This is a genomic window from Streptomyces sp. NPDC046805 (genome assembly GCF_040645355.1).
Taxonomy (GTDB): Bacteria; Actinomycetota; Actinomycetes; order Streptomycetales; family Streptomycetaceae; genus Streptomyces.
Genome location: NZ_JBEYYC010000011.1, coordinates 1 through 56612, shown reverse-complemented (window position 1 = coordinate 56612; position 56612 = coordinate 1). Strand labels below are relative to the sequence as shown.

General features: G+C 71.3%; 54 protein-coding genes. 29 read left to right on the top strand and 25 right to left on the bottom strand.

Annotated elements, in window-relative coordinates; all coding sequences use genetic code 11:
• Positions 1-117 precede the first annotated feature (117 nt).
• Together ABZ910_RS14335 and ABZ910_RS14330 are read left to right on the top strand one after the other, a co-directional pair.
• Positions 118-552: a hypothetical protein gene (locus tag ABZ910_RS14335; protein ID WP_361363549.1), complete on the top strand. Its 435-nt coding sequence runs from the start codon at positions 118-120 to the stop codon at positions 550-552.
• A 7-nt stretch (positions 553-559) separates the two neighbouring features.
• Entirely contained in the window at positions 560-1717 is a 1158-nt protein-coding gene (locus ABZ910_RS14330) for a hypothetical protein (protein WP_361363546.1), read from the top strand.
• On the opposite strand, the gene ABZ910_RS14325 is transcribed toward ABZ910_RS14330, so the two are convergent.
• Complete coding sequence (locus ABZ910_RS14325) at positions 1714-2136, bottom strand: hypothetical protein (protein ID WP_361363543.1); 423 nt, start codon at positions 2134-2136, stop codon at positions 1714-1716. The two genes, ABZ910_RS14330 and ABZ910_RS14325, sit on opposite strands and share 4 nt — an antisense overlap.
• A gap of 333 nt (positions 2137-2469) precedes the next feature.
• Positions 2470-2757 carry a hypothetical protein gene (locus ABZ910_RS14320; RefSeq protein ID WP_361363540.1) on the bottom strand — a complete coding sequence of 96 codons (288 nt, stop codon included), beginning with the start codon at positions 2755-2757 and terminating at the stop codon, positions 2470-2472.
• Positions 2758-2770: 13 nt separating this feature from the next.
• Between ABZ910_RS14320 and ABZ910_RS14315 the strand changes: the two genes are divergently transcribed.
• The 5 genes from ABZ910_RS14315 to ABZ910_RS14295 all read left to right on the top strand — a co-directional run bounded on the left by ABZ910_RS14315 (position 2771) and on the right by ABZ910_RS14295 (position 7303).
• On the top strand, positions 2771-3313 hold the full coding sequence (locus ABZ910_RS14315) for a L,D-transpeptidase family protein (RefSeq protein WP_361363537.1): 543 nt from the start codon (positions 2771-2773) through the stop codon (positions 3311-3313).
• Between the two features lie 225 nt (positions 3314-3538).
• Positions 3539-4171 carry an RNA polymerase sigma factor gene (locus ABZ910_RS14310; protein WP_361363534.1) on the top strand — a complete coding sequence of 211 codons (633 nt, stop codon included), beginning with the start codon at positions 3539-3541 and terminating at the stop codon, positions 4169-4171.
• 223 nt (positions 4172-4394) lie between these two features.
• Entirely contained in the window at positions 4395-5231 is an 837-nt protein-coding gene (locus tag ABZ910_RS14305; RefSeq protein WP_361363531.1) for a hypothetical protein, read from the top strand.
• Positions 5232-5516: 285 nt separating this feature from the next.
• Positions 5517-6179 (top strand): RNA polymerase sigma factor, encoded by a 663-nt coding sequence (locus ABZ910_RS14300; RefSeq protein WP_361363529.1) that lies wholly within the window; start codon positions 5517-5519, stop codon positions 6177-6179.
• Entirely contained in the window at positions 6179-7303 is a 1125-nt protein-coding gene (locus ABZ910_RS14295) for a hypothetical protein (protein WP_361363527.1), read from the top strand. Before ABZ910_RS14300 ends, ABZ910_RS14295 begins: the two co-directional genes overlap by 1 nt.
• Before the next feature lie 197 nt (positions 7304-7500).
• Here the strand turns inward: ABZ910_RS14295 and ABZ910_RS14290 are convergent, their stop codons facing one another.
• On the bottom strand, positions 7501-8397 hold the full coding sequence (locus ABZ910_RS14290; protein WP_361363524.1) for a L,D-transpeptidase family protein: 897 nt from the start codon (positions 8395-8397) through the stop codon (positions 7501-7503).
• A gap of 119 nt (positions 8398-8516) precedes the next feature.
• Between ABZ910_RS14290 and ABZ910_RS14285 the strand changes: the two genes are divergently transcribed.
• On the top strand, positions 8517-10097 hold the full coding sequence (locus ABZ910_RS14285) for a methylmalonyl-CoA mutase family protein (protein WP_361363522.1): 1581 nt from the start codon (positions 8517-8519) through the stop codon (positions 10095-10097).
• 56 nt (positions 10098-10153) lie between these two features.
• On the opposite strand, the gene ABZ910_RS14280 is transcribed toward ABZ910_RS14285, so the two are convergent.
• The 5 genes from ABZ910_RS14280 to ABZ910_RS14260 all read right to left on the bottom strand — a co-directional run bounded on the left by ABZ910_RS14280 (position 10154) and on the right by ABZ910_RS14260 (position 16006).
• Positions 10154-11068 (bottom strand): class I SAM-dependent methyltransferase, encoded by a 915-nt coding sequence (locus ABZ910_RS14280; protein ID WP_361363519.1) that lies wholly within the window; start codon positions 11066-11068, stop codon positions 10154-10156.
• A 158-nt stretch (positions 11069-11226) separates the two neighbouring features.
• The gene (locus ABZ910_RS14275) at positions 11227-12369 is read right to left on the bottom strand and encodes an acyltransferase (RefSeq protein ID WP_361363516.1); all 1143 of its coding nucleotides are present in this window, start codon (positions 12367-12369) and stop codon (positions 11227-11229) included.
• Between the two features lie 165 nt (positions 12370-12534).
• Complete coding sequence (locus tag ABZ910_RS14270; RefSeq protein WP_361363513.1) at positions 12535-13701, bottom strand: acyltransferase; 1167 nt, start codon at positions 13699-13701, stop codon at positions 12535-12537.
• Positions 13698-15032: an alpha-2,8-polysialyltransferase family protein gene (locus ABZ910_RS14265; RefSeq protein ID WP_361363510.1), complete on the bottom strand. Its 1335-nt coding sequence runs from the start codon at positions 15030-15032 to the stop codon at positions 13698-13700. The genes ABZ910_RS14270 and ABZ910_RS14265 overlap by 4 nt, the downstream gene beginning before the upstream one ends.
• Positions 15029-16006: a glycosyltransferase family 2 protein gene (locus tag ABZ910_RS14260; protein ID WP_361363507.1), complete on the bottom strand. Its 978-nt coding sequence runs from the start codon at positions 16004-16006 to the stop codon at positions 15029-15031. The genes ABZ910_RS14265 and ABZ910_RS14260 overlap by 4 nt, the downstream gene beginning before the upstream one ends.
• Before the next feature lie 198 nt (positions 16007-16204).
• On the opposite strand from ABZ910_RS14260, the gene ABZ910_RS14255 reads away from it, so the two are divergent.
• Genes ABZ910_RS14255 through ABZ910_RS14240 form a run of 4 tightly spaced genes read left to right on the top strand, consistent with a single transcriptional unit; the run spans position 16205 to position 20955 of the window.
• Positions 16205-17539 carry a DUF6716 putative glycosyltransferase gene (locus ABZ910_RS14255; protein ID WP_361363504.1) on the top strand — a complete coding sequence of 445 codons (1335 nt, stop codon included), beginning with the start codon at positions 16205-16207 and terminating at the stop codon, positions 17537-17539.
• Between the two features lie 32 nt (positions 17540-17571).
• Positions 17572-18879, top strand: a complete 1308-nt coding sequence (locus ABZ910_RS14250) for an N-acylneuraminate cytidylyltransferase (RefSeq protein WP_361363501.1) — start codon at positions 17572-17574, stop codon at positions 18877-18879.
• Between the two features lie 13 nt (positions 18880-18892).
• Entirely contained in the window at positions 18893-19831 is a 939-nt protein-coding gene (locus tag ABZ910_RS14245) for an N-acetylneuraminate synthase family protein (protein WP_361363498.1), read from the top strand.
• A 29-nt stretch (positions 19832-19860) separates the two neighbouring features.
• A complete protein-coding gene (locus tag ABZ910_RS14240) occupies positions 19861-20955 on the top strand; it encodes a hypothetical protein (protein WP_361363496.1) in 1095 nt (364 codons plus the stop codon).
• A 4-nt stretch (positions 20956-20959) separates the two neighbouring features.
• On the opposite strand, the gene ABZ910_RS14235 is transcribed toward ABZ910_RS14240, so the two are convergent.
• Positions 20960-21652: a class I SAM-dependent methyltransferase gene (locus ABZ910_RS14235; RefSeq protein ID WP_361363493.1), complete on the bottom strand. Its 693-nt coding sequence runs from the start codon at positions 21650-21652 to the stop codon at positions 20960-20962.
• Positions 21653-21986: 334 nt separating this feature from the next.
• On the opposite strand from ABZ910_RS14235, the gene ABZ910_RS14230 reads away from it, so the two are divergent.
• The 9 genes from ABZ910_RS14230 to ABZ910_RS14190 all read left to right on the top strand — a co-directional run bounded on the left by ABZ910_RS14230 (position 21987) and on the right by ABZ910_RS14190 (position 32299).
• On the top strand, positions 21987-23228 hold the full coding sequence (locus ABZ910_RS14230; protein WP_361363490.1) for an amidohydrolase: 1242 nt from the start codon (positions 21987-21989) through the stop codon (positions 23226-23228).
• 297 nt (positions 23229-23525) lie between these two features.
• Positions 23526-24554: a BMP family ABC transporter substrate-binding protein gene (locus ABZ910_RS14225; protein WP_361363487.1), complete on the top strand. Its 1029-nt coding sequence runs from the start codon at positions 23526-23528 to the stop codon at positions 24552-24554.
• 213 nt (positions 24555-24767) lie between these two features.
• Entirely contained in the window at positions 24768-25814 is a 1047-nt protein-coding gene (locus ABZ910_RS14220) for a BMP family ABC transporter substrate-binding protein (protein ID WP_361363485.1), read from the top strand.
• Between the two features lie 235 nt (positions 25815-26049).
• The gene (locus ABZ910_RS14215) at positions 26050-27714 is read left to right on the top strand and encodes an ABC transporter ATP-binding protein (RefSeq protein ID WP_361363872.1); all 1665 of its coding nucleotides are present in this window, start codon (positions 26050-26052) and stop codon (positions 27712-27714) included.
• On the top strand, positions 27711-28847 hold the full coding sequence (locus tag ABZ910_RS14210) for an ABC transporter permease (protein WP_361363482.1): 1137 nt from the start codon (positions 27711-27713) through the stop codon (positions 28845-28847). The genes ABZ910_RS14215 and ABZ910_RS14210 overlap by 4 nt, the downstream gene beginning before the upstream one ends.
• A complete protein-coding gene (locus tag ABZ910_RS14205) occupies positions 28844-30106 on the top strand; it encodes an ABC transporter permease (RefSeq protein ID WP_361363479.1) in 1263 nt (420 codons plus the stop codon). The genes ABZ910_RS14210 and ABZ910_RS14205 overlap by 4 nt, the downstream gene beginning before the upstream one ends.
• On the top strand, positions 30103-30507 hold the full coding sequence (locus ABZ910_RS14200) for a cytidine deaminase (RefSeq protein ID WP_361363476.1): 405 nt from the start codon (positions 30103-30105) through the stop codon (positions 30505-30507). The genes ABZ910_RS14205 and ABZ910_RS14200 overlap by 4 nt, the downstream gene beginning before the upstream one ends.
• A gap of 82 nt (positions 30508-30589) precedes the next feature.
• On the top strand, positions 30590-31873 hold the full coding sequence (locus tag ABZ910_RS14195; RefSeq protein WP_361363473.1) for a thymidine phosphorylase: 1284 nt from the start codon (positions 30590-30592) through the stop codon (positions 31871-31873).
• 69 nt (positions 31874-31942) lie between these two features.
• Positions 31943-32299 (top strand): STAS domain-containing protein, encoded by a 357-nt coding sequence (locus ABZ910_RS14190; protein WP_361363470.1) that lies wholly within the window; start codon positions 31943-31945, stop codon positions 32297-32299.
• Here ABZ910_RS14190 and ABZ910_RS14185 read toward each other — a convergent pair.
• Positions 32210-33199 carry a sigma-70 family RNA polymerase sigma factor gene (locus ABZ910_RS14185; protein ID WP_361363467.1) on the bottom strand — a complete coding sequence of 330 codons (990 nt, stop codon included), beginning with the start codon at positions 33197-33199 and terminating at the stop codon, positions 32210-32212. The genes ABZ910_RS14190 and ABZ910_RS14185 overlap by 90 nt on opposite strands.
• A 173-nt stretch (positions 33200-33372) precedes the next feature.
• On the bottom strand, positions 33373-34698 hold the full coding sequence (locus tag ABZ910_RS14180) for an MFS transporter (RefSeq protein ID WP_361363464.1): 1326 nt from the start codon (positions 34696-34698) through the stop codon (positions 33373-33375).
• Positions 34699-34760: 62 nt separating this feature from the next.
• Here ABZ910_RS14180 and ABZ910_RS14175 point away from each other — a divergent pair, with 62 nt between their 5' ends.
• Complete coding sequence (locus ABZ910_RS14175; protein ID WP_361363461.1) at positions 34761-35738, top strand: LysR substrate-binding domain-containing protein; 978 nt, start codon at positions 34761-34763, stop codon at positions 35736-35738.
• Positions 35739-35785: 47 nt separating this feature from the next.
• Here ABZ910_RS14175 and ABZ910_RS14170 read toward each other — a convergent pair whose 3' ends face one another.
• Positions 35786-36550 carry a prolyl oligopeptidase family serine peptidase gene (locus ABZ910_RS14170; protein ID WP_361363458.1) on the bottom strand — a complete coding sequence of 255 codons (765 nt, stop codon included), beginning with the start codon at positions 36548-36550 and terminating at the stop codon, positions 35786-35788.
• 112 nt (positions 36551-36662) lie between these two features.
• On the opposite strand from ABZ910_RS14170, the gene ABZ910_RS14165 reads away from it, so the two are divergent.
• Together ABZ910_RS14165 and ABZ910_RS14160 are read left to right on the top strand one after the other, a co-directional pair.
• Positions 36663-37844, top strand: coding sequence for an adenosine deaminase (locus ABZ910_RS14165; protein WP_361363456.1), 1182 nt, complete (start codon positions 36663-36665; stop codon positions 37842-37844).
• A 177-nt stretch (positions 37845-38021) separates the two neighbouring features.
• On the top strand, positions 38022-38384 hold the full coding sequence (locus ABZ910_RS14160; RefSeq protein ID WP_361363453.1) for an ATP-binding protein: 363 nt from the start codon (positions 38022-38024) through the stop codon (positions 38382-38384).
• Between the two features lie 122 nt (positions 38385-38506).
• On the opposite strand, the gene ABZ910_RS14155 is transcribed toward ABZ910_RS14160, so the two are convergent.
• From ABZ910_RS14155 to afsQ1, 5 genes are all read right to left on the bottom strand, one after another.
• The gene (locus ABZ910_RS14155) at positions 38507-38707 is read right to left on the bottom strand and encodes a PspC domain-containing protein (RefSeq protein WP_361363450.1); all 201 of its coding nucleotides are present in this window, start codon (positions 38705-38707) and stop codon (positions 38507-38509) included.
• A 273-nt stretch (positions 38708-38980) separates the two neighbouring features.
• A complete protein-coding gene (locus ABZ910_RS14150) occupies positions 38981-39529 on the bottom strand; it encodes a VanZ family protein (protein WP_361363447.1) in 549 nt (182 codons plus the stop codon).
• A 69-nt stretch (positions 39530-39598) separates the two neighbouring features.
• Positions 39599-40213, bottom strand: a complete 615-nt coding sequence (locus ABZ910_RS14145) for a hypothetical protein (RefSeq protein WP_361363444.1) — start codon at positions 40211-40213, stop codon at positions 39599-39601.
• Positions 40210-41805, bottom strand: a complete 1596-nt coding sequence (locus tag ABZ910_RS14140) for a HAMP domain-containing sensor histidine kinase (protein ID WP_361363441.1) — start codon at positions 41803-41805, stop codon at positions 40210-40212. Before ABZ910_RS14140 ends, ABZ910_RS14145 begins: the two co-directional genes overlap by 4 nt.
• Entirely contained in the window at positions 41802-42479 is a 678-nt protein-coding gene (afsQ1, locus tag ABZ910_RS14135) for a two-component system response regulator AfsQ1 (protein ID WP_329505869.1), read from the bottom strand. The genes ABZ910_RS14140 and afsQ1 overlap by 4 nt, the downstream gene beginning before the upstream one ends.
• Positions 42480-42661: 182 nt before the next feature.
• Here afsQ1 and ABZ910_RS14130 point away from each other — a divergent pair, with 182 nt between their 5' ends.
• Positions 42662-43402: a SigE family RNA polymerase sigma factor gene (locus ABZ910_RS14130; RefSeq protein WP_361363438.1), complete on the top strand. Its 741-nt coding sequence runs from the start codon at positions 42662-42664 to the stop codon at positions 43400-43402.
• Between the two features lie 183 nt (positions 43403-43585).
• On the opposite strand, the gene ABZ910_RS14125 is transcribed toward ABZ910_RS14130, so the two are convergent.
• Positions 43586-44188 (bottom strand): uridine kinase, encoded by a 603-nt coding sequence (locus tag ABZ910_RS14125; RefSeq protein ID WP_361363870.1) that lies wholly within the window; start codon positions 44186-44188, stop codon positions 43586-43588.
• Positions 44189-44348: 160 nt separating this feature from the next.
• On the opposite strand from ABZ910_RS14125, the gene ABZ910_RS14120 reads away from it, so the two are divergent.
• On the top strand, positions 44349-44750 hold the full coding sequence (locus ABZ910_RS14120) for a hypothetical protein (RefSeq protein WP_361363435.1): 402 nt from the start codon (positions 44349-44351) through the stop codon (positions 44748-44750).
• A 67-nt stretch (positions 44751-44817) separates the two neighbouring features.
• Here the strand turns inward: ABZ910_RS14120 and ABZ910_RS14115 are convergent, their stop codons facing one another.
• The 3 genes from ABZ910_RS14115 to deoC are packed head-to-tail and all read right to left on the bottom strand — an operon-like array spanning position 44818 to position 48154.
• Positions 44818-45729: an aldehyde dehydrogenase family protein gene (locus ABZ910_RS14115; RefSeq protein WP_361363432.1), complete on the bottom strand. Its 912-nt coding sequence runs from the start codon at positions 45727-45729 to the stop codon at positions 44818-44820.
• Positions 45730-45731: 2 nt separating this feature from the next.
• On the bottom strand, positions 45732-47189 hold the full coding sequence (locus tag ABZ910_RS14110) for an aldehyde dehydrogenase family protein (RefSeq protein WP_361363429.1): 1458 nt from the start codon (positions 47187-47189) through the stop codon (positions 45732-45734).
• A 5-nt stretch (positions 47190-47194) separates the two neighbouring features.
• Positions 47195-48154 carry a deoxyribose-phosphate aldolase gene (deoC, locus tag ABZ910_RS14105; protein ID WP_361363426.1) on the bottom strand — a complete coding sequence of 320 codons (960 nt, stop codon included), beginning with the start codon at positions 48152-48154 and terminating at the stop codon, positions 47195-47197.
• 135 nt (positions 48155-48289) lie between these two features.
• Here deoC and ABZ910_RS14100 point away from each other — a divergent pair, with 135 nt between their 5' ends.
• A complete protein-coding gene (locus tag ABZ910_RS14100; protein ID WP_361363424.1) occupies positions 48290-49003 on the top strand; it encodes a PH domain-containing protein in 714 nt (237 codons plus the stop codon).
• Between the two features lie 124 nt (positions 49004-49127).
• On the opposite strand, the gene ABZ910_RS14095 is transcribed toward ABZ910_RS14100, so the two are convergent.
• From ABZ910_RS14095 to ABZ910_RS14080, 4 genes are all read right to left on the bottom strand, one after another.
• Positions 49128-50270, bottom strand: a complete 1143-nt coding sequence (locus ABZ910_RS14095; RefSeq protein WP_361363867.1) for a hypothetical protein — start codon at positions 50268-50270, stop codon at positions 49128-49130.
• Between the two features lie 202 nt (positions 50271-50472).
• The gene (locus tag ABZ910_RS14090) at positions 50473-52119 is read right to left on the bottom strand and encodes a phospho-sugar mutase (RefSeq protein ID WP_361363421.1); all 1647 of its coding nucleotides are present in this window, start codon (positions 52117-52119) and stop codon (positions 50473-50475) included.
• A gap of 89 nt (positions 52120-52208) precedes the next feature.
• Entirely contained in the window at positions 52209-53033 is an 825-nt protein-coding gene (locus ABZ910_RS14085) for a purine-nucleoside phosphorylase (RefSeq protein WP_361363418.1), read from the bottom strand.
• Between the two features lie 172 nt (positions 53034-53205).
• Positions 53206-53643 (bottom strand): gamma-glutamylcyclotransferase, encoded by a 438-nt coding sequence (locus ABZ910_RS14080; protein ID WP_361363415.1) that lies wholly within the window; start codon positions 53641-53643, stop codon positions 53206-53208.
• 108 nt (positions 53644-53751) lie between these two features.
• Here ABZ910_RS14080 and ABZ910_RS14075 point away from each other — a divergent pair, with 108 nt between their 5' ends.
• Positions 53752-55200, top strand: coding sequence for an NAD(P)H-quinone dehydrogenase (locus ABZ910_RS14075; RefSeq protein WP_361363412.1), 1449 nt, complete (start codon positions 53752-53754; stop codon positions 55198-55200).
• A 221-nt stretch (positions 55201-55421) separates the two neighbouring features.
• Positions 55422-56372, top strand: coding sequence for a DeoR/GlpR family DNA-binding transcription regulator (locus tag ABZ910_RS14070; RefSeq protein ID WP_361363410.1), 951 nt, complete (start codon positions 55422-55424; stop codon positions 56370-56372).
• The last annotated feature ends 240 nt before the right edge of the window (positions 56373-56612 follow it).

Genomic DNA, 56612 nt, shown 5'->3' with positions numbered 1-56612 from the left:
CCTGTGTGTTGATCGGCACATGCGTGACCCGTGATGTTCATGAGGTGGCGTCCGCTCAGTCAGTGGGAAGGAGTGGAACCAGCCCTTCCCGCCGACCGAGCGGAGGGGTGGGGTCCCATGAGCGCTGTCGAGGAACGCGTTCCGTGTGCGGGTGAGATGAGGTCGTACGCCGCGGCCTTCGTCGTGCGTGTCACCGCCCGCAACCGGCTGCCGCTGGACTACTCCGAGCGTAGCCTGCGGGTCGTCGACTTCCTGATCGACGGGTTGCGTAAGGGAGGGGCCGAGCGGGAGCGGGCGCGTGAGACGCTCTTCGGGCTGGGGGCGTACGTCGGGGAGGTACTGGTGCGTCGGGCGGGGGCGGTGTGGGTGGACTTCGATGCCGAACAGCGTGCCTACTTCGGTCAGATGGTCGGGGTGCGCATGCCGGACGGGCGGGTGTGGAACCCCCTGGGGAAGGTCGACAACCGCTTCGTGGTGGGGGGTCCCGAGGATTCCCTTCAGCGCTTCTATCTGATGTTGCACGGCCGGGTGCGGAAGGTCGCTGCCGGGTGATCCAGTGGTGACGCTCCTCGTCGACGCCTTCGTGCTCGGGTCGACCGTGCTTGCTCTGGTGCTCGCACCGCGTCTGCTGGTCCAGCCGGCCGTCCGGGTTCGCCCCGCGGCGAGGCGGAGCATGTCGCCGTTCGGTGCGCTGGCCGTCGTGACCGGGCTGTTCTACGTCAATCAGGTGCTGTTCACGGTGTACGTGCTCCGCGTGCACCGTGGCGATCCGTCCTTCATCGCGCGGTATCTGCCCACGGGGTGGTTCGAACTGGCCACCGGGCAGCCCGCGTTGCGGTGGATCGCTGCCGCCTTTCCGGGGGCGCCCGAGCTGCTCGCGCCCTCCGTGCTGCGCGTGCAGGCTTTTCTGGAACTTCCCTTCGTTCTGCTGGCGTTCGCCACCGTCCTGCGGTGGCTGGACGTCGAGTTGTACCGGCGCATCGCGCGCTCCGCGCTGCTGCCGCTGGCCTCCGTGTCGTACACCGTCGTGTTCTGCCTGGTGGAGTGGGATCTGCGGAATCCGTACACCGTCGACGACCTCGTCGTGCGGGGCGTCTCGGCCGTGCTGACTCCCTGCTTCCTCGCCTGGCTCGCCGCGCGTGACGGCGGAGCGAGCCGGCGTACCCCTGGCTCCGTGCCCGGACTGCTCGTGTTCATCGGGTCGTTGGGGGCCCTGGGGGCGCTCGTCCTCGTCGTGTACGACACCGCGCTGCTCTACAACCTGGGGCGGCTCGGCGAGCGGCTGCCGATCGTCGTTGCGGCCGGTGGTGCGTTGGTCGGGCTGCGGTGGGTCGCTTCGCGGTTGCGGGAGGCGACAGTCCCCGGACCCACCTTGGCCTTTGCCTGGCACGCACTGCGTTACTGGCTCGCGCTGTTCTTTCTGCCGGCGTTGGCGGTGCGGTACGGCGTCATGTTCGGAACTCCTCAACTGGCGGCCGCCAGCGGGCTGTTGCTGATCCTGGCCGCCCTCGTCCTCGCCTGGCGGGGTGCGGCGGTCGTGGCGTGGCGGCTCGGGGTCGCCGTCCTCGCCGCCGCCGCTGTCGCCGGCGTGGTCGGCTGGGCGACCCCCGCGCCGTACTACGAGGTCACGCTGCTGTTGGCGATGACCGCCTTCCTGGTGACGGGCGTCGTCGTGGGCGGGCTCGTCGACGCCCGGGTGACGGCGTCGGGGCCCTAGTCCGCCGTCACTCCCCAGTAGCCGATGTGCGTCGGCTCGCCGTCGGTGTAGAGCACCGTGCATCTGCCCTGGGCGCGGCCCGGGAAGTCCAGCCGGTCCGAGTGCAGGGCGGCGTCCCAGTCGGCGTGGGTGGGGCGGCCGTCGGGGGCCCAGGCTCGGACCTCGTCCTCCGTCAGGGGGCGCATGAAGGGGCCGTCCTCGGTGGCTGTCGCCTCGATCAGGTCGGGCTGGTCCAGGACCGTGCCCGTGCCGCCGGTGAAGATGTACTCGTGCCAGGCGGGGTCCCGCCACAGCTCTTCCCTCGTCCGGCCCGGGAAGCCGTGGTCGTCCTTGGCCAGTTGCTCGTCCTGGGCCTGGCGGAACGCTGCCGCGAGGTCCTGCTGATACGGGCCCGTGTGTGTCCAGGCGTTGCCACCCATGTCGGTGCCTCTCCCCTCATCGTTCTCGGTCAGTGAGGGGGAGCGTAGAAGGCGGCACTGACAGTCCGGTCGTGGTCGGTTGAGGCGTGCGGCTCGCGCACTCGTCGTCGTATCCGGTCGCTTTCGTTCCCTTTGTCGTCCTGCTCGTGCTCACCCTTCCGGCTGCTGTATAACCGGCGCTCGTTCCGGCCGCCGTATCGGCCGCGCATCCCTATTGGCCTGCCCATCGAAGGGTTTCTTCGTGCTGCCCTCTTCGTCTTCCCGCGCCCGTACCTGTTCCGCCGCCGCCCTGGCCGTCGCCGGCGTTCTGCTGTCGACGTCGGCCTGTGGACATCAGGGGGAGGGGGGTGCCGAGAGTGTCGGTGCCGAGGCCTCTGCCGGGTCCGGTGCGCCGCGTGCGTCCGCTTCCGCGTCCCCCTCCTCGTCCGCGTCCGCCTCCCCTTCGGCCTCGCGCTCCGCCTCCCCCTCGGCGTCCGCCTCGGGCACCGCCGGCAAGGGCAGGAGCGCCTCGGCAGGGCCGAGCGGCTCCTCGGCCGCCGGTGCCCAACGGTCGGCCGCCTCCGCGCCCGCCGCCCCCAGTGCCCCCGACTTCCCCGTCCCCGCCGCCCCCGGTGACGCCACCCAGCTCGTCACCGTGAAGTCGAGCGGCTCCTACGCCACCGTGACCGCCTGGGCCAAGGGCGCCTCGGGGTGGAAGGCGCAGTTCGCCACGACCGCCGGGCGGGTCGGGTCCAACGGTGTCGTCAGCGGGGCCACGCGGCGGCAGGGGACGTACACGACGCCCTCCGGGACCTACACCCTCACCGAGGGCTTCGGTGTCGAGGCGGGCGGGACGAGCATGCCGTACCACGTCGTGAACGACGCCGACTGGTGGGTGGAGGACCCCGAGTCCAAGTACTACAACTCGATGCACAGCTCGGCGGGCGCCGACTTCCCGCTGACCGAGGCCGGTGACCGGGGCAGTGAGCATCTGGTCGACTACCCCACCCAGTACGCCAAGGCGCTCGTCATCAACTTCAACCGGTGGCCGGCCACTCCCGGTCGGGGCGCCGGAATCTTTCTTCATGTCAACGGGCAAGGGGCCACGGCCGGTTGTGTGTCCGTGCCGCGTGCCACGATGGACCGGATCATGGCCTGGGTCCGGCCCGGTGCCCATCCTCGGATCGCCATCGGGTGAGGGCGGAATCGGCGCGTGACCGAGTAGGTCTTGAGGAGGAGTTGAGAGGAGTGAGGATTTTCCGAGAGGGATCAGGGGAGATCGGCAAGGCTGCCGGGATGCTGTGACACATCCGTGATGTCCGACGCTGAAGATCGTGTAGGGCGGGGACACGACGGGAGCGTGTCGCACCGTGGGGGGACGCGCCACGCGGTGGCCATGAACTCGGCACGAACGAGGACAGACTTGGGCCAGGGAGGGGAACCCCGGCGCGCGCGGGCGCACGACGGGGAGCTGGGTACGGCGGTCGCGCGGGCGCAGGACGGCGACGAGGCCGCCTTCGCCGTGGCCTACCGGATCGTGCAGCCCGGGCTGCTCGGTTATCTGCGCGGCATCGTGGGGGACGACGCGGAGGACGTGGCGTCCGATGCATGGCTGGAGATCGCCCGGGACCTGGGGCGGTTCAAGGGCGACGGCGCCGGATTCCGCGGCTGGAGCGCGACCATCGCCCGGCACCGGGCGCTGGACCACCTGCGCAGACAGCGGGTACGGCCCCAGGCCGCGGCGCTCGAACAGGACGTACTGGAGCTGCCGGGACCGCACAGCACGCACGACCTGGCGCTGGAGTCCATCTCGACCGAGCGCGCGCTCGCGCTGGTTCAGGGGCTGCCGCGTGACCAGGCCGAGGCCGTGCTGCTGCGGGTCGTCGTCGGGCTGGACGGTCCCTCCGTCGCGCGCGTCCTCGGCAAGCGTCCCGGCGCCGTGCGCATGGCCGCCTACCGGGGGCTGAAGCGACTCGCCCGCCAGCTGGGCATTACGGCCGCCGCGGACGAAGGTGTGACAGATGACGGCCCCCGCACGCTGGGGGAGTCGAAGTGAACGTCCACGGCTGCATTCCGTATGGATGGCGGGGATTCTCGAGTTTCGCGGGCACCATGAGTTCCCGGGGCACCATGAATTCCACGGGCGTCGTGTGTGCCGAGGGCGTCATGCATGACGCGGGCCGTCATGGACGCCGGGGTGCCATGTGGTCCGAAGGGGCCACACGACCCGGGCGGACCGGACGAGAAGTGAACTAGCGGGAACGGGAACGGGATCGGACATGGGTGAGCGGCAGGGCGACGGTCGTCTTCCCGGCCGTCGGCGCGTGCACCTTGGCGGCATCGCGTCCGGGCCGCGGTCGACGGCCGGTGACGCCGAGCTGGAGGCGCGGTTCGCCGCGGCGATCCTGCGGGACGGTGTCGACCCCGAGGGGGAGCAGCGGGCGGTGGCCGCGTTCCGGGCGGCCCGGGACGCGGGGGCGTACCAGGCGGTCCGTACCCGGCGCCGGGACGACTGGCGGCCCAGGGAGCCGTGGCGGGCGAGGCTGACGGTGAAGGCCACGCTGTCCGTGTTCCTCGCGAGTCTCGCCCTGGGCGGCGTCGCCGTCGCGGCGATCGGCTCGGCGGTGTCGCGGGACGAGGACGCGGCCGACGACATGCGAGGGGCGCATCCCTCGGTGAGCGTCCCGAAGCGGCCGGCCCCGGGTTCGTCCGCCGAGGCTTCCGGCAACGCGTCCGCGGGGTCGGCCGGCGCCTCCGCGCATCCCGGACGTCCCGACACCGCCAAGGACATCCTGGCCCACTGCCGCGCCTACGAGCACGTCAAGGACCGCGGCAAGGCGATCGACGCGACGTCCTGGCGGCGGCTCGTCGCGGCCGCGGGCGGCGAGAAGAACGTCGAGGCGTACTGCGCGGCGCAGTTGGGGCAGGCGGCCGGTGACGGCGCCGACAAGGGCGGCTCGGGTGCCAGGGGCAGCCAGGGCGGTCAAGGCAACCAGGGCGACAAGTCCGGTGCGCCGGTCAAGGCCGGCAACAGCGGCGAGAGCGACAAGACCGGCAGTGCCGGCAGCGTGGGCGAGAAGGCCGATACGGCGCCAAAGGGCAGCTCCGGCAAGTGACTTCACTCACCCCGGCCGCTGCCCAGGCAACGGCCGGGGCCGCCACCCCCCACAGGAGAGGCCCCGGCCGTCGCGCGGTACGGGCCGCGCGGCGGCCCGTACTTCCTACAGCGCCGTGGGTGCGTTTTCTGTCACACCCCGCTGCGTCACTGGTCAGTTGCACGTCGTACGGACGTGGACGGGGAGCGGTTCCAAGTCGTAACGTGCCTTGGGTCGAGGGCAGATGCATGATCATGGCAACGATCGGCGGCCTCGAGGTCGCGACCATCTACTGAGGAACCACGGGTGCTGGGGGACGACGCGGAGCTCACCGCCGCGGTGCGTGCGGCACAGGACGGGGACGAGACCGCGTTCCGGACTGTGTACCGAGCGGTGCATCCACGGCTGCTCGGTTACGTACGGACGCTGGTCGGCGATCCGGACGCCGAGGACGTCGCGTCCGAGGCCTGGTTGCAGATCGCCCGGGACCTGGGGCGCTTCAGCGGGGACGCGGACCGCTTCCGCGGCTGGGCCGCACGGATAGCCCGCAACCGCGCACTGGATCACATACGGATGCGCGGCCGACGCCCCGCCATCGGCGGCGACGAAACCGAACTGACCGGCCGGGCCGCCGAGTCCGACACCGCGGGCGAGGCCATCGAGGCCCTCGCCACCGACAGCACCCTCTCTCTCATCGCGCAGCTTCCGCAGGACCAGGCCGAGGCGGTCGTCCTGCGTGTGGTCGTGGGCCTCGACGCCAAGACCGCCGCCGAGGCGCTCGGCAAGCGCGCGGGCGCCGTACGCACCGCCGCGCACCGCGGGCTGAAGCGGCTCGCGGAACTGCTCGCCGAGAACCCGGAATCGGCCGGCAAGCTCGACGCCCTGCCGGCCCAGAGAGAACCGCGTGACGGCGCGGTGACGTTCGGCACTGTGACGCATACGCGTGCGCGGACGCAGAAGGACATGTGATGGCCGACGAGCAGTACAGGTGGCTGGACAGCGAAACAGCGGAACGTCTGCTGCGCGGTGAGCCGCTCGACGTCGACGCCGCTGCCGACGACGCATCCGCCCGCGGCCAGGCCGAGCGACTCGCCAAAGCGCTCGGCGCCCTGTCCACCGGTGCCACGTCGAACGACGGCGAACTCCCCGGCGAGGAAGCCGCGTTGGCGGCCTTCCGCAAGATCCATGAGGCCGCGGCCGCCGAGCGCGTCGTCTCCTTGGAGCACCGCGCGGGCGCGGCGGCCCGGCGCACCGCGCTGCCCTTCGAGTCGTCGGACGCGGGACTGGTCCGCATCGGCGCCCCGGACTCGGCCGCCCGCCGAACGAGCCGCGCAGGCGGAGCCAACGGCCTCAGCCGCGCCGCCCGTGCCCGTCGTGCGCGCTGGGGGCGCCCCGTTCCGCTCGCGCTCACCGCGGCGCTGACCGCCGGCATGGTCGGCGGGGTCGCCGTGGCCGCCGGAACGGGAGTCCTGCCGACACCGTTCGGCGACGACAGCCCCGCACCCGCCGCCTCGGTCTCCGGTGCGGTGAACTCCCGGCAGCCACTCGTGTCGCCGTCGCCGGACACCACCCCGGACGGCACGCCGGGTGCGTCGACGCCCGGCGGCACGGGGAGCGGCACCCCCGGCAGCGCCTCGCGCGGCACGCCCGGCAAGGAGAAGCGCAAGCCCGGCGCTCCCGGCTCCGAAGGCGCCGGGCGCACCGGCGCCGAGTGGCGCGGCGCGGTCTCCAGCTGCCGTGACGTCCGGGACGGCAAGCAGCTGAGCCCGGAACGCCGGCGCACCCTGGACGTCGAGGCCGGCGGCGCCACGCACGTGTGGAAGTACTGCAACGGCGTCCTGGAGTCAGCCGACGGCACCCCCGGCGAGAAGGGCGTGACCGGCGAGGGTGACTCCCAGGGGCAGCTGGGGCAGGACGGCCGGAGCGGTCCCGGGGGCGAGGACGACGGCCCTGCGGGCAAGGGCGGCGGCAACGACCACCACGAGGACGGGGGCGCCGTCACTTCCGTCCCCTCCACCTTCGTCCCGCCGCTTCCCCAGCAGACCTCGCTGACCCCCGCCGTGCCGCTGGACCCGACGTACACGGCGCTCTGACCTGCACTTTCGCAAGGCGTGAGACTTTTTCTCCGCGGGGTGTGACGTTTTCGGTCGCCGTGACGCAGTACTGAGTGAGCCGACTGGTCATCGGCCGTCGCACTGAGCCGGGGTTCCCCCCGTACCCATGGCTCGTGCACCCGGCGCGGGCGGGACACGTTCCCCCGGTCCCGCCCGCGCCCCACACTCCTCGGTGTTCACCAGTAGACGACGACCTTGTCGCCGTTCCTCACCTGCGCGAACAGATCCGCGATCGCCGCCTCGTCCCGCACGTTGACGCAGCCGTGCGAGCCACCGGCGTAGCCCCGGGCCGCGAAGTCGTACGAGTAGTGCACCGCCTGGCCGCCGCTGAAGAACAGGGCGTACGGCATGGGGGAGTGATAGAGCGTCGACACATGGTGCCGGGACTTCCAGTAGACGTGGAACACACCCTCCCGGGTCGGCGTGTACTGCGCGCCGAAGCGGACGGCCATCGTCGACACCGTGCGTCCGTCGATCATCCAGCGCAGCGTCCGGCTGGTCTTGCTGATGCAGAGCACCCGGCCGGTCAGGCAGCGCCGGTCGGGCGCGGCGGCGGGCTGACCGCCCATCAGGTACAGCTCCCAGGTGCCGGGCCTGTGCGTCATCGCCCGCAGCCGCTGCCAGGTGACGGCGTCCGTCCGGCCCGTGCGGGGCAGCCCGCGCTTGCCCTGGAAGCCCTGGACGGCCTGCTCCGTCAGATCGTCGTACGTCCCCGTCGGCCCGTCGAAGAGCCAGGCGACCTGGCGCAGGCGGGCCTGGAGTTCGCGTACGTCCGTGCCGGTGTCGCCGCGCGACCACAGCACGCGGGGCGGGGCGGCGGCGCGCGTAGCGGTGGGTTCGGCGACGGGTTTGGCGTCGGACGCGGTGGGGCTCGGGCCGGGGCTTCGGCCGGACGGCGGACGCCTGGACGGGAGCTGTATGTGGACCGGAAGGCGGTGCCTCCCGTCGGAGCCCGCGGCCTGCGTGGTGCAGCCGCAGAGGGCGGCGAGCGCGGCGGTGCAGGCGAGCGCGACGGCCGGTCTGGCGACGCTCTCTCTGATCCCCTTGATCCCGTTGGTCCCCGTAATCCTCATGCCAGGGATGCTTCCCCGCGTGACCGCCGCCGAACTACGGGGCATGGTGGGGAGTAACCGGTGGGGGCAAGGAGTGTTACTGGCGGACGTACGAGCGGACGTACTGCGGAGGCACAACCATGGCGCGTGAGTCGGAGTCCGGACTGCCGATCGAGCCGGTCTACGGGCCGCGGGACCTCGACGGCTGGGATCCGGCGGGGAAGCTGGGCGAACCGGGCGCGTACCCGTTCACCCGCGGGGTGTACCCCAGCATGTACACCGGCCGTCCCTGGACGATGCGGCAGTACGCCGGCTTCGGCACGGCGGCGGAGTCCAACGCCCGCTACCGGCAGCTCATCGAGCACGGCACCACGGGCCTGTCCGTCGCCTTCGACCTGCCCACCCAGATGGGCCACGACTCCGACGCCCCGCTCGCGCACGGCGAGGTCGGCAAGGTCGGCGTGGCCATCGACTCGATCGACGACATGCGGGTGCTGTTCGGCGGGATCCCGCTGGACGAGGTCTCGACGTCGATGACGATCAACGCCCCCGCCGCGCTGCTGCTGCTCCTGTACCAGCTGCTGGCGGAGGAGCAGGGAATCCCGGCCGACCGGCTGACGGGCACGATCCAGAACGACGTCCTGAAGGAGTACATCGCGCGGGGGACGTACATCTTCCCGCCGAAGCCCTCCCTGCGCCTGATCGCGGACATCTTCAAGTACTGCGGCGCCGAGCTCCCGAAGTGGAACACGATCTCGATCTCCGGCTACCACATGGCCGAGGCGGGTGCGTCGCCCGTGCAGGAGATCGCCTTCACGCTGGCGGACGGCATCGAGTACGTCCGTACGGCGGTGGCGGCCGGCCTGGACGTCGACGACTTCGCGCCCCGCCTGTCGTTCTTCTTCGTGGCCCGTACGACGCTGCTGGAGGAGGTCGCCAAGTTCCGTGCGGCACGCAGGATCTGGGCACGGGTGATGAAGGAGGAGTTCGGGGCGGAGAACCCCAAGTCGTGGATGCTGCGCTTCCACACCCAGACGGCCGGCGTCCAGCTGACGGCCCAGCAGCCGGAGGTGAACCTGGTCCGGGTCGCCGTCCAGGCCATGGCCGCGGTGCTCGGCGGCACCCAGTCCCTGCACACCAACTCCTTCGACGAGGCGATCGCCCTGCCGACGGACAAGAGCGCGCGCCTCGCCCTGCGCACCCAGCAGGTCCTCGCCCACGAGTCGGACCTCGCGGCGACGGTGGACCCCTTCGCCGGCTCGTACGCCGTGGAGCGGATGACCGACGACGTCGAGGCGGCGGCCCTTGACCTGATGCGCAGGGTCGAGGACCTGGGCGGCGCGGTCGCGGCGATCGAGCGCGGCTTCCAGAAGGAGGAGATCGAGCGCAACGCCTACCGGATCGCGCAGGAGACGGACGCGGGCGAGCGGGTCGTGGTCGGCGTCAACCGCTTCCAGCTGGACGAGGAGGAGCGGTACGAGCCGCTGCGCGTCGATCCCGCCATCGAGGCCCGCCAGGCGCAGCGCCTCGCCGCCCTGCGCGCGGAGCGCGACCAGGGCGCGGTGGACGCGGCCCTGGCCGTGCTGAGGAAGGCGGCCGCGGGGGAGGACAACGTCCTGTACCCCATGAAGGAGGCGCTGCGGGCGCGGGCGACGGTGGGGGAGGTGTGCAACGCCCTGCGGGAGGTGTGGGGGACGTACGTACCGGCGGACGCATTCTGAGCCGGCGTTCACGCCGCAGGGCGAGCCCCGGGAGCCCGGAGGAGGACGGCCGCCGGCTACCTCCTGGCGCGGCGGGCGTTGCGCACTGCGCGGGTGACGACCGGGGGCAGCAGGTCGGCGGCGAGCCTGCGGGTCCGGCTGCGGCGGCGCGCGGGCGTGGGCGCGGGCGGGGTGTGCGGCGCCGTCGGTGCGGGAGGAGCGTCGTCCGCGTGCTTGGAGGTCACGAGCGCCGGGGGCTGCATGCCCTTCTTGGACTTGAGGCGGACGATGCGGTGCCCGGCGGCCTGCTGGACGCTGAGATGGCAGTCCTGCCGGCGGCTGCGCGCCATCGCCAGCAGCTCCTCCTGGATGGGCTCGGGATCGTCCCAAGTGCCGTACAGCTTCTGTGTGCTCAGGCAGATCGGGCGCAGCCCCCGGTTGAGGACCGCCTCCCAGGCGGCGACGGAGACACCGGGCGTGTGCTCCGAGCGGAAGTCGTCCAGGACGACCACGCCGCCCGGCAGCAGCGCCTCCCGGGCGGCCGATATGTCGTCGTGCACATGCTCGTACAGGTGCGAGGCGTCGATGTGGACGAACCGGCAGGAGCGGGGCTTCACCTCGTCCGGCACCAGGGAGCTGGGGCCCTGGAGGACCCGGGGCAGCTCGTCGTGGAAGGCGAGGTAGTTCTTCTCGAAGGCCTGGCGGGTGAGGATGCTGTAGGAGTACGCCGACTCGGCCCGGTTGGCGTCGTCGGGGGCGTCGCCCTCGAAGAGGTCGCACACCGTGTACTGCTCCCCCTCTCGCAGATGGCGGCCGAGGAAGATGGCGCTCTTGCCCATGTACACCCCGACCTCCAGCAGATCACCGCTGGTGCCGGTGGATTCCTGCCGGTCCAGGAGCCACTCGAAGAGCGTTTGGTCGAGGACCGGGAACCAGCCGGGGACGTCGTCGAGTCGGCGGGGCGGGCGGATCGTGCCAGGGCTTGCGGTCATAGGGAGACGGCACTCCTAGTGCGCGAGCGGCGCTGCGGGGACTGGGGACCGGACCGGGAACCCGTGAGCAACCCGTTGCTCTTTCAAGGCTCCGGCCCGCCTGTCCCTGCGTAGACCCCCATATCGACAGTCAAGTGAATGCCGGCTGAACTACCGCCCTATCCCGTCAGGCCCTTCTTCAGCCGCGGCCCGAGCGGCCTCTCCACGAACCGGTGCATCAGCCAGGCCAGGACCAGCATGCCGAGCACCGTCACCGCGAGGGTCGGCCACATGGGCAGGCCCCAGCCCCGGTGCAGCACCCGGATGACGAACCAGCCGAGGTGCTCGTGGATCAGGTAGAAGGGGTACGTCAGCGCGCCGATCGTGGCCAGCCCGGGCCACGTGGCCCAGCGCAGCCAGCCCAGCGCCACGGCGGCCACGGCGGCGTAGCAGAGGGTGACGACCAGCAGGATGACGTGCGGGCTCCGCTGGAAGTCACCGTGGTTGCCGGGCTCCCACAGGCCGCTGATGGCGCTGCTCTGGCCCAGCAGCCAGGAGACGGCGACGAGGCCCCACAGCAGCAGGTTGCTGCCGTGGCGGTGGATCAGGTAGAGCGCGAGGCCGCCGATGAAGAACGGCGCGTAGTCCGGCATGACCAGCTGTTCGGTCAGTTCGGTCTTGGCGGCCTTGCAGATCACCGCGAGCAGGGTCCACACGCCGCAGAACAGCACCACCTTGCGGTAGGTGACCCCCCGCGCGACCACCAGCAGGGCGAACAGCGCGTAGAAGCGCACCTCGACCCAGAGCGTCCAGCACACGCCCAGGAGGCGCGGCGTGCCCATCGGCATCTGCAGCATCGTGACGTTGACGAGGAACTGGTCGAGCCGGAGCGGGTGCATGACGACCGGGAGGACGAGCGTCGCGCAGCCCACCAGCACCAGGGCGACCCAGTAGGCCGGGTAGAGCCGGGCGACCCGGGAGCGGAAGAAGTCGCCCAGGGGGCGGCCCCAACTGCTCATGCAGATCACGAAGCCGCTGATGACGAAGAAGAACTGCACACCGAGGCAGCCGTAGACGGTCACCAGGGACAGGGCGTGGAACGGCTTGGCCGGGGTCACGCCCCAGGAGGCGGAGATGGTGCCGCTGCGGCCCGTGTAGTGATAGAGGGCGACCATCAGCGCGGCCACGAGCCGCATGCCGTCCAGGGCGAGCAGCCGGCCCCCGCGTCTGCTCGGGGAGCGGGAGGACGCGGTCTGCCGGGACTGCGTCTCGGGGGCGGGGCGATTCGGGGAGGGGGCGAGAGCGGAGGATGTGGGTGCCATGGTGCGGGAACGCTTACCCGAGCAACCGGCGCGCGGCCGTGGCTTCGCGGGGATTTCCCCAGGACGAAGGACCGTCCCTCCCGACACCTGGGGGAATCTCCCCGGCGCGGGGAGGGACGGTCCTTCGCCCGTCGGTCCCCGTTCCCCGCTCCCGCCCCCTCGGCGCTACAGCCGTGGTGTGGCCAGCGCCCTGCGCAGCCTCGGTGTGAGCGTGTCCTCGACGTACCGGTTGAGCAGCCATGCCAGGAGCAGCATGGTGGCCATCGTGGCCGGGAAGGCGGCGTACGACGGGATGTGCAGGGTCTGGTGGTACGCCTTGATGACGACCCAGCCCAGGTGCTCGTGGACCAGGTAGAAGGGGTACGTGAGCGCGCCCGCGACCGACAGCCAGCGCCAGTCGGCCCAGTTCAGCCAGCCGAGCGCGATGGCGAGGACCGCGAGGTAGCCGAGCGTGACGACCAGGATGATGCCGAACGAGGAGCGGTAGGAGAAGAACTCCGGGTTCGGCGCGTGCCACATCCGGGCCACGGCATAGTGCTGGCCGATCAGCCAGCTCACGGCGACGATGCCCCAGGCGTACGCGTCCCGCCGGTTGCGGTGGATCAGGTAGAGGCCGACGCCGCCGATGAAGTACGGCGCGTACTCCGGCATCAGGACGGTGTCCAGCAGCGGCTCGTTCGCGGCCTGCGCGATGGCCGCCGCCAGGGTCCAGCCCGCGCAGAAGAGGATGATCCGTTGCCGGTTGGCGCCCGGCAGCACGATGCACAGGGCGAACAGGGCGTAGAAGCGGACCTCCGCCCACAGCGTCCAGCACACGCCCAACACCCGGTCCACGCCCAGCGGTTGCTGCAGCATCGTCAGGTTCAGCAGCGCGTCGCTCGGTGACACGGCGCGGTACACGACGAAGGGCAGCGCGAACGCCGCGGTCACCAGGATCACCGCCGCCCAGTAGGCGGGCAGCAGGCGTGAGGCGCGGGAGGCGAAGAACGAGCGCAGGGTCCTGCCCCAGCCGCTCATGCAGATCACGAACCCGCTGATCACGAAGAACACCTGGACGCCGAGGCAGCCGTACGCGAACCACCCGTGCAGCAGCGGGAACTGGTCCTTCGGGGAGCCGCCCCAGGCCTGGCCGACCTCGCCGTCCCGGCCGCCGTAGTGGTAGCACGCGACCATCAGCGCGGCGACGAGCCGCAGCCCGTCGAGCGCACGCAGGCGTGGCGGGTGCACCCGGGAAGGTGTGCGGGGCGGGGTGACGCCCGTGTCCGCCGGTGCCGGGGAGGTGTCCGCGGGTGCCGGGGACGTGATCGCGGGTGCGCTGGCCGGGGCGCTCATCCGAGGGTCGCCCGCTTCAGCGACCGGGCGCGGCGCGCGACCCGGCGTACGGCCGCGTTGCGCGGGATGAAGGCGAGCTGCGCCGGGACCGCGCCGGGCAGCGCCAGCGCGGTGAGCCGGCGGCGCTTGAAGTACCGCCAGGTGTGCTGGTTCAGGTGGGCCGCCAGATACTGCTCCGCGGCCTTGCGCAGGGTCGGGTAGATCTTCGGCTGCATGGCGAAGCCGACGGTGCGGACGAGCGCGGTGAGGGCGGTGACGTCGAGGCCCTGCCGCTGCTCGGCGACCGCCGCCTTGTCGGACAGCTCGGGCAGCAGCGCGTCCACGACGGTGACCGGGACGCGGTTGCTGTTCTCGTACGGCGTCAGGCGGTCCAGCAGCGTCTCGGTGCCGACGCGGGCGACCGGCAGGCCGTACAGCGCGGACGCGGTGAGCAGGGCCGTGGAGAAGCAGCCGACGACCAGGGCGGGACGCATCCGCTGGTACAGCACCTCGGCGAGGACCGGGGTGTCGAGGACGGTCAGCCCGACGCCGAGCTCGGCGGCCTCCTGCTCCAGCGTCCGCGCGAAGCGGGCCGGGGCGGTGGGGTGCGGCTTGAAGACGATCCGGGTGTGGCCGAGGTCGGCGGCGCCCTTCAGCATCGTGACGTGGAGGTTCTCCTCCTCGTCCGCGGTGAGGATGTCGAGCGCGGAGAGGTACTGGCCGAGCAGCAGCGCCGGCTCGTCGATGTCCGGCAACTCCTCGCCGGTGGCGGAGAGTTCGGCCAGCACCTTGGTGAAGGCGGAGGTCGGCACCAGCTCCGGCTCCACGCCGAACTCGGTGAGCAGCAGCGGCGTGAGGCCCGGCACCAGGTCGAGGTGGAGCAGCCGGTCGATGCGGGTGCCGACCAGCGGGTCGATCTTGTTGCGGGTGGGGCCGTAGCTCATCAGGCCGTCCGCGTAGACCGTGACGGGGGCCCCGGTGAAGATCTGCGCGAGGGCGAGCGAGGGGTTGACCTGGATCGACTCGACGGCGAGCTCGACGTCGTCGTCGCCGAGCCCCCAGGTCAGCCGCAGATGCCGCTCCCACAGCACCAGGTCGTCCTGGCGCGGAGCCCAGCCGCCGGGGTGGAAGGGGGAGATGGTCTCGTTGTACGAGATCACGTCGTCGAAGCGGTCGCGCAGCTGCTCGAAGCCCGGCATCTCGTCGAGGGCCGGCGTCGTCTCGGGCGTCGCGGCGTTGTTGCAGACCAGCAGGATGCGCCGGTCGGCGGCGTCGAAGCAGCCGGAGTCCAGGGCGGCGGCGAGCGTGGCCGCGCCGTACAGCGTGGACGCCTGGAAGATCTGGATGCTCACGCGGCGGCTCCCGCGGGGGCGGAGCGGCGGCGCAGCCGGCGCAGCTTCGTGGCGCGCAGGAGGTCCATGGAGTCCAGGGCCTCGTCCAGCACGTCCTGCGGCATGCGCCGCAGGGCCGCGGCACTCATGGATTTCAGCTTCTTCGCCACCGTGGGCTCGAACCTTTCGATGGATCCCAGGTGATGGGAAATGATGGCGCAATACGTGCGCACGGCCTTCGGCAGGAGCTTGTCCGCCTCCGGGTCCTGCGCGGTTTCCGCGACGACCTGGTCGAAGGCGCGAATGAAGTCGAGCTGGCGTACGTCGCCGATCTGCGTCAGCGACGAGGCGACGCCGCGCCGGTAGTAGACCCCGAGCAGGTTCACCACGCCGAAGGACTCCGCCTCCCGGTGCAGCTTCCAGATCCAGGGGCGGTCCTCGGCGGTACGCAGGCCATCGGTGAAGCGCAGCAGACCGCGGTCCTGCAGCCGGCGGTGGTAGATGCCGGCCCAGGCGAAGGCGTAGTCGACGGAGGTGGAGCGGTCGGCGGGCAGGATCACCTCGCGCGGGTTCAGCACCGTGTTCCGCCGGCCGTGCGGCACCCGGTGCACGCTGCGCGCCCGGGCGGTGCACTGCACATGGTCGGTGCGCAGGAAGTCGCAGCCCAGCTCCTCGATGGCGGAGACCAGCCGCGGGTAGTAGCCGGGGGCGAGCCAGTCGTCGCCGTCGAGGAACGTCAGGTACTCGCCGCGCGCCCGGTCGATGCCGGTATTGCGCGCGGTCGCGAGTCCTCCGTTCTGCTCGTGTCTGACGTACACCGCGCCCGGAAGCTCGCGCTCGGCACGCGCGAGAATGTCCGGGGTCCCGTCGCGCGAGCAGTCGTCGACGAGAATGAATTCGAAGTCCTCACGTGCATTCGCACGCAGGCTCTTCAGGGTGTCGGGCGCGTATTGCTGCACGTTGTAGAACGGCACGATGACGGAGAGCTTGACCACGCAATGGACGTTAGGGCGAAGCCCGGCATTCGTCTTGACCGGCGACTTGATATCGGGTGAACGACGCGTGGCGAACCTGTGAACCAGGTTCTTTCCCTGCGTGTTCCGGGGCCGATTTCCCATTCGGCGGTGTGCTGTTAACCGTTTGTTGCATTCTGGTTGGGCGGAACATCGAAATGCCTTCCTAGCGTCTTCGACGTGCCAGCAAGTGCAACGAAGTCCCTTCGGGTAGCCGTCCTCGCGGATTCCGACACCCGGTGGAAGTGGGGCGCGCTCACCGCGACCCGCATCGCTTCCGAGGAAGCCGATGCCTCCTCCTCCGGCCCGGACATCCGGCTCGACGGCTATCTCCTGCGCGGCCGCGCCACGCCCACCCCCCGGCAGCTCAGGGAGGTCGGCGTCCGTGCGGACTCGCTCCGTGAGGTGACCGCCGTCGAGTTCCTGCGCGCCATGGAGGAGGAGTCGTACGACATCCTCGTCCTCGCCCTCGTGGGTGGCGGCGTGCAGGCGATGCTGCACGGGCTGCGGCGGGTCTGGACCGGCCGGACGAAGCGTCCCGTCGTCGTCACCGGCTATGTCGGCGTCGTCTACGAGAAGCTCGCCGACGGGCTGCTGCTGCGGCACGGCGCGGACCTCGTCCTCGCCAACTCCCGCCAGGACGCGGACCGTTTCCGGGCCGTGTACGAGGGGGTGGGCGCCGACGCCTCGTCGGTGACCGAGGTCGCGCTGCCGTTCCTCGGCGGCGCGCCCTACACCGGCGAACACGCGCCTTACACGGTCGTGTTCGCGGCCCAGCCCTCCGTGCCGGACAACCGCAGGGACCGTACGTATCTGCTGGACCGGCTGATCGGGCACGCGCGGGCGTTCCCCGACCGCGAGGTGCTGCTCAAGCTGCGCTCGAGGCCGGGCGAGCACACCACGCACATCGAGGAGCTGCCCTTCCAGAAGCTGGTCCAGGGCAAGGACGTGCCCGCCAACTTCCGCCTCGTGTACGGGCACATGGGCGAGGTGCTCGACCGCACCGACCTGCTGGTCACGGTCAGCTCCACGGCCGCCCTGGAGGCGCTGCACCGGCGCGTCCCGACCGTGGTCCTCACCGACCTCGGCATCCGCGAGGCGCTCGGCAACCACCACTTCGTCGGCTCCGGCTGCCTCGCCTCCTGGGACCAGCTCGACGCCGGACACCGCCCGGTGCCCGACGCGGAGTGGGTCGCACGGCAGGGCGTCGCGGCCGACGGGGGGTACGAGACGGCCTTCGACGCGGCGCGCGAGCGCATCGCCGAACTGCTGGCCAGGCCCGGCGGCCTGCCGCCGCTGGACCCCTACTACACACCCGAGACCGCGCCCGGCTACCTGCCCGGCATCCTCGCCCGCCACCACCTCGGCCCGGACGGGGCGCCGCTGCCCGGCGCACCGGCCGCCGACAAGGAGCCGGGACCGGTCCGCCAGATCGTGCGCCGTGCGGCGCGCGGGGCGTACCGCCACGGCGTCCAGCGCGTGGCCCCCGTGATCCGGCGGATGGGGGAGCTGTGAGCGACCGGACCCCACGTCAAGGAGTAGAGCCCATGTCCCACCCCGAAGCGGGTCTCGGCGCCGCGCGGCGCCGGGTGCTCGCGGTGATCCCCGCGCGCGGCGGCTCCAAGGGCGTGCCCGCGAAGAACCTCGCGCCGGTGGGCGGTGTGCCGCTGGTCGCCCGCGCGGTGCGCGAATGCCTGGCCGCGCGGCTCGTCACGGACGTCGTCGTCTCCACCGACGACCAGGCCATCGCCGCCGCCGCCCGCGAGGCCGGCGCCGAGGTCGTGCTGCGGCCCACCGCCATCGCCGGCGACACCGCCACCTCCGAGGCCGCCGTCCTGCACGCCCTGGACGCCCACGAGACGCAGAGCGGAACCACGGCCGACGTGGTGCTGCTCGTGCAGTGCACCAGCCCCTTCCTCGTCCGCGAGGACATCGAGGGGGTCGCCGCCGCGGTCGTCGAGAACGGCGCCGACACGGCCGTGACCGTGGCGCCCTTCCACGGCTTCGTCTGGCGCGACGCGGCCGACGACCCGGCGCCGCTGGGCACGCAGGCCACGGCGGCCGTCGGCGGAGCGGTGACCGTCGCCAACTCCACCGCCACCGAGGGCGGTTACGGCGTCAACCACGACAAGTCCTTCCGCCCGCGCCGCCAGGACCGCCCCCAGGACCTGCTGGAGACCGGCGCCGCCTACGCCATGGACGCGGCCGGCTTCCGCGAGCACAAGCACCGCTTCTTCGGCCGCACGGACCTCGTGCGCACCGACCCCGCCCGCGTGCTGGAGGTCGACGACCCGCACGACCTCGCGCGCGCCCGCGCCCTGGCCCCGCTCTTCGACGCGGACCGGCCCGGCGCCCGCCCGACCGCCGACGACATCGACGCGGTCGTACTCGACTTCGACGGCACCCAGACCGATGACCGGGTGCTGATCGACGCCGATGGAAAGGAGTTCGTCTCCGTGCACCGCGGAGACGGACTCGGCATCGCGGCCCTCCGCAGGAGCGGCCTGAAGATGCTGATCCTCTCCACGGAGCAGAACCCGGTCGTCGCCGCCCGGGCCCGGAAACTGCGGATTCCGGTGCTGCACGGCATCGACCGGAAGGACCTCGCCCTCAAGCAGTGGTGCGAGGAGCAGGGCATAGCGCCCGAGCGCGTGCTCTACGTCGGCAACGACGTCAACGACCTCCCGTGCTTCGCCCTCGCCGGCTGGCCCGTGGCGGTCGGAAGCGCTCACGACGTCGTCCGCGACGCCGCACGCGCGGTCACCACCCTCCCCGGTGGCGACGGCGCGATCCGAGAGATCGCCAGCTGGATCCTCGGCCCCTCTCTCGAAGTCCCCGCCAAGTCCCACACGTAAGGACATCTTCACCATGAGCACCAACTCCCGTCTGCGCGCGTTCGGTTCGAAGACCGCCGGTCCCGGTCAGCCCGTGTACGTCTGCGGCGAGATCGGCATCAACCACAACGGCGAGCTGGAGAACGCCTTCAAGCTGATCGACGTGGCCGCCGAGGCCGGCTGCGACGCGGTCAAGTTCCAGAAGCGCACCCCGGAGATCTGCACCCCGCGCGACCAGTGGGACATCGAGCGCGACACCCCCTGGGGCCGCATGACCTACATCGACTACCGCCACCGCGTGGAGTTCGGTGAGGACGAGTACCGCCAGATCGACGAGTACTGCAAGACCAAGAACATCGACTGGTTCGCGTCCCCGTGGGACACCGAGGCCGTCGCCTTCCTGGAGAAGTTCGACGTCCCGGCCCACAAGGTCGCCTCCGCGTCGCTGACCGACGACGAGCTGCTGCGCGCCCTGCGCGCCACCGGCCGTACGGTCATCCTCTCCAGCGGCATGTCGACGCCGAAGCAGATCCGTCACGCGGTCGAGGTCCTCGGCTCGGAGAACATCCTGCTCTGCCACGCCACGTCGACCTACCCGGCCAAGGCCGAGGAGCTCAACCTGCGCGTGATCAACACCCTGCAGGACGAGTTCCCGAACGTCCCGATCGGCTACTCCGGCCACGAGACCGGCCTGCAGACCACGCTCGCCGCGGTCGCCCTCGGCGCCACCTTCGTCGAGCGCCACATCACCCTCGACCGCGCCATGTGGGGCTCCGACCAGGCCGCCTCCGTCGAGCCGCAGGGCCTCGCCCGCCTCGTCCGCGACATCCGCACCATCGAGGCCTCCCTCGGCGACGGCGTCAAGAAGGTCTACGAGTCCGAGCTCGGCCCCATGAAGAAGCTGCGCCGCGTCACCGGCGTCGTCGCCGAGGCCGAGATCGCCGCCGCCGCGGGCGAGCCGGTCGCCGTCTGAGCACCTGACGACGGGACGGTCGTACGCCGATGAGCCCCCGCGCCGGTTCCACCGGCCCCCACACTCTCGCCTTCGTCGAGAGTCCGGTACAGCTGCTGAACGTGCTGGAGTGGGCGCACTCGCCCACGCCCGGCGCCCTGGCGCCCGGCGCGGGGCTCACCCTCGTCGTCCTCTCCCCCAACGACCCGATGACCCGCGGCCAGCTGCGCCGTATGGCCGAACTGGCCCGCGACGAGGGCCACGAGGTCCGCTGGGAGGAGGCGCGCGGCGGCACCGTCGCCCCCTTCCGCACCATCGTGGGGCTGACCCCGCTGCTGCGCCGCGCCCGGCGGGTCGTCATGGGAGACCCGTTCTCCCGCTACGTACAACTGCTGCTCACCATCACCTCGGCCGAGGACCTGGTGGTGGTCGACGACGGCACGGCGACGATGGAGTTCGTCGCCCAGCTCGCCCGCGGCGAGCGCCTGGTGCGCTGGCACCGCAAGGGCGGCCGCCCCGGGGCGCGCGACGTGCTGTTCGCGCCCGTCTCCTCCGCGGCCCGGCGCCGCCTGACGCCGAGTGCGGGCCGCAGGGTCGAGGTCTTCTCCTCCATGCCGGTCCGCGAGACCCCGGACGGCGTCACGGTCACCGCGAACGACTTCGCCTGGACCCGCTCCCGCTTCGGCCCCCCGCGCATCACCGGGGGCGCGGACCTGGTGGGCACGTCCCTGGTCGAGACCGGCGTGGTGGACGGCGACCGCTATCTGGAGGCCGTACGGGGCCTGGCCCGGGCCCACGGCGCGACGCGCTACTTCGCCCACCGCCGCGAGAGCACCGAGAAGCTCCACCGGCTCGCGGTCGAGACGGGCCTGGAGATCGTCCGCCCCGACCTCCCGCTGGAGCTGATCGCCCGCAGGGGCCCCATCGGCCGAACCGTCCTCAGCTTCCCCTCCACGGTCGTCCACACCCTCCCGCTCGCCCTCGCCGGCACGGGGGTCAGGGTCGCCGTGTGCGACATCGACCCCCGCTGGCTGACGGACAACGCCTCACCCCGGGCCCAGGGCTTCCTCTCGGGCGTCACGGGCTCGGCCCGCGACGTACACCGGCTGGCGGCGGTGACGGCGGCGCCGGGGGCTCCGGCCTAGCCGGTCAGGAGCCGGACCCGGAGAGGGGTTTGCGGGCCAGGACGAACGCCCGTGGGTAGTTCTCGTCCTCCTGGGGCTCGCGCAGGATCCGGGAGTGGAGGCTGAGGCCCGCCGCCGTGAGGTGGTCGGAGATCGTCTCCGGAGTGCGCCAGTAGTAGTCGAGGTCGATCTCGTGGCCGAAGCGCTCGTCCAGGTGCAGGTGGCCGTGGTGCCCGGGCGACTGGAAGCTCAGCAGGACGTGGCCGCCGGGCGCGAGGGTGCGGTGGAACTCCGCGAACGCGGTCGGCAGGTGCTCGTCCGGGACATGGATGATCGAGTAGAGCGCGAGGATGCCGCCCAGCGACGCGTCCGGCAGGTCCAGGGACGTCATCGAGCCCACGTGGAAGCGCAGGTGCGGGTGGGCCTCGCGGGCCAGGGCGACCATGCCGGGGGAGAGGTCCACCCCGAAGACCGGTACGCCGAGGTCGTGCAGGCGCGCGGCCACATGGCCGGGGCCGCTGCCCAGGTCGGCGACGGGGGCGGGCGCGGACGGCCGTACCAACTCGGCGAAGGCGGCGAGCAGGCCTCGCTCCAGGGCGTGGTCGGCCAGGCCGTCCGGATGGCGGGCCGTGTACTCCTTGGCGAAGGCGTCGTACGACGTGCGGGTGGTCCGGAGGAAGCCGTCGGCCGGGGCGGAGGCGGTTCGGGAGTCGGTCACGCCGGCGCACGTTACCGGGATCCGTCACCCGGACGGCCGGTTCGGCGGCCGGTTTTCGGACCGGTTCCGCTCCGTGGACACGACAGGCGGGGCCGGGCGCGGCGTGGTATCCGTGGAGACAGCGAAGTGGTCATGTGTGGATGTGGGACGGGTGCCGGGGCGCGACGGTGGTCACGCTCCGTGGATCTCGTGATCGGCTTGCCCGCAAGTCGGGCGAGTTTACCCATCTCGCTCGGCAGCTATGCGTCCGGCGGTCAGATTTTCTTCCCCTAACGGGCTGAACTTTTGTTGATCGAGGGTCAGTTGACCGCCTCGGCGTCCTACCCTTCAGAGGGTGAACCAATTGACGTCCCGAGAGTCCGAGGCCGATCAGCCCGGGGATGCCGCGCTCCCCGGCACGCTGAGTGAAGCGCAGTACGCCGAACTCGTGGCGTTCCGGCGGGACTTGCACATGCATCCCGAGCTCGGCAACCAGGAGTTCCGTACGACCGCCGCGCTCAAGGCGCGGCTGGAGAGGGCCGGGCTGAAGCCCCGCGTCCTCGCCATCGGAACCGGGCTCGTCTGCGACATCGGTGTACCGGAGGGGCAGGCCCCCGCGGTACCGCTGCTCGCCCTGCGGGCCGACATCGACGGCCTGCCCATCCCGGACGCGAAGACCGAGTGCCCGTACCGCTCGACGGTGCCGGACCGGGCCCACGCCTGCGGGCACGACGTGCACACGGCCGTGGTGCTGGGCGCCGGGCTCGTGCTCGCCGAGCTGGACCGGCAGGGGCTGCTGCCGCGGCCGGTGCGGCTGATCTTCCAGCCCGCCGAGGAGGTGCTGCCCGGGGGCGCCACCGACTGCGTCGAGTGCGGGGTGCTCGACGGCGTGGGGCGGATCATCGCCGTGCACTGCGACCCGCGGGTGGACGCCGGGCGGGTCGGCCTGCGCGCGGGGGCCGTCACCAGCGCGTGCGACCGGTTGGAGGTGGCGCTGGACGGACCGGGCGGGCACACCGCCCGTCCGCATCTGACGACGGACCTCGTGACCGCCGCCGCCCGCGTCGTCACCGACGTGCCCGCGCTCGTCGCCCGGCGGGTGGACAGCCGCAGCGGGCTCGCGGTGACGTGGGGACGGATCGAGGCGGGGCACGTGGCGAACGTGATCCCGCAGCACGCGGAGCTCTCCGGGACCGTACGGTGCCTGGACCTGGAGACCTGGCGGCAGGCGCCCGACGTGGTGCACGCGGCGATCGACGAGGTCGCGACCGTGCACCGGGCCAAGTCCGAGATCAACTACGTCCGGGGCGTGCCCCCCGTCGTCAACGACCCCGTGACGACCGAGCTGCTGCGCCGGTCCATGGTCGCGCGCCGGGGCGTGGACGCGGTCGAGGGCACCGAGCAGAGCCTGGGCGGCGAGGACTTCTCCTGGTACCTCGAACACGTCCCGGGCGCCATGGCCCGCCTGGGCGTGCGCAAGCCGGGCGAGCGCGCCGTACGGGACCTCCACCAGGGCGACTTCGACGTCGACGAGCAGGCCATCGCGGTGGGGGTGGAACTCTTCACGGCCGCCGCTCTGCTCGACGTCGCGGAGTAGACCGGGTCCGGGGCAGGGTCCGGGGCGGCCGGAATCCTGCCCGTCCTCCTGAGCGACCCGCGTCGCCCTTCCGGCTCCCCCCTCGAACCCGCGGACGCGGTTGTGCTCCGGAGGCGGCACGAATCGATAACAGGCAGGGAACATCCCGTTCCCCTCCCCTTCTACGCGCGTTACTGTGCGCCGAAATCGCCACCAGAGGCGGCACATTGGGGAAGCGGGCCGGTGACGGTGCCGTGGGGACGAAGGGGTACTGCTGTGCGTCTGAACTCTCGGAGGACGAGGTTCTCCCAAGCTGCGGTGACCGTCGCGGTCGTCGCGCTCGCCGCCGCCGGTTGCGGCAAGTCCAGCAGTGAGTCCGTGGGCGGGTCCAAGGACGGCAAGTACTCGGGCAAGGGCATCGGGCTCGCGTACGACATCGGCGGCAAGGGCGACCAGTCCTTCAACGACGCCGCCTACGCCGGTTTCCAGAAGGCCGAGAAGGACTTCAAGATCGGCGGCAACGACGTCGAGCCGCAGGACGGCGAGTCGAACGCCGACAAGATCCAGCGCCTGGAGACCCTGGCCAAGGCCGGGTACAACCCGGTCATCGGCGTCGGCTTCGCCTACGCCCCCGCCGTGAAGGAGGTCGCCGCCAAGTACCCGAAGGTCACCTTCGGCATCATCGACGACGACACCATCAAGGCGAAGAACGTCGCCGACATGGTCTTCCACGAGGAGCAGGCCTCGTACCTCGCCGGTGTGGCCGCGGCCAAGGCCACGAAGAAGAACCACATCGGTTTCATCGGCGGCGTCGACATCCCGCTGATCCACAAGTTCGAGGCCGGGTTCGACCAGGGCGCCAAGTCCGTGAACCCGAAGATCAAGATCGAGTCGCAGTACCTGACCCAGACCCCGCAGGAGGGCGGCTTCGCCAGCCCCGACAAGGGCAAGGACGCGGCCAACGGGCAGATCGATGCCGGCGCGGACGTCATCTACCACGCCGCCGGCCTCTCCGGCCAGGGCGTGATCCAGACCGCCGCCGAGCACAAGGTGTGGGCCATCGGCGTCGACTCGGACCAGTACCAGCAGTCGGCGCTGGCCAAGTACAAGGACTACATCCTCGGTTCGGCCCTGAAGAACGTCGGCGGCGCGGTGTACAACCTGACCAAGTCCGTCGTCAAGGACGGCAAGCCGCTCAGCGGCGAGGTGCGCGGCGACCTCAAGTCCGGCGGAGTGGGCTTCGCCGACTCCAACCCGAAGTACCAGTCGATGAAGAACGTCGTCGACGCGGTCGACAAGGCCAAGCAGGACATCATCGACGGCAAGATCACCGTCAACACCAAATGACCTGAGTGCGCGGGCCGGTGACCTGGCCTTCGCGAGAGGTACTGCGCCCCTTGCCTACTGCAAGGGGCGCAGTGCTGTCCGTAACCCCGGCAGTGATAGTCGCCACAGCTCGGTAACGGACCGGACAGAAAGGGTTTTCCGTCCCGTCTACGCGCGTTACGCTGCCGCGGAACCAGCGCCTGTCATGGCGCTTGCACAAAGGAGTCACGTTCCATGCGCCGGGTGTCCCGCCTCGCGGTTGCAGGCGTTGCAACTGCAGCCCTCGCCGTCACCGTTTCCGCCTGCGGTACTTCGTCCACGTCGGCCGCGGGCGGTGGCAAGTCCAAGGGTGTCGGCCTGGCCTACGACGTCGGCGGCAAGGGCGACCAGTCCTTCAACGACGCGGCCTACGCCGGTTTCCAGAAGGCCGAGAAGGACTTCAAGATCGGCGGCAATGACGTCGAGCCGCAGGACGGCGAGACCGACGCCGACAAGACCCAGCGCCTGGAGACCCTCGCCAAGGCCGGGTACAACCCGATCATCGGCGTCGGCTACTCCTACGCCCCCGCCGTGAAGGAAGTCGCCGCCAAGTACCCGAAGGTCACCTTCGGCATCGTCGACGACGAGACCATCAAGGCGAAGAACGTCGCCGACATGGTCTTCCACGAGGAGCAGTCCTCCTACCTGGCGGGCGTCGCCGCGGCCGAGGCCACGAAGAAGAACCACATCGGTTTCATCGGCGGCGTCGACATCCCGCTGATCCACAAGTTCGAGGCGGGCTACGTCCAGGGCGCCAAGTCGGTCAACCCGAAGATCAAGATCGAGAAGCAGTACCTGACCGAGACGGCCCAGGAGGGCGGCTTCGCCAGCCCCGACAAGGGCGAGAGCGCCGCGAACGGCCAGATCGACGCCGGCGCGGACGTCATCTACCACGCCGCCGGCCTCTCCGGCCAGGGCGTCATCAAGGCCGCCTCCGACCACAAGGTGTGGGCCATCGGCTGCGACTCCGACCAGTACAAGCAGGCCGCGCTGGCCAAGTACAAGAAGTACATCCTCACCTCGGCCCTGAAGAACGTCGAGGGCGCGGTGTACGACCTGACCAAGTCCGTCGTCAAGGACAAGAAGCCGCTCACCGGCGAGATCCGCGGCGCCCTGGCCAACGGCGGTGTCGGCCTCTCCGACGCCAACCCGGCCTTCAAGGGCGACGCCGCCCTCCAGGCCGCGGTCAAGAAGGCCGCGGACGGCATCAAGAACGGCAGCATCAAGGTGAAGACCTCCTGAACCAGGCCTCGCCGACCGCGAGTTCACGGTTCAAGGCCTTGTTCGGGGCATGGCCAAAAGTGCGCCGTAATGGCAGCGTTACGGCCACGGAATGGGGTGTGGGAAGGATGACCGACCCGCACCCCGTTCGCGCGGCAGAATGCTCGGGCCGGATCGAGCGCGATCCGTTCCGGGCACTATTCGAAGCAGGGGCGCTACGCGCATAGAGTGGCCCCTTTCCCAAGGAGAGTGCGCCATCGACGCGTCCAGCAGCCCTCCGCTCACAGCTCCGTCGACCGTCGCGGTGGAGCTCGCGGGTATCACCAAACGATTCCCCGGTGTCGTCGCCAACCACGACATCCATCTGACCGTCCGCAAGGGCACCGTGCACGCCCTCGTCGGCGAGAACGGCGCCGGCAAGTCGACCCTGATGAAGATCCTCTACGGCATGCAGAAGCCGGACGAGGGCACCATCGCGATCGACGGCGAGCACGTGAGCTTCCACAGCCCCGCCGACGCCATCGTCCGCGGCATCGGCATGGTCCACCAGCACTTCATGCTGGCGGACAACCTGACCGTCCTCGAGAACGTGGTCCTCGGCAGCGAGAAGCTGTACGGCATCGGCCGCGGCGCCCGCAAGAAGATCAAGGAGATCTCCGACCGGTACGGCCTGGGCGTGCGCCCGGACGTGCTCGTGGAGAGCCTCGGCGTCGCCGACCGGCAGCGCGTCGAGATCCTCAAGGTCCTCTACCGGGGCGCGAAGACGCTGATCCTCGACGAGCCGACCGCCGTCCTCGTGCCGCAGGAGGTCGACGCGCTCTTCGACAACCTGCGCGAGCTCAAGTCCGAGGGCCTGTCCGTCATCTTCATCTCGCACAAGCTGGGCGAGGTGCTGTCCGTGGCCGACGACATCACCGTCATCCGCCGCGGCACGACGGTCGGCACGGCCGTCCCCGCCGAGACGACGCCCCGTCAGCTCGCCGAGCTGATGGTCGGCAGCGAGCTGCCCACTCCGGAGACCGCCGAGTCGACGGTCACCGACCAGCCCGTCATCACGGTCCGGAACCTCACCGTCCACGCGAGCGGCGGCGCCTCCCTCGGCGACTTCGACGAGCCCTCGGCCGGCGGCCTCACCGAGTTCGCGGGCGCCGGCGACGCCAAGCGCGTCCTCGACGACGTCACCTTCACCATCCACGCCGGCGAGGTCATGGGCATCGCGGGCGTCGAGGGCAACGGCCAGACCGAGCTCATCGACGCGTTGATCGGCGTCAAGCACGCCGACTCCGGCAGCATCGAGTTCCTCGGCGAGGACATCACCCCCTGGCCCACCCGCAAGCGCCGCGAGCAGGGCGTCGGTTACATCCCCGAGGACCGCCACCGCCAGGGCCTCCTCCTCGAGTCCCCGCTCTGGGAGAACCGCATCCTCGGCCACGTCACCGAGAAGCCCAACGCCAAGGGCTTCTGGCTCGACCCCAAGGGCGCCCAGGCCGACACCCGGCGCATCGTCGAGCAGTACGACGTCCGCACGCCCGGCATCGACGTCACCGCGGCCTCCCTCTCCGGCGGCAACCAGCAGAAGCTGATCGTCGGCCGCGAGATGAGCCACGACCCCAAGTTCCTGATCGCCGCCCACCCCACCCGCGGTGTGGACGTCGGCGCGCAGGCGCAGATCTGGGACCGCATCCGCGAGGCCCGCCGCGAGGGCCTGGCCGTGCTGCTGATATCCGCCGACCTGGACGAGCTGATCGGCCTGTCCGACACCCTGCGCGTGATCTACGACGGCAAGCTGGTCGCGGACGCCGACCCTGCCACGATCACCCCCGAGGAGCTGGGCACCGCCATGACCGGTGCCGCGTCCGGCCACCTCGAGCACACCGAGACCACCGACGAAGACGCCGGCCCGGAGGACGAGGCCCGATGAAGAAGTTCGACAAGGAGCGCCTGCTCCTCGCCGTGGCCGGCCCGGTCATCGCGCTCGTCCTGGCGATCGCGCTGACCTCGGTCGTGCTGCTCGCCTCGGGCAAGAACCCGATCGAGCCGTACCAGCTGATGCTTCAGCAGCTGCCGTTCTCGGACATCCAGGTTCTGATCATCAACCAGGCGTCGATGTACTACATCGCCGCCCTCGCGGTCGCGCTCGGCTTCCGGATGAACCTGTTCAACATCGGCGTCGACGGCCAGTACCGCCTCGCCGCGGTGATGACCGCCGTCGTCGGCGCGCACCTCGCGCTGCCGGGCTTCCTGCAGATCCCGGTGCTGCTGCTGGTCGCCATGGCCACCGGCGCCTTCTGGGCCGGCATCGCGGGCGTCCTGAAGGTCACCCGAGGCGTCAGCGAGGTCGTTGCGACGATCATGCTCAACGCGATCGCCACCAGCGTCATCGGCTACGTCACCCTCGCCGACGTCTGGGGCGTGCAGGTCGGCAACAACATGACGACCGGCACGATGGCCAAGTCCGGCTGGGTCCCGGGCATCGACCTCGGCCCCGAGGTCGGCGAGATCTACGGCCTGGTCTTCCTCGCCATCCTGCTCGGCGTCGCCTACTGGGTGGTCCTCAACCGCACCCGCTTCGGCTTCGACCTGCGCGCCACCGGCGCCTCCGAGACCGCCGCCGCGGCCTCCGGCGTCAACGCCAAGCGCATGGTGCTCACCGCCATGCTGATCTCCGGCGCGGTCGCGGGCCTGTCCGGCCTGCCGCTGCTGCTCGGCGACACCCACACCTACAGCCTGAGCTTCCCGTCCGGCCTCGGCTTCACCGCCATCGGCATCGCCCTGCTCGGCCGCAACAACCCTGGCGGCATCGCCGTCGCCTCCCTGCTGTGGGCGTTCCTCGACAAGGCCTCGCCCGCCCTCGACTACGCGACCCCGGTGGCGTACGACAAGGAGATCGCCACGATCATGCAGGGCCTGATCGTCTTCTCCGTCGTCATCTCGTACGCGGCCGTACGTCAGTGGGGTCTGCGCCGCCAGCAGCGCCGGGTCGGCGCCGAGTTGGCCGCAGCCGCCATCGCCGCCGGCGCCACGAACACCAAGAAGGAGGTGGCGGCCCGATGACCACCGCGACCGTCGCGAAGCCGAAGGCGCCCGCGCCCGGCAAGGGCAGCCGCCGCATGTCGCTCCCGGTGCTCCTGCTGATCATCGCGGGCGTGCTGGTGCTCACCTCGGCCGTCCGCCTCATCACCGGCGCCGACGGCATCACCTCGACCGGCCAGATGTCCACGGCGCTGCGCCTCGCGGTGCCGATCGGCCTCGCGGGCCTCGGCGGCCTGTGGTCCGAGCGCTCCGGCATCGTCAACATCGGCCTCGAGGGCATGATGATCCTCGGCACCTGGTTCGGCGCCTGGGCCGGCTACCAGTGGGGCCCGTGGGTCGGTGTCGCGTTCGGCATCATCGGAGGCGCCCTCGGCGCCCTGCTGCACGCCATCGCCACCGTGACCTTCAACGTCAACCACATCGTCTCCGGTGTGGCCCTGAACATCCTGGCGCTCGGCACGACCCGCTACCTGTCGAAGTTCACCTTCGCCGACGCCCCGCAGGGCTCCTCCAAGCAGTCCCCGCCGGTCGACTCGCTGGGCAGCTTCGACATCCCCGCGCTGTCGGGCTGGCTGGACACCCTCAACCAGAAGCACTGGTTCGTGGTCTCGGACATCGCCGGCCTGGTCGGCGGTCTGGTCACCGACCTGTCGCCGCTCACCGTCATCGCGGTCGCGCTCGTCCCGTTCAGCTGGTGGGTGCTGTGGCGCACGTCCTTCGGCCTGCGCCTGCGCTCCTGCGGTGAGAACCCGGTGGCCGCCGAGTCCCTCGGCGTCAACGTCTACAAGTACAAGTACATCGCGGTGATCATCTCGGGCGCTTTCGCCGGCCTCGGCGGCGCCTTCCTGTCGCTCGTCGCGTCGAACGTGTACCTCGACGGCCAGACCGCCGGCCGCGGTTACATCGGCCTCGCCGCGATGATCTTCGGCAACTGGATGCCGGGCGGACTGGCGCTCGGCGCGGGCCTGTTCGGCTACACCGACAGCCTCAACCTGCGCGGCGGCACGGTGAACGTCCACGCGCTGATCCTGCTGCTCGCGATCCTGCTGGTGTTCGGCGCGGCGTACCTCGTCTGGAAGAAGAAGTACGTCCCCGCCCTGATCACCGCCGTGATCTCGGCCGGGATGTTCCTCTGGTACGTCAGCACGGACGACGTCCCGCGCCAGCTCGTCACCGCGACCCCGTACCTCGTCACCCTGCTCGTCCTGTCGCTGTCCGCGCAGTCGCTGCGGATGCCGAAGGCGGACGGCCTGCCGTACCGGAAGGGACAGGGCAAGTGACCGACCCGGCCGCCGCGTTCGACTGGGAGGCGCTGCGCGCCTCGGCACGGGACGCCATGTCCCACGCGTACGCCCCATACTCGGGCTACCCGGTCGGTGCCGCGGCCCTGGTCGAGGACGGGCGCACGGTCTCCGGCTGTAACGTCGAGAACGCCAGTTACGGCCTCGGCCTGTGCGCCGAGTGCGGGCTGGTGTCCGAGCTGCAGCGCACCGGAGGCGGCCGGCTCACGCACTTCACCTGTGTGGACGGCACGGGCGCCCTGCTCGTGCCGTGCGGCCGATGCCGCCAGCTGCTGTACGAGTTCGGCGGGCCTGACCTGCTCCTCGACACCCCGGCGGGCATCATGCCCCTGTCGGAGATGCTCCCCCAGGCCTTCGGCCCGGACCATCTCACCAAGTAACTCCCCGCGGCCCCTCCGAACAGCTCACCCGAGCCGGTCGGAGGGGCCCCGGTTTTCTCAACCCCCGGAAGGAACGCCAGACATGGCCATGGACGCCATCTCCGTCATCCGCACCAAGCGTGACCGCGGCGAGCTCGGCGACGAGCAGATCGACTGGGTCATCGACGCGTACACGCGCGGCGAGGTCGCCGACGAGCAGATGTCCGCGCTCGCGATGGCCATCCTGCTCAACGGCATGAACCGCCGCGAGATCGCCCGCTGGACCGCCGCGATGATCGAGTCGGGCGAGCGCATGGACTTCTCGGCGCTGTCCCGCCCGACGGCCGACAAGCACTCGACGGGCGGCGTCGGCGACAAGATCACGCTCCCGCTCGCGCCCCTGGTGGCGGCGTGCGGCGCCGCCGTGCCGCAGCTGTCGGGCCGCGGCCTCGGCCACACCGGCGGCACCCTCGACAAGCTGGAGTCCATCCCCGGCTGGCGCGCCCTGCTGTCCAACGAGGAGATGCTGAACGTCCTCGACACGGTCGGCGCCGTGATCTGCGCGGCCGGCGACGGCCTCGCCCCGGCCGACAAGAAGCTGTACGCCCTGCGCGACGTGACGGGCACGGTGGAGGCGATCCCCCTGATCGCCTCCTCGATCATGTCCAAGAAGATCGCCGAGGGCACCGGCTCCCTGGTCCTGGACGTCAAGGTGGGCACGGGCGCCTTCATGAAGACCCTGGAGGACGCCCGCGAGCTGGCCTCCACCATGGTCGGCCTCGGCACGGACCACGGCGTCAAGACGGTCGCGCTGCTCACCGACATGTCGACCCCGCTCGGCCTGACGGCGGGCAACGCGCTGGAGGTCCGTGAGTCCCTGGAGGTCCTGGCGGGCGGCGGCCCGGCGGACGTGGTGGAACTGACGTTGGCCCTGGCCCGCGAGATGCTCGACGCGGCCGGCATCAAGGACGTCGACCCGGCGAAGGCCCTGGCCGACGGCTCGGCCATGGACGTCTGGCGTCGCATGATCGCGGCCCAGGGCGGCGACCCGGACGCCCCGCTGCCCACGTCGAAGGAGCAGCACGTGGTGACGGCCTCCTCGTCCGGCGTCCTGACCCGCCTGGACGCCTACGACATCGGCATCGCCGCCTGGCGCCTGGGCGCCGGCCGCGCCCGCAAGGAGGACCCGGTGCAGGCGGCGGCGGGCGTGGAGCTCCACGCCAAGCCGGGCGACACGGTGACCGCGGGCCAGCCGCTGCTCACCCTGCACACCGACACCCCCGAGCGCTTCGCGTACGCGCTGGAGGCGGTCGAGGGCTCGTACGACATCGCGCCGGCCGGTACCGGCTTCACGGCGACGCCGGTGGTGCTGGGGCGCATCGCCTGACACCTCGGGCAGCTTGCCCGCCCCCTCCGGGCACCGATGAGTCGACCCTGCTCGCCCGGTCTACAGCACATGGACGACATGGCACCCGCCGCACTCGTGCTGACCGGCGGCCCCGTCACCCGGGACGAGGTGGCGGGGCTGTGTGACGACGTGCGGGCGTTGGTGGAGGGGGCCGATGCCGCGGTGGTCGTGTGTGACGTGCGCGCCGTGCGGGTGCCCCGGCTCGGCTTCGTCGACCTGCTCGCGCGGCTGGAGCTGGCCGCGCGGCGGGCCGGCGGGCGGATCCGGCTCCGGGGACCGGACCCGGGACTGGTCGCCCTCCTCGATCTCGTCGGCCTACGCTTCGAGACGGAGGGGCAGGCCGAACAGCGGGAACAGACGCTGCGCGTCCAGGAAGAAGTGGAACCCGGTCAGACGTCCCTCTGAGATCTCCAGGGCCTGGATCGACCAGGGCGAGAGGCCGCCCTTCTCCGGGTCCGGCTTGTAGTGGGCGAAGCCCGGCAGGCCGTTCACCTCGACCGGCAGCAGGCGGGAGCCCTCGCATTCGTGACCGATCGACAGCATGAAGCCCGCGATGTCGGCGTGACCGGTCAGCCACATCTCGAACGGCGGCATCGTCATGACGGCGTCCTCGTGCAGCAATGCCGTCAGCGCCGCCATGTCGTACCCCTCGAACGCCGCCACATAGCGCTCCAGCAGCTTCTGCTGCTCGTCGTCCAGAGGGTCGGAGACCGCCGCCCGCGCGGCCCTGTCGCCATCGCTCTGGGCGAGCGTCGCCCGCGCCCGCTGCAGGGCGCTGTTGACCGACGTAACCGTGGTGCCCAGCAGCTCGGCGACCTCGCTCGCCCTCCAGGCCAGCACGTCCCGCAGGATCAGCACCGCCCGCTGCTTCGGCGGGAGGTGCTGCAGGGCGGCCATGAACGCGAGCCGGACCGACTCCTTCGCGACCGCCGCCTCCGCCGGGTCGCCGAGCGCCGGGAGCACACGGGAGTCCGGCATCGGCTCCAGCCACGTATTGTCCGGGCGCGGGGAAAGGGCGTACCGGGCCAGGGGAGTGGACTCCGAGAGGTCCACCGGCCGCGCCCGCTTGTTGCCCGCGGACAGCATGTCCAGGCAGACGTTCGTCGCGATCCGGTACAGCCAGGAGCGGAGACTGGAACGGCCCTGGAAGGTTGCGTAGCCCCGCCAGGCACGGACCAGGGTGTCCTGCACCGCGTCCTCGGCCTCGGAGGACGAGCCGAGCATGCGGTAGCAGTAGCCGGTCAGTTCGGTCCGGTGCTTCTCCAGTACGACGTCGAGGTCCGTCGTCGCCGTGCCGTTGCCCATGGTCCACCCACCCCTGTGGCCGTTCCGTCGCGCTGCGTCGCGCCCCAGCACTCCGGAAGGTACCGCAGCGCACTGACAGCGGCCCCGAAGTCAACAAAAGCCCTGCGCGGGCCCGTTGCTTCACGGGCCCGCGCAGGGCGATGGGCGTGACGGCCTCGGCGATGGACGAGGGATCAGGCCGCGGCGACCAGGTCCCGTCGCGCCGCCACCCGGGCCGCGCGCGAGCCGAGCACCGTGATCGTCACGACGCCGAGGACCGCGAGCACGCCGACCCCGACCGTGCCGGCCCAGCCGCCCGCGTGGAAGGCCATCGCGCCCACCGTGCTGCCCACGCTGGAGCCGATGTAGTACGCCGACTGGTACAGCGCCGACGCCTGGGCGCGCCCGCTCGTCGCCGTCTTGCTGACCGCCGAGGACGCCACCGCGTGGCCCGCGAAGAAGCCCGCCGTGATCAGCACCAGGCCCAGCAGGACCAGTGGGAGGGAGTCGGCCAGGGAGAGCAGCAGGCCCGTCGCCGTCGTACCGCCGGCCAGGTACAGCGCGCCGCGGCGTCCGAGCCGGCCGACCAGCCGGCCCGCCGTCGACGCCGACACCGTACCGACCAGGTACACCAGGAAGATGGAGCCGACGATGCCCTGCGGGAGCGAGAAGGGCGCGGCCGTCAGGCGGTAGCCGATGACCGTGTAGACGCCGCCGAACACCGTCATGAACAGGGCGCCGATCGCGTACAGGCGCCGCAGCAGGGGGTTCGCGAGGTGGTCCTGCACCGTGCGGGCCAGGACGCGCGGGCGCAGCGAGCCCGGCCTGAAGTGCCTCGGCGCCGGCAGCAGCAGCCGGAACGCCGCCGCGCACGCCACCGCGATCGCGCCGACCACTCCGACCGCGACCCGCCAGCCCCACTCCTGCGCGACCCAGCCGGTGATGACCCGGCCGCTCATCCCGCCGACGCTGTTGCCCGCGACGAACAGACCGATCGCCGTCACCAGTGCCCGCGGCCTGACCTCCTCGGCCAGATACGCCGTCGCCGACGCCGGAAGCCCGGCCAGCGCCGCGCCCTGCACCGCCCGCAGCACCACCAGCACGCCGATCGACGGGGCGAAGGGGACCAGCAGGCCGACCGACACCGCGACCGCCAGCGAGGCCGTCATCACCGTACGGCGGCCGAAGCGCTCCGACAGCGCGCTCATCGGCAGGACGAACAGCGCCAGACCGCCCGTCGCGGCCGCCACCGTCCAGCTCGCCTCACTCGCGGCCACCCCGAACTCGCCGGAGATCAGCGGCAGCAGGGCCTGCGTGGAGTAGAGGAGGGCGAACGTCGCGACACCGGCGAGGAAGAGGGCGAAGCTCATCCGGCGGTAGCCGGGGCCGCCCGGGCGCATACGGGAGTCGGCGGCGCCGGTGGTGTCGGCGGAGGTGACGCCGGTGGGAGCGGCGGAAGAAGTGCTGGGGACGGCTGAGTCGGCGCCCACGGTCGTGAGCGCCCCGGTACTGGCAGGCATGCTTAGAAGCTAAACAGCCTGCACTCATGCGTCCAATGCATGGAAACGTCATAATCGTTCCCATGGCGCATCAGCACAGGTCACAAGATCGAGTGTCACGATCCGGTGACACAAAAGAAATGCAGCGGACCCGAGATGGCGACGAGATCGTCACCCTCCTCGCGCCCCGCCTCGCCCACTTCGCCGGCGTCGCCCGCACCGAACACGTCACCCGCGCCGCCCACGAACTCCAGGTCCCGCAGTCGACGCTGTCCCGGGCCATGGTCCGCCTGGAGAAGGACCTCGGCGTCGACCTCTTCGCCCGCCGCGGCCGCACCGTCTCCCTCACCCCCGCCGGGCGCACCTTCCTCGCCTCCGTCGAGCGCGCCCTCGCCGAGATCGAGCGAGCCGCCGACGAGGTCCGCGCGGACGCCGACCCGGCCACCGGCAAGGTCGCGTTCGGCTTTCTGCACACCATGGGCGCGGAGACGGTACCCGGACTCATCCAGGCCTTCCGCGCCGACCATCCGCGCGTCCGCTTCAGCCTCGTCCAGAACTACGGCGAGGCCATGCTGGAGCGGCTGCGCGCCGGCGAACTGGACCTCTGTCTGACCTCACCCGTGCCGGACGCCCCCGACCTGGTGGCCCGCCGCCTGGACGAGCAGAAGCTGCGCCTCGTCGTCCCCGCCGACCACCGGCTCGCCGGCCGGCGCCGCATCCGCCTCGCGGAGGCCGCCGACGAGGTCTTCGTGACCCTGGAACCCGGCTACGGCCTGCGCCGCATCACGGACGACCTCTGCCAGGAGGCGGGGTTCCGGCCGCGGGTCGCCTTCGAGGGAGAGGAGACGGAGACCCTGCGGGGCCTGGTCGCGGCGGGCCTCGGCGTCGCCCTGCTGCCGCCACCGGTCTGGCCCCGCCCGGGAGTCGTGGAACTGACCGTCACGGCTCCGCGGGCGGTACGGGAGGTCGGCGTGGCCTGGCTGGACGGCCACCCGGACACACCTCCGGTGGCCGCCTTCAAGAAGTTCCTGCTGTCCAAGAGGGGGAACCTGCTCGCCTGAACTCCGATGTGCGCGGAGCCGGCCCTTGGCTTCCGTGCCGCCTGACGTCAACTCCCGTGTCGTGAGCGGCCGAAGCCCGCGGCCAGCGGCATCCGCAGCCCTATCGGCGGCGGTGCGGCCAGCGCATCCTCCAGGGGCCGCGCCAGCGCGTGTCCGAACAGCGCTCCCTGGACGAAGTCCGCGGCGAGCGCGAGCACTTCGTCCCGGTGCTGATGCAGCCCGTGGCCGTCGGAGTGCACCTCGAACCGGCACACGTCCCGGTTCGCCTTCTTCGCCCGGGCCGCCAGCCGGAACGACAGCTGCGGATCGGCTCGCTCGTCGTTCGTGCCGTGCACGATCAGGACCCGGCGCCCCGCGAGCTGCCTGACCGGCTCGGGATCCTCCGCTGCGTCTTCCTCGGGCAGCCAAGGGGCCACGGCCACCACGGAGTTGACCGCCTCGTGGCCGGCCGACCGCAGTGCGGCGCGCCCGCCCATCCCCACGCCGACCAGGCAGACGGGGACGTCCCCGTAGCGCCGTACGACCTCGTCCGCCGCCCAGGACGCGTCGCACGCGGGATGTGCCTCGCCGCCGTTCCAGCCGCGATAGCGGTAGTGGACCGCGTGCGTGGCCAGTCCCTCGCCGCGTCCGGCCCGCGCGAGCGTCCGGCCCAGCGCGCGCACGGAGGCGGTCGCCCATACGGGCGACGGTCTGCGGGCGGAGACCTCCTCGGCCCCGGGGAGCAGCAGCACCACCCCGCTCACGGCCGTCGGTTCCTGACCGACTGCCCTTCCCAGCCTGGCCGTTCGCGTCGGCGTCGCTTGCTGTGCCATGACAGAACAGTGTCAGAAGTACGGGTGTACGCCACCCTCCCGCGCGGTCACCGTTACGTATCGGCGGATTCGTACCGCAGGCGGTCTACGCGCGTGGCGCTACAGTGCGGAAATGACGAGCCAGACCAGTCAGACGAGCCAGACCGTGACGACCGGGGCCGTGCCGACGGCGGAGCAGATCCGCCGGGCGCCCAAGGTCCTGCTGCACGACCATCTCGACGGCGGGCTGCGCCCCGGGACCGTCGTGGAACTCGCCCGGGAGGTGGGCTACACCGAGCTTCCCGAGACCGACCCCGACAAGCTCGGCGTCTGGTTCCGCGAGGCCGCCGACTCCGGCTCCCTGGAGCGGTATCTGGAGACCTTCTCGCACACCGTCGGCGTCATGCAGACCCGCGACGCACTGATCCGCGTCGCCCGCGAGTGCGCCGAGGACCTCGCCGAGGACGGCGTCGTCTACGCCGAGGTGCGGTACGCGCCCGAGCAGCACCTGGAGGGCGGCCTCAGCCTCGAGGAGGTCGTCGAGGCCGTCAACGAGGGCTTCCGGCAGGGGGAGGCGCTCGCCCGGAACAACGGCCACCGCATCCGCGTGGGCGCCCTGCTCACCGCCATGCGGCACGCGGCCCGCGCCCTGGAGATCGCCGAACTCGCCAACCGGTACCGGGACTTGGGGGTCGTGGGCTTCGACATCGCCGGGGCGGAGGCGGGGTACCCGCCCACCCGGCATCTCGACGCCTTCGAGTACCTCAAGCGGGAGAACAACCACTTCACCATTCACGCCGGCGAGGCCTTCGGGCTGCCGTCGATCTGGCAGGCGCTTCAGTGGTGCGGTGCGGACCGGCTCGGGCACGGGGTGCGCATCATCGACGACATCCAGGTGGCGGCGGACGGCTCGGTGAAGCTCGGGCGGCTCGCCTCGTACGTACGGGACAAGCGCATCCCGCTCGAACTGTGCCCGAGCTCCAACCTCCAGACCGGGGCGGTCGCGTCGTACGCCGAGCATCCGATCGGGCTGCTGCGGCGGCTGCACTTCCGGGCGACCGTCAACACGGACAATCGGCTGATGTCGCACACGAGCATGAGCCGTGAATTCGAGCATCTCGTCGACGCGTTCGGTTATACGCTCGACGACCTGCAATGGTTCTCCGTCAATGCGATGAAATCAGCGTTCATTCCTTTCGATGAACGACTGGCCATGATCAATGACGTCATCAAGCCCGGATACGCCGAACTGAAATCCGAATGGCTGTTCCGGCAGACCGCTTCCACCAGCGGTTCTGTCGAAACGGGGCGTTGAGTCGCCGGGGAGTGGGTGTGCGAAATGCGGACGGGTTTCACGAGCCGTTCGCATTTCGGTGTTTGCGGTGTGCGCTTTGACGCGTTTACGGTCGAGGACCGCTCAGGGATCCCGAATGATCTCCGCTTGATCCCTTGATCTCTGCTCTCCGTCATCGCATTCAAGGACGCATTCACGATGAAGCAGTCTGCTGCCAAGACCCTCGGCGTCGCCGCCCTCGGTGCCGCCTTCGCCGCCGTCGGCGCGGGTGCCGCGAGCGCGGCTCCGATCGCCTCGGTCGCCCCCGAGGCCTCCCAGGCGCTGGACACCGTCACTCACACGCTCCCGGCGGAGAACGTCGCCCAGGCGCTGCCGGGCGCCGGCCAGGCACTCACCCAGGGGCAGTCCGCCGTCGGGTCCGGGCTGATCGCCGTCCAGCCGGCCGCCCGGCAGCTGCTCTCCAACGGGCCCACCGCACCGGCGGCCGGGCTGCTGGGCGGACTGCCGCTGAAGGGGCTGCCCACTCATGGCGTGCCGGTGAACGGGATTCCGCTGGGCTGAGGGAGCTTGGCGGGTTCGGAACACGCGCTGTCGGGACGCGTTCTCCCGCATTCCCTTCGTCTTCTTCTCCACCGCCGTTGGGGCGCATCCTCTCGTCCAGGGATGCGTTCCAACGGTTTTTGCTACCAGGCCGCTTTTGCCTTGTCCTCCGACGGGAGCACGATCCACAGGGCTATGTAGATAAGAAACTGAGGGCCCGGCAGGAGGCAGGAGAGCAGGAAGATCACGCGCATGGTGGTGGGGGACATGTCGAAGCGCCTTGCCAGGCCTGCGCATACTCCGCCGATCATGCGGCCTTGGGTGGGGCGGTACAGGGTGGTCATTTTTTTCTGGGCTCCCTCTTTTTTTGGCTCTTTCGCCTACGGGGCGCCGAAGCCGGTGTCGAGACGGCGATCGTGCTCAGCCCTTCGGGCCTCCGCGCGACCACCGTCTCGACACCGGCGCGCCCCTACGGCTCTTTCGCGGCCGACGCGTGGGGACAGCTGATGTTGGTGGGCCCTGGCTGTTGGTTGGTGTGGGCTGGTTGGCTGCCCGTCTGCTGGTCGGCTGCCCATCTGTCTGCAACGGTACGGAACGCCTGCTCGTCCTGCGTCGCTCTATGGGGTGACTTCGACCCTGGGAATCGTCGGGGGGCGGCCCTGAGGGGTCTGCTGAGGGGCGGGGGCGCGGCGTTCGAGCCCCTTCCTGCGGCGGAGTCGTGAGCGGGCCGCCGGGACGAAAGCCAGGTGGGCCATCGTGACGCCTGCCGTGTTCAGGAGCAGGGAGTCCACGTCCACCACTCGGCCGGGGACGCCGGTCTGGAGCAGGGCTATGGCCAGGGAGACGAGGGCTCCCGCGGCCGCCGTACGGATCAGGGAGGCCAGGGGGGAGGCCGTCAGTCTGCCGTGCGCCATCGGCAGCAGCACACCCAGTGGAGCCAGCAGGGCCAGGCCCTCGCCGATGCGGCGTGCCGCCTCCGGCCAGCCCAGCGCCAGGTCGGCCCGGACGCCTGCCAGCGGGCGCAGGTTGGCGGGCATCACCCACGGGACGTTCAGCGGTCGCAGCATGAGCCAGGCGACGAACGCGAGGTGCGCGACGAGGAGGACACTCCCTGCCACCCGGATACGGAACGCGGCGCTGCCGCCTATGGAGCCTTGACGCTGCACGCCCCCCAAGACGCGCCGCCGTGCACGATCGGTTCCGCATCCGCCGCCGGCCTCTGGCCGGGTCGGCCGTCAGCCGGTCGGCACCTCACTCGACGGGGGGCGGACTTCGGCCGGGCGGGCGCGGACGTCGTCGGTGCACTCGTAGCGCCGCGGGGGCTCGGGGCCCGGACCGCCCAGGATCACCGAGCCGTCGCCCTCGGCCGCCGCCGAGTCCGAGAACGTGCACACGATCTGGGCCAGCGCGTACCGCGTGAGCCGATCCGGCGCGGTGCTCAGCCGCAGCGTGTCCTCGGGGTCCGTGCGGCGCGGCCCGGTCACGCTCATGCCGCCGCGCACGTACGTCGCGTACCCAGCATCCTTCTCGCTCGGCGACGGCGTCTCGGCCAGCTCGTCCAGCAGGCCCTGCGCCACGATCACGCGGCGCCGCGCGTCCGGCGTACCGTCCGGGACGCGCACCGACCGGTCCACGGCCACCAGCGACGAACGGCACAGCAGGAAGACCTGCACCGGCACCCCGCGTGGGGACTGCGTCGACAGGTCCGGTTCGGAGAGCGAACACGGCACCCGTGAGGGGGCCGCGCCGAAGTCCGTCGGCACCTCCGTGGCCCGGATTCCGCAGCCCGTGAGCAGGGCGGCCAGTGACGCGGCGAGGACGGGCAGGGTCAGCAGACGGCGTACCTTCACTGCGATTCCCCCTTCGTGTCGTCTTCGCCGCCGTCGCGGGTGTCGTGCTGGTCGCCGTTCTCGGTCTCCTCCGTGACGGGGGAGAGGTTGCGGGGGAGGCGCAGGGTGAACACCGCACCGCCTTCGGGCGAGTTGGCGGCCGTGATCGAGCCGCCGTGGATGTGGGCGTTCTCCATCGCGATGGACAGGCCCAGGCCGCTGCCCTCGGAGCGCGGGCGGGAGGCGCTCGCCTTGTAGAAGCGGTCGAAGACGTGCGGCAGGACCTCCTCGGGGATGCCGGGGCCGTGGTCCCGCACCGCGATGACGATCTCGTCGTCGGCGACGCGCACCGACACGCGCACCGGCGAACCGCCGTGCTTGAGCGCGTTGCCGATCAGGTTGGCGAGTATGACGTCCAGGCGGCGGGGGTCCAGGCGGGCGTGGATGCCGCGCTCGGCGTCCAGGTCCACCGCGTCCAGCCAGGCGCGGGCGTCGATGCAGGCCGTGATCTGGTCGGCGATGTCCACGTCGTCCAGGACGAGGCGGGCGGTGCCCGCGTCGAAGCGGGTCACCTCCATGAGGTTCTCCACCAGGTCGTTCAGTCGGCGGGTCTCGCTGACCACCAGGCGTACGGCGGGCTCGATCATCGGGTCGAAGCCCCCGCTCTCCGCTTCCAGCTCCTCCTCCAGCACCTCTGTCACGGCGGTGATCGCCGTCAGGGGGGTACGGAGTTCATGGCTCATGTCGGCCACGAAGCGGCGGGACGCCTCGTCGCGCCCGGCCATGTCGGCGACCCGCTTCTCCAGCGCCGCCGCCGCGTTGTTGAACGTCCGTGACAGGTCGGCCAGTTCGTCGGTGCCGGACACCCGCAGGCGGGTGTCGAGCTTGCCCTCGCCGAGCCGGCGGGCGGCCACGCCGAGGCGGTGCACCGGCTTGAGCACCGTCGTCGCGGCGGCCTGGGCCAGCAGCGCGGAGCCGATCAGCGCGAGCCCCGTCGCGATACCGAGCGACCAGGCGAGGGAGTTGAGATCCTTCGCCTCCGGCTCCAGCGACTTGACCATGTAGCCGGTCGGGCCGCCGCCGATCACCTTCGTGCCCGCCACCAGGTACGGGGTGCCGTCCTCCACGATCCGCTGCCAGTAGAGGTGGTACGGCGACGTGTTGCCGTCCTTGACCGTCTGCCGCTTGTTCACCGCGGCGCGCAGCGACTTGGGGACGTCCTCCAGCGAAAAACCGTTCAGGGCACCCGAGTTGCCGTACACCGTCTTGTGGTGCGCGTCCTCGGCGACCAGCAGCACACTGAAGCGCTGGCTGCTGCCCGCCATCTGGCCGGCGGCGCGCTCCAGTTCCTCCTGTGTGGGGTGGGCGGGCAGGACGCCCGCCCGGTTGTGCATCTCCTGCTGGAAGTCGCGCAGCACCGCGTCCTGGGCGCGGGTGAGCACCGCCTCCCGGTTCAGCCAGTACGCGATGCCCGACGCCGACACGGCGGTGGTGAGGGCGACCAGCGCGAAGACCACGACCAGGCGCAGCCGCAGGCTGGTGAAGCGCAGTCGTGCCACGGCTTTCATCCGGCCCGCGGCCCAGCCGCGGAACCCCCCTTGCGTTTCCGTCACTGAGGCGCGTCCAAGCGGTAGCCGACTCCACGGACGGTGCGGATCAGCGTCGGGGACGACGGCACGTCCTCCACCTTCGCGCGCAGCCGCTGTACGCACGCGTCCACGAGCCGTGAGTCGCCGAGGTAGTCGTGCTCCCACACGAGGCGCAGCAGCTGCTGGCGGGAGAGCGCCTGACCGGGGCGGCGGCTCAGTTCGAGCAGCAGCCTCAGCTCGGTCGGGGTCAGCTGGAGGTCCTCGCCGTTCTTCGTCACCGTCATCGCCGAACGGTCGATGACGAGGTTGCCGAACGTCGCCGAGTCGCTGGCCTCGCGCTCGCCGCGGCGCAGCACCGCCCGGATCCGGGCGTCCAGGACGCGGCCCTGCACGGGCTTGACCACGTAGTCGTCGGCGCCGGACTCCAGGCCGACCACCACGTCGATGTCGTCGCTGCGTGCGGTGAGCAGGATGATCGGCAACTGGTCGGTGCGGCGGATGCGCCGGCACACCTCGAACCCGTCGATTCCGGGCAGCATCACGTCCAGCACGATCAGGTCCGGCCGCTGCTCGCGCAGCAGCTTCAGACCGTCCTCGCCGGTGGCAGCGGTGGCCACCCGGTGTCCCTGGCGTGTCAGTGAGAGCTCCAGGGCCGTACGGATGGCGTCGTCGTCCTCGATCAGCAACAGGGAAGGCACGGGCTCATTCTGGCCCATGGAGCGGGTGTCGTACGACCTGTGCGGACAGGAGCCGGCGGGGCCGATCCCTGTGACAGGTCTGTGACAGTCGACGGACACGGCCATGAAGTCCTGGCGGCAAGCTTTTCGACACGGGCAAGGAAACGAGCCGAACACCGTAAGTCCACGATGGGGGGCGCGAGATGAACACGCTGCACAGCATGAGCACCAGCGCAGTGATCACGCGCCTGCACGGTGTGAACCGGGGGTCCGAGAAGCCTGGTGCCGGAGGGCGGGGGTGCGCTCGGGGCGCCGGGCGTCAGCACACCGTGTACATGTCGGTGACTGACGCGCGTACGGGGGGAAGCGCCTACAGGGAGGACTCGGGGGAACGCCGTTCGCTGACGGAGGCGGAGTTCACCGCCTACGTCCAGGAGCGCCGCGCCTCCCTGTACGCGACCGCCTACCACCTGACCGGCGACCGCTTCGAGGCCGAGGACCTGCTGCAGAGCGCGCTGTTCTCGACGTACCGGGCGTGGGACCGGATCAGCGACAAGGCCGCGGTCGGCGGCTACCTGCGCCGCACCATGACCAACCTGCACATCAGCGCCTGGCGGCGCCGCAAGCTCAACGAGTACCCGACCGAGGAACTGCCCGAGACGCCGGGCGACACGGACGCGATGCGCGGCACCGAGCTGCGCACGGTTCTGTGGCAGGCGCTGGGCCGGCTGCCCGAGCTGCAGCGCACGATGCTGGTCCTGCGCTACTACGAGGGCCGCACGGACCCGGAGATCGCGGAGATACTCGGCATCAGCGTCGGCACGGTCAAGTCCAGCATCTGGCGCTCGCTGCGCCGCCTGCGCGAGGACGAGGTCCTCAGCCTCGGGCATGACGAGGACAGCGCTCATGCCCACGCCAACGCCTTCGGCGAGCTCGTCGCCTGAGGGGTGAGGGGCGGGGGGAACCGGGGGAGAGAACGGGGGGAACGGGGGCAGTGGGGGACACGGGGGAACACAGGAAGCGGGGCTGGAGGGCCGGGGGGTCCGTCCAGTCCCGTTTTCGCATGCGGGCGACCGCGACGACCGCGACGAGCGTGCCGATCGTGACGGCCGTGAACCGCGGTGCGGTCAGGCGGCCGTCCGCTTCTGGGTCTGGCGGCCCACCGCCGCGGCCGCCAGCCGGCCCAGCGCCTCGTCCCGCTCGCAGGGGTGGGCGCCCAGCGACACCTGACGGGCGACGATCGCGCGCTCGGCACGCATCAGCCGCCAGCCGCGGCGCAGCAGGAACGGCACCGACTTGCGGCCCTCCTTCAGGTCCCGCAGGAAGCGGCGGCGGAAGGTCGTGAGCGGGCCGCGGCTCAGGCACAGCGCGTCGGCGAGCACCCCCAGTTCGCGGCAGCGTTCGACGATCTCGGCCGCGAAGATTCCCTCCGCTATGAACAGCGGGGTACGTCCGATGTGCAGCGTCTCCACGCCGGTACGGGCGCTCAGTCCGATGTCGTACACCGGCACGTCCGTCGAACCCGTGGCGCACAGCCGGGTGATGGCCTCGACCGCGACGTCCGCGTCCCACGACAGCGGGTGGTCCCAGTCGATGTCCGAACTCCCGTCCACCAGTGGCAGCGTGGGGTCGTCGCCCTCTTTGTAGAAGTCGTCGAGACGCAGGACGGGGAGCCCGGAACGGGCGGCGACGAGTGACTTGCCCGAGCCCGAGGGGCCGCACAGCAGCACGACACGGGCGGGGGACGGGGGATGAATGCTCACGGAACACCAGTTTGACGCATCGCGAGCGTGCTGCCGACCCCGCGGGTCGGCTTTGGTGCGTGCGTCACACCTCAACTACCCTTCGTGTCGACCCGATTACCTTGCGCTCCAGAAGGTGGCATCAGCAATGGCCCGACACGCGTCCCCGCAAAACCCCACCGCGCAGCGCGCGTTGATCGCCCTCGCGACCGCCGGAGTGGCCCTGGGGGCGGGCGCGGCCACGGCCTGCGCGGCCACCGCCCCGCTCGCCGAGGTGCCGAGCGGCCTCACCTCGCTCGGTCACATCGACCCGCAGTCGGGCCTGACGGCCCTCACCGGTTCGGTGCGGTACGTCACGGGGCCGATCGCCGGCCTCAAGCCCAACCCGCTGGCGGGCACGGGCGTCGACCCGCTCGACAACAGCGTCGGCACCAAGATCGCCGACTTCAAGCCGCTCACGTCCAAGATGCTCACCGGCCCGGTCGCCGAGGCGTCGTCCCTCGGCTCGATGCCGGTGGTGGGGCAGGTGACGGGGCTGCTGGGCGGCTGACAGCGACGAACGGAAGAGAGCCGCGCTTCCCCGTGGGGGCAGCGCGGCTCTCGGTGTGTTCGGTGGCTCAGTACGAGGAGCCCGACGCGCCCAGTGACCCGGTCGGGTGCCAGACGGTCTTCGTCTCCAGGAACGCCGTCATGCGGTCGATGCCCGGCGTCGCCGACCAGTCGACGTCGTCCACAGGCTGTGGACGCAGGACGCGCTTGAGGTTGTCCGCCGCCGCGATCTCCAGCTCCTTCGCCAGCACCTCGTCGGCGCCCGTGAGGTCGATCGCGTTGACGTCCTGGTGCGCGGCCAGCGGGGCCGCGATCTCCGTCGTACGGCCGGAGAGGACGTTGACGACGCCGCCCGGCAGGTCGGAGGTGGCCAGCACCTCGCCCAGGGACAGCGCCGGGAGCGGGGACTTCTCGCTCGCGATGACGACCGCCGTGTTGCCGGTCGCGATCACCGGGGCGATGACGGACACCAGGCCCAGGAAGGACGACTCCTGCGGGGCCAGTACGGTGACCACGCCCGTCGGCTCGGGGGAGGAGAGGTTGAAGAACGGGCCCGCGACCGGGTTGCCACCACCCACGACCTGGGCGATCTTGTCGGTCCAGCCCGCGTACCAGACCCAGCGGTCGATCGCGGCGTCCACGACCGCGGCCGCCTTCGCCTTCGACAGGCCCTCGGCGTCGGCGACTTCGCGGACGAACTGCTCCTTGCGGCCCTCCAGCATCTCGGCGATGCGGTAGAGGATCTGGCCGCGGTTGTACGCCGTCGCGCCCGACCAGGCGCCGAACGCCTTGCGGGCGGCCACGACCGCGTCACGGGCGTCCTTGCGGGAGGACTGCGGAGCGTTGGCCAGCCAGTTGCCCTTCGAGTCCGTCACCTCGTACACCCGGCCGCTCTCGGAACGCGGGAACTTCCCGCCGACGTACAGCTTGTAGGTCTTGAAAACGCTGAGCCGCGCTTCGGACTTCTCAACTGTGCTCATTTTTATCGCTCGCCCTCCGGGCTCGACGGGGCGAGGTACGCCTCCAGGCCGTGGCGGCCGCCCTCGCGGCCGAAGCCCGACTCCTTGTAGCCGCCGAACGGCGAGGTCGGGTCGAACTTGTTGAATGTGTTGGACCAGACGACGCCCGCCCGCAGCTTGTTCGCGACGGCCAGGATCCGGGAGCCCTTCTCGGTCCAGATGCCCGCCGACAGGCCGTACTGCGTGTTGTTCGCCTTGGCCACGGCCTCCTCCGGGGTGCGGAAGGTGAGGACCGACAGCACCGGGCCGAAGATCTCGTCGCGGGCGATGGTGTGCGCCTGGGTGACGTTCGTGAAGAGCGTCGGGGCGAACCAGTAGCCGCTGTCCGGGAGTTCACAGGCAGGAGACCAGCGCTCGGCGCCCTCCGCCTCGCCCTTCTCGGCGAGCGCGGTGATCCGGGCCAGCTGCTCGGCGGAGTTGATCGCGCCGATGTCCGTGTTCTTGTCGAGCGGGTCGCCGAGGCGCAGCGTCGACAGGCGGCGCTTGAGGGAGTCCAGCAGCTCGTCCTGGATCGACTCCTGGACCAGCAGGCGGGAGCCCGCGCAGCAGACCTGGCCCTGGTTGAAGAAGATGCCGGTGACGATGCCCTCGACGGCCTGGTCGATGGGGGCGTCGTCGAAGACGATGTTGGCGCCCTTGCCGCCGAGTTCGAGGGTGAGCTTCTTGCGCGTGCCCGCGACCGTGCGCGCGATCTCCTTGCCGACGGCCGTCGAGCCGGTGAACGCGACCTTGTTGACGTCCGGGTGCGCGACGAGCGCGGCACCCGCGTCGCCGTACCCGGGAAGGATGTTGACGACACCCTTGGGCAGGCCCGCCTGGCGGCAGATGTCCGCGAAGAAGAGCGCGGACAGCGGGGTCGTCTCGGCGGGCTTCAGGACGACCGTGTTGCCCGTCGCCAGCGCCGGGGCGATCTTCCACGCCAGCATCAGGAGCGGGAAGTTCCACGGGATGACCTGGCCGGCGACGCCCAGCGGACGCGGGTTCGCGCCGAAGCCGGCGTGGTCGAGCTTGTCGGCCCAGCCCGCGTAGTAGAAGAAGTGCGCGGCGACCAGGGGGAGGTCCGCGTCGCGGGTCTCCTTGATCGGCTTGCCGTTGTCCAGCGTCTCCAGGACGGCCAGCTCACGGCTGCGCTCCTGGATGATGCGGGCGATGCGGAACAGGTACTTGGCGCGCTCGGAGCCGGGCAGCGCCGACCACTTCTCGAACGCCTTGCGGGCGGCCTTCACCGCGCGGTCGACGTCGGCCTCGCCGGCCTGCGCGACCTCGGCGAGGACCTCCTCGGTGGACGGGCTGACCGTCTTGAAGACCTTGCCGTCCGCCGCCTCGGCGAACTCGCCGTCGATGAACAGGCCGTAGGACGGCGCGATGTCGACGACCGCGCGGGACTCGGGCGCCGGTGCGTACTCGAATGCGGATGCCATGGTGATCAGTCCACCGTCACGTAGTCGGGGCCGGAGTAGCGGCCGGTGGCCAGCTTCTGACGCTGCATCAGCAGGTCGTTCAGGAGCGAGGAGGCGCCGAAGCGGAACCAGTGGTTGTCCAGCCAGTCCTCGCCCGCCGTCTCGTTGACCAGCACGAGGAACTTGATCGCGTCCTTGCTGGTACGAATTCCGCCGGCCGGCTTCACGCCGACCTGGACGCCGGTCTGGGCGCGGAAGTCGCGGACCGCCTCCAGCATCAACAGGGTGTTCGCGGGGGTCGCGTTGACGGCGACCTTGCCGGTCGAGGTCTTGATGAAGTCGGCCCCGGCCAGCATGCCGAGCCAGCTCGCGCGCCGGATGTTGTCGTACGTCGACAGCTCACCGGTCTCGAAGATGACCTTCAGGCGGGCGGACGTCCCGCAGGCCTCCTTCACGGCGGTGATCTCGTCGTAGACCTTCAGGTAGTTCCCCGCGAGGAACGCCCCGCGGTCGATGACCATGTCGATCTCGTCGGCGCCCGCGGCCACGGCATCCCGCACGTCGGCCAGCTTCACGGCGAGGGCGGCGCGGCCGGCCGGGAAGGCGGTGGCGACCGAGGCGACCTTCACGCCCGAGCCGGCGACGGCCTCCTTGGCGACGGCCACCATGTCCGGATAGACGCAGACCGCGGCGGTGGTCGGAGTCGTACGGTCGGTGGGGTCGGGGTGGACCGCCTTGGCGCCGAGCGCCCGGACCTTGCCCGGGGTGTCCGCGCCTTCCAGCGTCGTCAGGTCGACCATCGAGATGGCGAGGTCGATGGCGTACGCCTTCGCGGTGGTCTTGATGGAGCGGGTGCCGAGAGACGCGGCGCGCGCCTCCAGGCCGACCGCGTCGACGCCGGGCAGCCCGTGGAGGAAGCGGCGCAGCGTGCTGTCGGACGCGGTCACGTCCGTGAGCGAGTGTGCAGCGGGTGCAGTGGTGGGCATGGTCACCAGCCGAGCATATCTACGCGCGTAGCAGCTGTACACCCCAGGGGGTTCATCGCATCCGCGCTCAAGCCAGTGTCACATCTTGGCGACCGGGCCTGAGTGCCGTCGGCGGCGTCGGGCACAATCGGCACCATGACGACCCCGGACTCCTCGTCCTCGCCCGCGCCGCGGCCCGCACCGCCCGCCGTCAAGGACCGGATCTACCGCTCGCCCGCGGCCCTCGTGGGCGGTGTGCTGCTGCTCGCCATCGTCGTGTGGCTCGGCTTCGACGCGCTGTTCAAGGGGCACGGACGGACCCCGTGGCTGGCGCTCGCCGCGCTCGTCCTCATCGTGCCGCTGGTGGTCGGCTTCACCCTGCGCCCGGCGGTCTTCGCCAACGACGACCGGCTGCGCGTCCGCAATCCGTTCCGGGTGATCGTGCTGCCCTGGGGCGAGATCGCCTCGCTGCGGTCCGGCTACTCGAACGAGGCCGTGGTCAAGTCCGGTACCAAGTACCAGCTGTGGGCCATCCCCGTCTCGCTCCGGGCCCGCAAGAAGGCGGCCCGGCGGCAGGCGCGGGCGGAGTCGGCGGCGCGCGGCGCCGCCAGGCCCGGCAGGTCCGGGGCGTTCGGCGGAGGGGGACTCGGCGGCGGGCTCGGCATGGGCGGCCTGCGCGCCGCGGCCACCGCGGCGGGGCCGACCCGTGCGGAGAGCGACCAGATCATGGACGAGCTCCGCGAACTGCTGGAGCGCCGGGAACCGGCGGAGACCGCCCAGGGCGAGGTCACGGTCCGCTGGGCGTACGAGATCGTGGCACCGGCGGTGGCCGGCGCCGTCCTGCTGGCGGTTCTGCTGGCGGTGGGCTGACGACGGAGGCGCGGGCGCCGGGGGCTGACGGGGCTGTACGGCGTGTGCCTGTACCCGTTGTCCGTGGTCGCCTGCGGGGCGCCGGCGATGGCCGGCGCCCCGCCGCGGGCGCAGCCGCCCCCGCTCACGGTGCGCTCGGCCACATCAGCAGCATGAACGCCCCGGAGTACGCCGAGGTCACCACCGCCGCCGTCAGGATCACCGTGCGATAGCGACGCGAGGCCCGGGACAGGTGCAGGGCCACGGGGAGGAGCAGCGGGAAGGCGGGGAGCAGGAAGCGGGCGCGCGGGAAGTAGACGCCGCGGCTGGCCAGGACGATCGCCAGCAGCATGCCGCTGAACACCAGCAGCGGCAGCGGTTGCCGGTCCCCCACCGACAGCGCGAACAACACCGGGCTCACGAGCAGCGTGACGGTCACCATCACCAGGAACAGCTCGGGCTGCGCGTGCTTCCCCAGCACGTCGTGCATGAAGCGCAGGGTGGTCAGGCCGCCGTCCAGCTGGTTGTACCAGAGCCGCTGTACGGCGAAGTAGCCGTCCCAGCGCCCCAGGCGCAGGCCCACCCAGCCCACGTACGCGCACCAGCCGAGCGGGGCCAGCACGGCACCCGCGAGGGCGCGCCACGAGAAGTCGCGCCGGAGGGCGAGCAGGGCGGTGACGGTGACCGCGGCCGCCACCGCGACCCCGGTGGGCCGGGTCAGCCCGGCCAGGGACGCGGCCGTCCCCGCCCAGATCCAGCGCCGACCGAGCACCGCGTACAGAGCCCAGGCGGTGAGGGCGGTGAACAGGGACTCGGTGTACCCCATCCACTGCACCAGCCCGACCGGAAGCGCGGCCCACAGCACGGTGAGGAGCACCCCGACCCGCTGCCCGTGCAGCCGCTCACCCACGGCGAACACACCCCAGGCGGCGGCCAGCGAGGCGACGACGGCGATGCCCAGCCCGGCGCTCGCCGGGGTGCCTGGCGTGACGGCGGCGACGGCCTTCACCAGCAGTGGGTAGAGCGGGAAGAAAGCAAGGCTGTTGGAGTTGTGCGCGGTTCCCAGCGTGTGGGCGTACCCGTGGTCGGCGATCCCGAGGTACCACTGGGCGTCCCACTGGGAGGCCAGCATCACCCAGACGCTCTCGTGCTTGCGCTGCGCCCAGACGGCCAGGACCAGCAGGCCGCACAGGCGGACGCCGACGTACGCGGCTAGGGCCGGGGCCGCGCGGCGCAGCGCGCGGGACGGGACGGCGGCCGGGGCGGGGGCCCGCCTGGCGCCCGGGATGTGCTCGTCGGGGACGGTGTGAGGGGCGGTCGAGGACACGACGGCGGCTCCAGTACTCGCGGAGGCTACCGGCTCACCCTGTCCCGGGGACGGGAGGCGAGGCGCGCAGCGCGGCGGGACGAGCCGCCGGGCATGGCCCCGAAATCACCCTTTGGGGTGCCCCTATTGTCAGGTGCACCCCAAAGGATGATCGGCCGTGTCGTCAGATGTCGGCGGCTGCCGACAGATCCCGCTTGATCCCGTCGAGCAGTTCGGCGGCGCGGGTGCGAGCGCCCGGGAGGTCGGCGTGCGCGGCGACCGGTACGACGACCTCCAGGTAGCACTTCAGCTTGGGCTCGGTGCCGCTGGGCCGGACGATGACGCGGGCGCCGTCGAGCGTGTAGCGCAGCCCGTCGGTGGGCGGCAGCCTGTCCGTGCCGAGGGTGAGGTCCTCGGCGCGGGTGATGGGCAGCCCGGCGAGCTCGGTCGGCGGCTGCTCGCGCAGGCGGCGCATGGCGTCGGCGATGACCGACAGGTCCTCCACGCGGACCGAGAGCTGGTCGGTGGCGTGCAGCCCGTGCTCCACGGCGAGGTCGTCCAGGAGGTCGAGGAGGGTCCGGCCCCGCTCCTTGAGCTCGGAGGCGAGCTCGGTGATCAGGAGGGCGGCGGTGATGCCGTCCTTGTCGCGGACGCCGTCGGGGTCGACGCAGTAGCCGAGGGCCTCCTCGTAGCCGTAGCGCAGACCGTCCACGCGGGCGATCCACTTGAAGCCGGTGAGCGTCTCCTCGTACGGCAGTCCGGCCTTCTCGGCGATGCGCCCGAGGAGGGAGGAGGACACGATCGACTCGGCGAAGGTGCCGCGCGCGCCGCGCCGGACGAGGTGGGCGGCGAGGAGGGCACCGACCTCGTCGCCGCGCAGCATCCGCCAGTCCTGCCCGTCCTTGACGGCGACGGCGCACCGGTCGGCGTCCGGGTCGTTGGCGACGACCAGGTCGGGCTCGGTCTCGCGGGCCCTGGCGAAGGCGAGGTCCATCGCGCCGGGCTCTTCCGGGTTGGGGAAGGCGACGGTCGGGAAGTCCGGGTCGGGCTCGGCCTGCTCGGCGACGAGCACGGGCTCGGGGAAGCCGGCCCGGGCGAAGGCGGCGAGGAGGACGTCCTTGCCGACGCCGTGCATCGCCGTGTAGACGGTGCGGGCGCCGCGCGCGGAGCCGGCCGCGAGCACGGCGTCGGTACGGGCAAGATAGGCGTCCAGGACCGAGTCGTCGAGGGTCTGCCAGCCCGCGTCCGGCCGCGGAACGTCGCTCAGGGAGACGATGGCGTCGATCTCGGCGGCGATCCCGCTGTCGGCGGGCGGCACGATCTGGGAGCCGTCGCCGAGGTAGACCTTGTAGCCGTTGTCGCGGGGCGGGTTGTGGCTGGCGGTGACCTCCACGCCGGCGACCGCGCCGAGGTGCCTTATGGCGTAGGCGAGGACGGGGGTGGGCAGCGGCCGGGGCAGCACGGCGGCGCGCAGGCCCGCACCCGTCATCACGGCGGCGGTGTCGCGCGCGAAGTCGGCGGACTTGTGCCGGGCGTCGTACCCGATCACGACGAGCCCGGCGTCGCCGTCGCCGTGGGGAGTCCCGTTCTTCTTGAGGTACGCGGCGAGGCCGGCGGCCGCCCGGATCACGACGGAGCGGTTCATCCGCATCGGGCCCGCGCCCAGCTCGCCGCGCAGACCGGCCGTGCCGAACTGGAGCGTGCCGCTGAAACGCGCGGCGAGCTCCGTGACGTCCTCGGTGTCGATGAGCTTGCCGAGCTCCTCACGGGTCTCCGCGTCGGGGTCCTCGGACAGCCACGCCGTGGCCCGTGTGATGAGTGCGTCGTGCACGTCGGTTGAACCTCTCGTGAGTTCGTACCTGGGGTTCCCTGATTGCCGTTCTGCCCAACGAGTCGGGCGAGCAGATGGGCGCCCCGGGCCTACAGCCGCCCCAGCACCTGCGCCAGCAGCTGTCCCATCCGCGCGGCGGAGTCGCGGCCGGCCTGGAGGACCTCCTCGTGGTTGAGGGGCTCGCCCGTCATGCCGGCGGCGAGGTTGGTGACGAGGGAGATGCCCAGCACCTCCGCACCGGCCTCACGGGCGGCGATGGCCTCCAGCGTGGTCGACATGCCCACCAGGTCGGCGCCGATCGTGCGGGCCATGCGGATCTCGGCCGGCGTCTCGTAGTGCGGGCCGGGGAACTGGGCGTACACGCCCTCCTCCAGCGAGGCGTCGATCTCCTTGCACAGCGCCCGCAGCCGCGGCGAGTACAGGTCGGTCAGGTCCACGAAGTTCGCGCCGACGATCGGCGAGGTCGCCGTCAGGTTGATGTGGTCGCTGATCAGCACCGGCTGTCCGGGCCGCATGCCCTCGCGCAGACCGCCGCACCCGTTCGTGAGCACCACGGTCTTGCAGCCCGCGGCCACCGCCGTGCGCACACCGTGTGCCACGGCGGCGACGCCCCGGCCCTCGTAGTAGTGCGTACGGCCCAGGAAGACCAGCGCGCGCTTGTCGCCGATGGCGTACGAGCGGACCTTGCCCCCGTGCCCCTGGACGGCCGGCGGCGGGAAGCCGGGCAGCTCGGTGACCTGGAACTCGGCGTCGGCCTCGCCCAGGGCGTCGACGGCCGGAGCCCAGCCGGAGCCCATCACGAGGGCGACGTCGTGGGACTCGGCGCCCGTGAGTTCACGCAGGCGCGCGGCGGCCGCGTCGGCGGCGGCGTAGGGGTCGCCGTGGATGTCGTCCGGAAGAAGAGATGCGTTCACGCGACCGAGGGTAGCCGCTCAGGGCCTACGCGCGTAGATGACGGAGCTCACGGGTTTGCGATCGTTGGCTTGTCGTTTTCGGCGAGACAGGGGCAAATGCGGCCCAACGGTGGCTCAAGAGGGCCCGATCTCGGCCTGACCGGACTGCTTCCCCCGCCTGACGGTCCCCGGCCTAGCAGGGGCGCTTCCTCAGCTCCATCACATAGTCGTGCGGCGCCCCGGCCGACTCGGCGGCGTCCGCGACCTCCCCCAGATAGCGCGCCGACGGCAAGCCGCCCTCGTACCCGTTCAGCACGTACAGCCACGCCGGCTCCTCGCCGTCCAGCGTGTGCACGCGCACCCGTGCGCGCCGGTAGATGCCGAGCCCCACGCCCTCCCATCGGTCCATGGACTCCTCGTCCGGTGGAGCGATGTCGTACAGCCCGACGAAGACCTGGCAGCCCGGTTCCTCGACGATCGTGGCCAGCGCGCCTTCCCAGCCCAGCTGCTCGCCGCCGAAGGTCAGCCGCCACCCGTTCAGCCAGCCGGTGGCGCGCAGCGGTGAGTGCGGGGCGCGGTGGGACATCAGCCGCGCGTCGAGATTGCCGGCGTACGCGGCATAGAGCGACATGGACCGAGCGTACGGCAGAGGGCACTCCCGCCCCATCCGCCCCGGTAGACAGCTTCCGTCACCGTCCCCGAACCCCCGGGGCAACCGCACCTTGAGGCGTGCGGGACAATGGAGTACGTGACTCGGATCGTGATCATCGGTGGCGGACCCGGCGGATACGAAGCGGCGCTGGTGGCCGCGCAGCTCGGCGCGGAGGTGACCGTCGTCGACTGCGACGGTCTGGGCGGAGCGTCGGTGCTGACCGACTGCGTGCCGTCGAAGACCCTCATCGCCACGGCCGAGGTGATGACCACCTTCGACTCCTCCTACGAGGAGCTGGGCATCATCGTCGCCGACGACACCCCGCACATCGACACGCCCGCCCGGGTGGTCGGCGTCGATCTCGGCAAGGTCAACCGGCGTGTGAAGCGGCTCGCGCTCGCCCAGTCCCACGACATCACCGCCTCCGTCACCCGTGCCGGCGCCCGGGTCATGCGCGGCCGCGGCCGCCTGGAGGGCATGCAGGCCCTCGACGGCTCCCGCACGATCGTCGTCACGGCCGCCGACGGCACCGAGGAGCGGCTCACCGCCGACGCCGTGCTCATCGCCACCGGCGGTCACCCGCGCGAGCTGCCCGATGCCCAGCCCGACGGCGAGCGCATCCTCAACTGGACCCAGGTCTACGACCTCACCGAGCTCCCCGAGGAGCTCATCGTGGTCGGCTCGGGTGTCACCGGTGCCGAGTTCGCCGGCGCCTACCAGGCCCTCGGCTCCAAGGTCACCCTCGTCTCCTCCCGCGACCGCGTGCTGCCCGGCGAGGACCCGGACGCCGCCGCCGTCCTGGAGGACGTCTTCCGCCGCCGCGGCATGAACGTCATGTCCCGCTCGCGCGCCTCCGCCGCCAAGCGTGTCGGCGACCGGGTCGAGGTCACCCTCTCCGACGGGCGCGTCATCACCGGCTCCCACTGCCTCATGGCCGTCGGCGCGGTCCCCAACAGCGCGGGCCTGGGCCTGGAGGAGGCGGGCGTCAAGCTGCGCGACTCCGGGCACATCTGGACCGACCGGGTCTCCCGCACCAGCGCGCCCGGCGTGTACGCCGCCGGTGACGTGACGGGCGTCTTCGCCCTCGCCTCCGTGGCCGCCATGCAGGGCCGTATCGCCATGTACCACTTCCTCGGCGACGCGGTGGCCCCGCTCGACCTCAAGACGGTCTCCGCCAACGTCTTCACCGACCCCGAGATCGCCACCGCCGGCTACACCCAGGCCGACGTCGACGCCGGCAAGATCGACGCGCGCGTGGTGAAGCTGCCGCTGCTGCGCAACCCGCGCGCCAAGATGCAGGGCATCCGGGACGGCTTCGTCAAGATCTTCTGCCGCCCGGGCACCGGGATCGTGGTCGGCGGTGTCGTGGTGTCCCCGCGCGCCTCGGAACTGATCCACCCCATCTCGCTCGCCATCGACAACAACCTGACGGTCGAGCAGATAGCGAACGCCTTCACGGTGTACCCGTCCCTCTCGGGTTCGATCGCCGAGGTGGCCCGCCAGCTGCACACCCGCAAGACGGCCGCCGAGGCGTAGTCCCTGCCGGACGGCGCCGCGAAGGTCGCCCGTCCGATTCCGGAACCCTTCACCGCCCGCCTGCTCGACTGCCCTCCGGTCACGGGGAGTTGCCGAGCATGCGGGCGGCATAGTCGCTGCGGGTACGTCCTATACCACTTCGTACCCAGTCTTGCGAACAACTTCTGTTATTCGGCGCAAACTGCTGAAAGCAGACGGTCGTTGGGGTTACTGTCAGTTTCGTGTTCGCTGCAGAACGTCGCCAGTTGATCCTCGAAATGGTGCGAGCGAACGGAGCGGTGTCGCTCCGTGAGCTCGCCCGCGTCGTCCAGACCTCCGAAGTGACCGTACGGCGGGACGTGCGCGCACTGGAGGCAGAAGGACTCCTAGACCGCCGGCACGGCGGTGCGGTATTGCCGGGCGGGTTCACGCGGGAGTCCGGCTTTCCGCAGAAGTCACATCTCGCGACCGCCGAGAAGACGGCCATCGCCGATCTCGCCGCGGGTCTCGTCGAAGAGGGCGAGGCCATCGTGGTCGGGGCGGGGACCACCACACAGGAGCTGGCCCGCCGGCTCGCCCGGGTCCCCGGGCTGACCGTCGTCACCAACTCCCTGCTGGTGGCCCAGGCGTTGGCGCACGCCAACCGCGTGGAGGTCGTGATGACCGGCGGCACGCTGCGCGGCTCCAACTACGCCCTCGTGGGCTCCGGTGCCGAACAGTCGCTCCAGGGGCTCAGGGTCTCCAAGGCCTTCCTCTCCGGAAGCGGCCTGACCGCCGAACGCGGGCTGTCCACGTCCAACATGCTGTCGGCGTCCGTCGACCGGGCCCTGGTCCAGGCGGCGGCGGAGGTCGTGGTCCTCGCCGACCACACCAAGCTCGGCACGGACACGATGTTCCAGACGGTCCCCACGGACGTGATCACCCGGCTCGTCACCGACGACCCGCCGGCCCACGACGACCGCGCGGCCACCGAACTCCAGGCCCTCGCCGATCAGGGGGTGCAGATCGCCGTGGCCGGGGCGTCGGGAAAACCGGGGGGTGAACACGGCCCCGCGGCGCGTCAGCAACGGAACTCTCTGCCGGGACCCCGGCGGGGCCAGCTGTCCGCGGGCGGACTTCGACCGGCCTCCGCGCTGGGCGAGCAGCCTGCGGGAGTCGAGCGGGGGCGCGTCGCGGATCTGCGACGCCGGTAGCCTCCGGCGCTGCGACGAGGCCCTCGCTTTCGGCTGAGGGTGCGGTGTGACCGGTCGCGGCCGGGCGTTGCGAAAGCGCGACGCCCGGCCGACCGGATTCATTCGGCCCGCCGGGCGTCCCTCGGACTGCTGGACTACTGCCTCGTCAGTCCTTGATCTCGCAGATGGGGGCGCCGGAGGTGAGGGAGGCGCCGATCTCGGCGGTGAGGCCCTTGATGGTGCCGGCCTTGTGGGCGTTGA

What these genes read in the sequence shown, in the direction of transcription:
- ABZ910_RS14335 (WP_361363549.1), top strand. Translation starts at nt 118, where the DNA reads ATGAGCGCTGTCGAGGAACGCGTTCCGTGTGCGGGTGAGATGAGGTCG.
- ABZ910_RS14325 (WP_361363543.1), bottom strand. Translation starts at nt 2,136, where the DNA reads ATGGGTGGCAACGCCTGGACACACACGGGCCCGTATCAGCAGGACCTC.
- ABZ910_RS14305 (WP_361363531.1), top strand. Translation starts at nt 4,395, where the DNA reads ATGGGTGAGCGGCAGGGCGACGGTCGTCTTCCCGGCCGTCGGCGCGTG.
- ABZ910_RS14295 (WP_361363527.1), top strand. Translation starts at nt 6,179, where the DNA reads ATGGCCGACGAGCAGTACAGGTGGCTGGACAGCGAAACAGCGGAACGT.
- ABZ910_RS14290 (WP_361363524.1), bottom strand. Translation starts at nt 8,397, where the DNA reads ATGAGGATTACGGGGACCAACGGGATCAAGGGGATCAGAGAGAGCGTC.
- ABZ910_RS14285 (WP_361363522.1), top strand. Translation starts at nt 8,517, where the DNA reads ATGGCGCGTGAGTCGGAGTCCGGACTGCCGATCGAGCCGGTCTACGGG.
- ABZ910_RS14280 (WP_361363519.1), bottom strand. Translation starts at nt 11,068, where the DNA reads ATGACCGCAAGCCCTGGCACGATCCGCCCGCCCCGCCGACTCGACGAC.
- ABZ910_RS14275 (WP_361363516.1), bottom strand. Translation starts at nt 12,369, where the DNA reads ATGGCACCCACATCCTCCGCTCTCGCCCCCTCCCCGAATCGCCCCGCC.
- ABZ910_RS14270 (WP_361363513.1), bottom strand. Translation starts at nt 13,701, where the DNA reads ATGAGCGCCCCGGCCAGCGCACCCGCGATCACGTCCCCGGCACCCGCG.
- ABZ910_RS14250 (WP_361363501.1), top strand. Translation starts at nt 17,572, where the DNA reads ATGTCCCACCCCGAAGCGGGTCTCGGCGCCGCGCGGCGCCGGGTGCTC.
- ABZ910_RS14245 (WP_361363498.1), top strand. Translation starts at nt 18,893, where the DNA reads ATGAGCACCAACTCCCGTCTGCGCGCGTTCGGTTCGAAGACCGCCGGT.
- ABZ910_RS14240 (WP_361363496.1), top strand. Translation starts at nt 19,861, where the DNA reads ATGAGCCCCCGCGCCGGTTCCACCGGCCCCCACACTCTCGCCTTCGTC.
- ABZ910_RS14220 (WP_361363485.1), top strand. Translation starts at nt 24,768, where the DNA reads ATGCGCCGGGTGTCCCGCCTCGCGGTTGCAGGCGTTGCAACTGCAGCC.
- ABZ910_RS14210 (WP_361363482.1), top strand. Translation starts at nt 27,711, where the DNA reads ATGAAGAAGTTCGACAAGGAGCGCCTGCTCCTCGCCGTGGCCGGCCCG.
- ABZ910_RS14205 (WP_361363479.1), top strand. Translation starts at nt 28,844, where the DNA reads ATGACCACCGCGACCGTCGCGAAGCCGAAGGCGCCCGCGCCCGGCAAG.
- ABZ910_RS14195 (WP_361363473.1), top strand. Translation starts at nt 30,590, where the DNA reads ATGGCCATGGACGCCATCTCCGTCATCCGCACCAAGCGTGACCGCGGC.
- ABZ910_RS14190 (WP_361363470.1), top strand. Translation starts at nt 31,943, where the DNA reads ATGGACGACATGGCACCCGCCGCACTCGTGCTGACCGGCGGCCCCGTC.
- ABZ910_RS14185 (WP_361363467.1), bottom strand. Translation starts at nt 33,199, where the DNA reads ATGGGCAACGGCACGGCGACGACGGACCTCGACGTCGTACTGGAGAAG.
- ABZ910_RS14180 (WP_361363464.1), bottom strand. Translation starts at nt 34,698, where the DNA reads ATGCCTGCCAGTACCGGGGCGCTCACGACCGTGGGCGCCGACTCAGCC.
- ABZ910_RS14175 (WP_361363461.1), top strand. Translation starts at nt 34,761, where the DNA reads ATGGCGCATCAGCACAGGTCACAAGATCGAGTGTCACGATCCGGTGAC.
- ABZ910_RS14170 (WP_361363458.1), bottom strand. Translation starts at nt 36,550, where the DNA reads ATGGCACAGCAAGCGACGCCGACGCGAACGGCCAGGCTGGGAAGGGCA.
- ABZ910_RS14165 (WP_361363456.1), top strand. Translation starts at nt 36,663, where the DNA reads ATGACGAGCCAGACCAGTCAGACGAGCCAGACCGTGACGACCGGGGCC.
- ABZ910_RS14160 (WP_361363453.1), top strand. Translation starts at nt 38,022, where the DNA reads ATGAAGCAGTCTGCTGCCAAGACCCTCGGCGTCGCCGCCCTCGGTGCC.
- ABZ910_RS14155 (WP_361363450.1), bottom strand. Translation starts at nt 38,707, where the DNA reads ATGACCACCCTGTACCGCCCCACCCAAGGCCGCATGATCGGCGGAGTA.
- ABZ910_RS14130 (WP_361363438.1), top strand. Translation starts at nt 42,662, where the DNA reads ATGAACACGCTGCACAGCATGAGCACCAGCGCAGTGATCACGCGCCTG.
- ABZ910_RS14120 (WP_361363435.1), top strand. Translation starts at nt 44,349, where the DNA reads ATGGCCCGACACGCGTCCCCGCAAAACCCCACCGCGCAGCGCGCGTTG.
- ABZ910_RS14115 (WP_361363432.1), bottom strand. Translation starts at nt 45,729, where the DNA reads ATGAGCACAGTTGAGAAGTCCGAAGCGCGGCTCAGCGTTTTCAAGACC.
- ABZ910_RS14110 (WP_361363429.1), bottom strand. Translation starts at nt 47,189, where the DNA reads ATGGCATCCGCATTCGAGTACGCACCGGCGCCCGAGTCCCGCGCGGTC.
- deoC (WP_361363426.1), bottom strand. Translation starts at nt 48,154, where the DNA reads ATGCCCACCACTGCACCCGCTGCACACTCGCTCACGGACGTGACCGCG.
- ABZ910_RS14100 (WP_361363424.1), top strand. Translation starts at nt 48,290, where the DNA reads ATGACGACCCCGGACTCCTCGTCCTCGCCCGCGCCGCGGCCCGCACCG.
- ABZ910_RS14080 (WP_361363415.1), bottom strand. Translation starts at nt 53,643, where the DNA reads ATGTCGCTCTATGCCGCGTACGCCGGCAATCTCGACGCGCGGCTGATG.
- ABZ910_RS14075 (WP_361363412.1), top strand. Translation starts at nt 53,752, where the DNA reads ATGGAGTACGTGACTCGGATCGTGATCATCGGTGGCGGACCCGGCGGA.